This is a genomic window from Nocardioides sp. ChNu-153 (assembly GCF_030466625.1).
In the GTDB taxonomy this organism is placed as follows: domain Bacteria; phylum Actinomycetota; class Actinomycetes; order Propionibacteriales; family Nocardioidaceae; genus Nocardioides.
On sequence record NZ_JADEVT010000018.1, the window covers coordinates 1 to 57,671 of the forward strand.

Sequence of the window (57,671 nt, forward strand, 5' to 3'; positions counted from 1 at the left end):
ACAGCAGTACTAACAGACACCAGCAGCAACAACACGAGCTGCTTCATCGACGGTTCCACAAAGAAGCCGCCAGACACATATAGGGCAACCCACGACATGTGGACCCAACGCCTGACTGATTAAAGCTCCTTAGAAAGGAGGTGATCCAGCCGCACCTTCCGGTACGGCTACCTTGTTACGACTTCGTCCCAATCGCCAGCCCCACCTTCGACGGCTCCTTCCACAAGGGTTAGGCCACCGGCTTCGGGTGTTGCCGACTTTCGTGACGTGACGGGCGGTGTGTACAAGGCCCGGGAACGTATTCACCGCAGCGTTGCTGATCTGCGATTACTAGCGACTCCGACTTCATGGGGTCGAGTTGCAGACCCCAATCCGAACTGAGACCGGCTTTTTGGGATTCGCTCACCTTCACAGGATCGCAGCCCTTTGTACCGGCCATTGTAGCATGCGTGAAGCCCTGGACATAAGGGGCATGATGACTTGACGTCATCCCCACCTTCCTCCGAGTTGACCCCGGCAGTCTCCTATGAGTCCCCACCATTACGTGCTGGCAACATAGGACGAGGGTTGCGCTCGTTGCGGGACTTAACCCAACATCTCACGACACGAGCTGACGACAGCCATGCACCACCTGTACACCGGCCAAAAGGAGGCCACATCTCTGCAGCTTTCCGGCGTATGTCAAACCCAGGTAAGGTTCTTCGCGTTGCATCGAATTAATCCGCATGCTCCGCCGCTTGTGCGGGCCCCCGTCAATTCCTTTGAGTTTTAGCCTTGCGGCCGTACTCCCCAGGCGGGGCGCTTAATGCGTTAGCTGCGGCACGGAACCCGTGGAATGGATCCCACACCTAGCGCCCAACGTTTACGGTGTGGACTACCAGGGTATCTAATCCTGTTCGCTCCCCACACTTTCGCTCCTCAGCGTCAGGTAATGCCCAGAGAACCGCCTTCGCCACCGGTGTTCCTCCTGATATCTGCGCATTTCACCGCTACACCAGGAATTCCATTCTCCCCTGCATACCTCTAGTCTGCCCGTATCGGAAGCAAGCCAGGTGTTAAGCACCTGGTTTTCACTCCCGACGCGACAAACCGCCTACGAGCCCTTTACGCCCAATAATTCCGGACAACGCTCGGACCCTACGTATTACCGCGGCTGCTGGCACGTAGTTGGCCGGTCCTTCTTCTCTCACTACCGTCACTTGCGCTTCGTCATGAGCGAAAGAGGTTTACAACCCGAAGGCCGTCATCCCTCACGCGGCGTTGCTGGATCAGGCTTTCGCCCATTGTCCAATATTCCCCACTGCTGCCTCCCGTAGGAGTCTGGGCCGTGTCTCAGTCCCAGTGTGGCCGGTCACCCTCTCAGGCCGGCTACCCGTCGAAGCCTTGGTGAGCCACTACCTCACCAACAAGCTGATAGGCCGCGAGCACATCCCCCACCGCTGAAACACTTTCCACACGACCTCATGCGAGACCATGTCATATCAGGTATTAGCCGCAGCTTCCCGCGGTTATCCCTGAGTGAGGGGCAGATTACTCACGTGTTACTCACCCGTTCGCCGCTCGAGTACCACCGAAGTGGCCTTTCCGCTCGACTTGCATGTGTTAAGCACGCCGCCAGCGTTCGTCCTGAGCCAGGATCAAACTCTCCATCGAAAACAAAAACCCCAACCAACCCTTCCGGGCCAGCCGAGTTTCAACAATGAAGCCTTCATCCCAGACAGAAAACAAACCCCGACATCTTACGACATCGAAAATCCGTCTCCACCAAAGAAACATCAACCCACCAGAGACCCAGCCCCCGAAGGAACCAGCCACCAGCGAGCCGACGAGGCAAAAACAAACAAACTAATCCGTCGACTTATATGACACACTGTTGAGTTCTCAAGAATCACACGCGCACCGCTTGACCGGTATCTCTCCGGCCCCTCGGGGCAACCTGCAGAAACTTACCGGTTCGCATCCGGCCTGTCAAGCAGGCCTTCTCCGTCCCGATCGGCTTCACGGCGCACCGCTGCTCAGGTCTTCCGACCCGTTTCAGTGGGAGCCGCTCGGCGCGACAGGAAGAACATTAGCAGGATGGGAACGGAGTGCAAATCCGAGCCGTCCGGGACGCATAACCGCAGGTCAGCGGGTTACCTGCGCCGCTTCACCGCCGGGCGGTACGGGCTGACGGTCGGATCCCCCGTCAGCCAGAACCGCCACGGGCGCTCCGCCTCGCGGCTCACCCCCACGCGGGGACCGCTCGAGACGAGTTCCGGCCCGGGCGTGTCGCCCGCCCGCTCGAGGCGCAGCTCCCCCGCCGGGTCGAGGAGGGGCACGCCGTACTGGTTCGCATCGACCCCCAGCGCCTTGGTGAGCCGGGCCGGGCCGCGGGCGAGGTCGCGCGGCGGCGCACCCGGGCGGCGGGCCCGGGCCACCTCGGTGCCGGCGACGACCTCACCGGCCCGCAGCAGCACACCGGACGCGGTGCCCTCGTCCCCCGTCACCACGTTGAGGCAGTAGTGCATCCCGTAGGTGAAGTACACGTACGCGTGCCCCCGCGGGCCGAACATCGCCGCGTTGCGCGCCGTCCTCCCCCGCCACGCGTGCGACGCGGGGTCGCGCTCCCCGTCGTACGCCTCCACCTCCGTGAGCCGCAGCCGCACCTCCCCGTGCACGACGTGGAGGCCAGCAACGACGGAGCGACCTCCTCGACCGGTCCGCCCAGGAGGTGGTGGAGGTCGGGGAGGTCGCTCATCGGGGGTCCTTCCTCAGGCCAGGCGCTCGCGCAGCGCCGCGGCGCGCGCCCGCAGGTCGTCGAGCTGCTCGCGGACGCGGACCGGCGCCGTACCCCCGACACCGTCGCGGGAGGCGACGGACCCCTCGACGGTGAGCACCGCGCGTACCCCGGGGGTCAGGGCCGGGTGGATGTCGCGCAGCTCCTCGTCGGTGAGGTCCGGGAGGTCGCTGCCCGCGGCCTCGCAACGACGCACGCACTCCCCCGCCACCTCGTGCGCCACGCGGAAGGGGACGCCCTCCCGCACCAGCCACTCGGCGACGTCGGTCGCGAGCGAGAACCCCTGGGGCGCGAGCTCGGCCATCCGGTCGGTGTCGAACGCCAGTGTCGCCACCATCCCCGTGAACGCCGGGAGCAGGACCTCGAGGGTGTCGACGGTGTCGAAGACCGGCTCCTTGTCCTCCTGCAGGTCGCGGTTGTACGCCAGTGGCAGCGCCTTGAGCGTGGCGAGCAGTCCGGCGAGGTCGCCGATGAGACGACCGGCCTTGCCCCGCGCGAGCTCGGCGATGTCGGGGTTCTTCTTCTGCGGCATGATGCTCGACCCGGTCGACCAGGAGTCGTGCAGCCACACGAAGCGGAACTCGGCCGTCGACCAGAGGATGACCTCCTCGGCGATCCGGCTGACGTCGACCCCCACCATCGCCCCGACGAAGGCGAGCTCGGCGACGAAGTCGCGCGAGGCCGTGCCGTCGATCGAGTTGGCGCTCGAGCCCGTGAACCCCAGCTCCCGCGCCACCCCGTGCGGGTCGAGGCCGAGGCTGGAGCCCGCGAGGGCCCCCGCGCCGTACGGCGAGTCCCCCGCCACCCGGGCGTCCCAGTCCGCGAGGCGGTCGACGTCGCGCAGCAGCGCCCAGGCGTGCGCGAGCAGGTGGTGGCTCAGCAGCACCGGCTGGGCGTGCTGCAGGTGCGTGCGCCCGGGCATGACCGCGCCCAGGTGCTGCTCCGCCTGCCCGGCCAGCGCGTCGACGAGGGCGAGCACCTGCCCGGCCACCACCCGGGCGTGGTCGCGCAGGAACATCTTGAACAGGGTCGCGATCTGGTCGTTGCGCGAGCGGCCGGCGCGCAGGCGACCGCCGACGTCCGGGCCGACCTCGTCGAGCAGCAGGCGCTCGAGGGCACCGTGCACGTCCTCGTCGTCGGGCCCGGGGTGAAGCTCGCCCGCGGCGTACCGCTCCCCCAGCACGTCGAGACCGCGCAGCAGCTCCGCGTGGTCGGCGTCGGTGAGCAGCCCCGCGCGGTGCAACGCCCCCGCGTGGGCCCGCGACCCCGCGAGGTCGTACGGCGTGAGCCGCCAGTCGAAGTGCGTCGAGCGCGACAGCGCCTCGAGCTCGGGGCTCGGACCACCGGCGAACCGGCCGCCCCAGAGCTTGCCGGTGTTGGTCCCGGTGCGGGTCGACTCCTGCTCGTCACTCATCAGTCGGTCCCGAACTCCATGGCGGCGGCGTCGAGCGCCTCGCCCTCGGCGCCCTCGAGCGCGGCGTTCTCGGCGATGCGGTCGGCGCCGCCCGTCTCGATCTCGCCGAACAGGGTGCCGTTCTCGACGAGCACCTGGCCCTGGTCGAGCGGCTGCGCGGCGTAGGCCTCGAGCTTGGAGCGCGAGTCGGCGATGTCGAGGTTGCGCATCGTGAGCTGGCCGATGCGGTCGTTGGGGCCGAACGCGGCGTTCTCCGTGCGCTCCATCGAGAGCTTGTCCGGGTGGTAGGAGAACGCGGGGCCGTCGGTGCGCAGGATCGTGTAGTCCTCGCCGCGGCGCAGGCGCAGCGTCACCTCGCCGGTGACGAGCGAGGCGATCCAGCGCTGGATGGACTCGCGGATCATCAGGGCCTGGGGGTCGAGCCAGCGGCCCTCGTAGAGCAGCCGGCCGAGGCGGCGCCCCTCGACGTGGTAGCTCGCCACGGTGTCCTCGTTGTGGATGGCGTTGAGCAGGCGCTCGTAGGCGATCCACAGCAGGGCGAGCGCCGGCGCCTCGTAGATGCCGCGCGACTTGGCCTCGATGATGCGGTTCTCGATCTGGTCGGACATGCCCAGGCCGTGGCGACCGCCGATGAGGTTGGCCTCGTGGACGAGGGCGACCGGGTCGTCGTACCGGCGGCCGTCGATCGCGACCGGGCGCCCGGCCTCGAACGTGATGGTCACGTCCTCGGTCGGGACCTCGACGCTCGGGTCCCAGAACTTCACGCCCATGATCGGCTCGACCGTCTCGAGCGAGACGTCCAGGTGCTCGAGCGTCTTCGCCTCGTGGGTGGCGCCCCAGATGTTGGCGTCGGTGGAGTAGGCCTTCTCCTTGCTGTCGCGGTAGGGCAGGTCCCGCTCGGTGAGCCACTGGCTCATCTCGGTGCGCCCCCCGAGCTCGCTCACGAAGTCGGCGTCCAGCCACGGCTTGTAGATCCGGAGGTCCGGGTTCGCCAGCAGGCCGTAGCGGTAGAACCGCTCGATGTCGTTGCCCTTGAAAGTGGAGCCGTCGCCCCAGATGTCGACGCCGTCCTCGTGCATGGCGCGCACCAGCAGCGTGCCGGTGACGGCGCGGCCCAGCGGCGTGGTGTTGAAGTAGGCGCGGCCCGCGGAGCGGATGTGGAAGGCGCCGCACGCCAGGGCCGCGAGACCCTCCTCCACCAGCTGCGTCTTGCAGTCGACGAGGCGGGACAGCTCCGCGCCGTACGCCAGGGCGCGGCCGGGCACGCCCGCGATGTCGGGCTCGTCGTACTGGCCGATGTCGGCGGTGTAGGTGCAGGGCACTGCACCCTTCTCCCGCATCCAGGCGACGGCGACGGAGGTGTCCAGGCCACCGGAGAAGGCGATGCCGACGCGCTCGCCGGCGGGCAGGGAGGTCAGGACCTTGCTCACGTGTGATGTCTTCCTTCGTCTCGCGGGGGCTGCGGGTCCGCAGCCGGGTCGGGGGGTACGGCGCGGGGGCGCCGCCGTCGTGGTGGGGGGTGGGGGGGTCGTGCACGTGCGGGGTGGAGCGCGCTAGGTGCCCGGTTGGCCGTCGGCCAGGGCGGTGAACCGCCGGGCGAGCTCCTCGCCGCCCGCGGGGTCGCGGCCGATGACGAGCACCGTGTCGTCGCCCGCGATGGTGCCGAGGACGTCGCCGAGGTCGGCCTTGTCGAAGGCGTTCGCCAGGTACTGCGCCGCGCCGGGGGGCGTGCGCAGCACCACGAGGTTGCCCGCCGCCTCGGCGCTGACGAGGAGCTCGCCGCACAGCCGCGCCAGCCGGGAGGCGCCCGACTGCGACTCGCGCAGGTGCGTCGGCGTGCGGTCGCCACCCTCGGCCGGCACCGCGTAGACCATCGCGCCCGAGCGGGCCCGCACCTTGGTGGCGTCGAGCTCGACGAGGTCGCGCGACAGCGTCGCCTGGGTGACGTGCACCCCGCGGGCCGCGAGCAGCTCGGCCAGCTCGGTCTGCGAGCGCACCTCGTGCTGCTCCAGCAGGTCCGTGATCCGCTGCTGCCGGGCGTTCTTCGTCAGCGGCGTCAGGGCGGACTCGCTCATGCTCACCTCCTCGTCGGTCTGGTCGGGTGCGTCGTCGTGCAGGTGGCTCGGGCGCCCGTCAGGCGCCCACGGGACCGGCGAGGCCGGCGGCGGCGATGACGTCGTCGACGGCCGAGGTCTCCTCGGCGGGCAGCTGGCCGGAGCGGGCCAGGAGGAACGCGAGGACGGCCTTCTGCGCGTGACGCCGGTTCTCCGCCTCGTCCCACACCAGCGAGCGCGGGCCGTCGATCACCTCCGCGGCGATCTCCTTGCCCCGGTACGCCGGCAGGCAGTGCAGCACGTGCGCGTCGGGCCCGGCCTGCGCGAGGGCCGCGGCGTCGAGCGCGTAGGCGCCGAAGACGCGCGTGCGCTCCTCCGCCTGCTCCTCGCGGCCCATCGAGATCCAGGTGTCGGTGACCACGACGTCGGCGTCGGCCAGGGCCTCCGCGGGATCGGTGGTCGCGGCGACGGACCCGCCGGTCGTCGCGCCGATGGCCGCCGCCCGGTCGAGCACGTCCGCGGTGGGCAGGTAGCCCTCCGGCGCCGCGACCCGGACGTGCATGCCGGCCGTCGCGCCGCCCAGCAGCCAGGACGCCGCCACGTTGCAGGCCCCGTCGCCGAGGAACGCGACGCGCATCCCGGGCAGCGGGCCCCGGGCCTCGGCCAGCGTCTGGAGGTCGGCCAGCAGCTGGCAGGGGTGGAAGTCGTCGGTGAGGGCGTTGACGACGGGCACCTGCGACCAGGCGGCCATCTCCTCGAGGAGGCTCTGCTCGTAGGTGCGCCACACCACCGCGCTGGCCTGGCGGTCGAGCACCCGCGCGACGTCGGCGACGGACTCCCGCACGCCGATCCCGGCGAGGGCACCGTCGACGAGGAGGGGGTGGCCGCCCAGCTCGGCGATGCCCGCGGCGAAGGACGACTGCGTGCGCAGCGTCTGCTTGTCGAAGATCATCGCGACGGTGCGCGGCCCGGCGAGGGGCTTGTGGGCGTACGGCGCCTGCTTGTACGCCGCGGCGAGCGCCAGCACCTGGGCCTGCTCGACCGGCGAGAGGTCGTCGTCGCGCAGCAGGTGGCGCACCGGCGTACCCGTGCTCACGCGGCACCTCCCCCGGCAGCGGCGGACGCGGCGTCGAGGATGCCGGACCACGCACCGGCGAGGGCGTCGAGGTCGGCGTCGGCGAGCACGAGCGGCGGGACGAAGCGCATGCGTGCGGGGCCCGTCGCGTTGAGGATGAACCCCGCGTCCTGGGCGGCCGCCACCGCCTCGGCGGCCACCGGCGCGGACAGGTCGATGCCGACCATCAGGCCCGCGCCGCGCACCTCGACGACACGGTCGTCGGCGGCCAGCAGCGCGCGCAGGCGCGCACCGGCCGTGCGGGAGCGCTCGAGCAGCCCCTCGGACTCGATCGTGTCGAGCACGGCGAGACCCGCGGCCGCGGCCAGCGGGTTGCCGCCGAACGTGGTGCCGTGGTTGCCCGGGTCGAACAGCTTCCCGGACCCGCCGGTCGCGATGCAGGCACCGATCGGCACGCCGCCGGCGAGGCCCTTGGCGAGGGTCACGATGTCGGGGACCACGTCGCCCGCCACCAGGGCCGGGTTGCGGTGCGCGAACCACGTGCCGGTGCGCCCGATGCCCGTCTGCACCTCGTCGAGCCAGAGCAGGGCGCCGGCGGCACGGGCGACCTCCTGGGCGCGCACGAGGTAGTCGGCCGGGGGCACGACGACCCCGGCCTCGCCCTGCACGGGCTCCACCAGCACGGCGGCCACGGTGTCGTCGACAGCGGCCGCGAGGGCGTCGGCGTCGCCGTACGGCACGAAGGTCACGTCGCCCGGCAGGGGCTCGAAGGGCGTGCGGTAGGCCTCCTTGGCCGTGAGGGCGAGCGCGCCCATCGTGCGGCCGTGGAACCCGCCTTCCGCGACGACCACCCGCGTCCGCCCGGTACGGCGGGTCAGCTTGAGCGCGGCCTCGTTGGCCTCCGTGCCGGAGTTCGCGAAGAAGACCCGGCCGTCGGTGCCCAGCAGCTCGAGCAGGCGCTCGGCGAGGCGGACCTGCGGCGGCGTCGCGAAGAAGTTCGACACGTGCGCCAGCGTCGCGACCTGGTCGCTGACCGCGGCGACGAGGGCCGGGTGGGCGTGTCCCAGGGTGTTGACGGCGATACCGGCGAGGAAGTCGACGTGCTCCCGACCGTCGGCGTCCCACACGCGGGCGCCGCTGCCGCGGACCAGCGTGGTCCTCGGCGGGCCGAAGGTGTTCATCAGGGCGCCGGCGTAGCGCTCCTGCCAGGCGCCCGCTCCGGGGGCCGGGGTGTCCTGCGGGGCGCTCACGCCTGCTCCTTCTGCTGCGGGGGCACCTTGGCGGTGCGGATCTTGGTGGGCACGCCGGGGAGCACCTGGGTGCCGATGCCCTCGTCGGTGAAGAGCTCGAGGAGCACGGCGTGGGGCTCGCGGCCGTCGACGACGGTGGCCCGCGGCACGCCCTCCTGCACGGCGCGCAGGCAGGCGCCCATCTTCGGCACCATGCCGCTGGCCAGCGACGGCATCATCTCGGCCAGCGCCTCGGGGCTGATCTCGCCGACGAGGTCGGGACTGTTCGGCCAGTCACGGTAGAGCCCCTCGACGTCGGTGAGCACGAGCAGCTTCTCGGCGCCGAGCGCGACGGCCAGCGCGGCCGCGGCCGTGTCCGCGTTGACGTTGTGCACGACGCCGTCCTCGGTGGGCGCGACGCTCGAGATGACGGGCACGCGGCCGGCCTCGACGATGTCGAGCACGGCCTCGGGGCGCACGTGGGAGACCTCCCCCACGAGCCCCAGGTCGACCTCCTCGCCGTCGACGACGGTGGTGGCCGGGACGGCCGTGAAGAGGCCGGCGTCCTCGCCCGAGAGCCCGACGGCGATCGGGCCGTGGGTGTTGAGCAGGCCGACCAGCTCGCGCTGGACCTTGCCGACGAGCACCATGCGGACCACGTCCATCGCCTCCGGCGTCGTGACGCGCAGGCCGCCGCGGAACTCGGACTCGATGTCGAGCCGGCCGAGCATCTCGCTGATCTGGGGGCCGCCGCCGTGGACCACGACGGGCTTGAACCCCGCGTAGCGCAGGAAGGCGACGTCCTCCGCGAACGCCGCCTTGAGGGCGTCGTCGGTCATGGCGTTGCCGCCGTACTTGATGACGACGATCTTGCCGTTGTAGGCCTTCAGCCACGGCAGTGCCGCCGCGAAGGTCGCCGCCTTGGCGGTGTCGACCTTCGGCTTGTAGTGGATCTCCTCGACCACGTGGTCCTCCTGGGGCTCGGCCGGTCCGGCGGCGTCGGCGCTCTCGGGGGCGGTCACGACGAGTACGCGCTGTTCTCGTGCACGTACGCGTGGGTGAGGTCGTTCGTCCACACCGTCGCCCGCTCGTCGCCCGCCTTGAGGTCGATCGTCACGCTGACCTCGCGGCCGCTGAGGTCGACGTCGGCCGGGTCCTCCGCCGGGGTCGAGCGGCGGCACACCCACACGCCGTTCATGGCGACGTCGAGGTCCGCGGGGTCGAAGGCCGCGCCCGTCGTGCCCATGCTGGCCAGCACCCGGCCCCAGTTGGGGTCGCGCCCGAAGACGGCGGCCTTGAAGAGGTTGGAGCGCGCGACACTGCGCCCCACCTCGACGGCGTCGTCCTCGCTGGCCGCGTGCAGCACCGTGATGGCGATCTCGTGGTCGGCGCCCTCGGCGTCCTTCAGCAGCTGCATCGCGAGCTCGGTGCACGCCTGCGTCAGGGCGGCCGTGAAGTCCTCGGCGGTCGGCGTGATGCCGCTCGCGCCCGAGGCGAGCACGGTGACGGTGTCGTTGGTCGACATGCAGCCGTCGGAGTCGAGGCGGTCGAAGCTCACGCGGGTGGCGGCGCGCAGCGCCGTGTCGAGGTCGGCGGCCGGCACGACGGCGTCGGTGGTGAGGACCACGAGCATGGTGGCCAGCTGCGGGGCCAGCATCCCGGCGCCCTTGGCCATGCCGGCCACGGACCAGCCGGCGCCCTCGACGACGACCTGCTTGTGCACCGAGTCCGTCGTCATGATGGCGCGGGCCGCGTCCTCCCCGCCGTCGGCGGACAGCGCGTCGTACGCCGCGTCCACCCCGGCCAGCAGGTTCTCGCGCGGGTTCGCCAGGCCGATGAGCCCGGTCGAGCAGACGACCACGTCGACCGCCCCGATGCCGACCCGCTCAGCCACGCGCTCGGCGACGGCGTGGGTGGTCTGGAAGCCCTCGGCGCCCGTGTAGCAGTTGGCGCCACCGGAGTTGAGCACGACGGCGCGCACGACGCCGTCCTTGACGACCTCCTGGCTCCACAGCACGGGGTTGGCCTTGCAGCGGTTGGACGTGAAGACCGACGCGGAGTCGAAGCGCGGACCGTCGTTGACGACCAGCGCGAGGTCGGTGGCGCCCGTGCTCTTCAGGCCGGCGGCGACGCCGGCCGCGCGGAAGCCGGCGGGGGTGGTGATGCTCATCGTGGAGGTCCTTCGGGGTGCGGACGCGTCAGCGACCGGAGGCGGGCGTGGCGGGGACGGCGGCGGAGACGGTGTGCCCCCGTCGTCGCCACGCGGTCTCCGCCTTGTCGGCGTGCTTGGTCGGCACCAGCACCCACTCCGCGTCGTACGTCGAGAGCACGCGAGCGCTCCAGCCGGCCTCGGCCAGCGGGGCCAGCAGCTCGACGTGCAGCCCGGGCTGCTCGACGTCGAGCGGGCCGGCGACCTCGAAGGCCGTCATCGGGCGCTGCGCCCGGGCCTTCGTCGGCACGTTCCGCGCGGCGCACACCACCGTGGTGCCCACGGCCGTGGCGATGACCGCGAACACCGAGGAGGACTCGGCCCACGCCGGCACCTCGCTCCCGGGCCCGAAGGCCACGACCGCCAGCTTCTCGGGGAAGCGGTGGAGGGTGAACGGGCCGGGGGCGGCCTGCTCCTGCCCGTGCTCCTGCCCGTGCTCCTGCCCGTGCTCCTGGTCGGCGTCCTGCGTCACGTCGTTCTCCTCGTCCTGCGCGGTGGCGGGGCTGGTCGCGTCGGGGCCGCTCACGGCGCCAGCCCGACGGTCGACAGGCCGGTGGTCTCGTCCAGCCCGAGGGCCAGGTTCATGCACTGCACGGCGGCGCCGCCCGTGCCCTTCGCCAAGTTGTCGACGACGCCCACGGCGACGAGCCGGTTCGCGGTCTCGTCGACGGTCACCTGCAGGTGCACCGCGTTCGAGCCGAGCACCGACTGGGTGGCCGGCCACCGGCCGGGCGGCAGGACGTGCACGAAGGGCTCGTCGGCGTAGGCCTCGGCGTACACCGCGTGGGCCTCCTCCGCGCTCAACGGCCCGGCCAGCGGGGCGGTGCAGGTGGCGAGGATGCCGCGGGCCATCGGCACGAGCAGCGGCGTGAACCCCACGCGCAGCTCGGCGTCGGTCAGCAGGCCGAGGTTCTGCGTGATCTCGGGCGTGTGGCGGTGGGTGCCGCCGACGCCGTACGCGCTCGCGTTGCCCATCACCTCGCTGCCGAGCAGGTGCGGCTTGGCCGCCTTGCCGGCCCCCGACGTGCCGGAGGCGGCGACGACGGTGAGGTCGCCGGTGACGAGTCCGGCCGCGACGGCCGGGGCGAGCGTCAGCGTGGAGATCGTCGGGTAGCAGCCCGGCACCGCGATGCGGCGGGCTCCCTGCAGCTGCGCGCGCTGGTCACCGAGCTCGGGCAGGCCGTAGGGCCACGTGCCCGCGTGGGCGCTGCCGTAGAACTGCTCCCAGGCCGCGGCGTCGGCGAGCCGGAAGTCGGCGCCGCAGTCGATGACGACGGTGTCGTCGCCGAGCGCCTCGGCGATGGGCGCCGACTGGCCGTGCGGGAGGCCGAGGAAGACGACGTCGTGGCCCGCGAGGGTCTCGGGGTCGGTCGGCTCGAGCACGCGGTCGGCCAGCGGCAGCAGGTGCGGCTGGAGCGAGCCGAGCGCCTGGCCGGCGTTCGAGCCGCCGGTCAGGGCGCCGATGCGCACGGCGGGGTGGCCGAGGAGGAGCCGCAGCACCTCGCCCCCGGCGTACCCGCTGGCCCCGGCGACGGCGACGGAGAAGGTGGACGTCATGTGCATGACCATACATGGTCATGCATGGCGCGCCCAACCCGCCCCGCCGCGCGTCGTGGGAGACACCCCGCGGCACCAGCGGCCGGCCTCAGCCGCGCAGGACGGCCCCGGTGCGCTCGGCGGCCACCGCCACCGCGGCGTCGCGGGCCGCAGCGGCCTCGCCCTCGGCGAGCGTGCGGTCGGGGGCGCGGAAGCGCAGCGCGAACGCGAGCGACTTCCTCCCGTCCGGCACGCCGGTGCCCGTGTAGACGTCGAACAGGCGCACCGACTCCAGCAGCGCGCCGGCGCCGTCGCGCAGCGCCCGCTCCACGTCGCCCGCCGCGACGCCGGCGTCCACGAGGAGGGCGACGTCCTCCTTCGCGACCGGGTACGTCGAGAAGACGGGCCCGCGCACCGCGTCGGGCACGGCGCCGAGGAGCACGTCGAGGTCGAGCTCGGCCGCCCCCGTGCGGGCCGGCAGCCCGAGCCGGGCGACGACGCGCGGGTGGAGCTCGCCGGCGTGGCCCACCGGGACCAGCGTGCCGTCCGCGGTGACCACGTCGACGCGGGCGCAGCGGCCCGGGTGCCACGGTGCACGCTGGTCGTTCGCGACCCGCACCTCGATCCCGAGCTCGTCGGCCAGGTCGCGCACGGTCCCCACGACGTCGACCCAGTCGGCGGCGCGCCCGGCGCCCCACCAGCCGGCGTTCTCGCGGACGCCGCCGAGCACGACCGCGAGGTGGAGCGGCTGGCGCGGGACGGCCGCGAGCAGCGCCTCGAGCTCGTCGGTCGTCGGTCGGCGGTCGACGCCCAGCAGGGGCGCGGCGACGTCGGAGGCGAAGGCCACCGCGCCGGTCTCGAACAGGGCCACCCCGGGAGCGCCGCGTCCCGTGTTGCGGGCGGCCGCGCCGAGCGTGCCGGTGAGCAGCGTCGTCGTGTAGAGCGGCTCGGTCGCCGCGAGCGGGTTGGCGAGGCGCACCGCGTCGCGTCGCTCGTCGTCGGCGGGCACCTCGAGCGCGTCGAGCGCCGCCTCCCCGGTGAACGGGAAGCTGACGACCTCGACGAGCCCGGCGCCGGCGAGGACGCGCCCGACGCGGCGCCGCAGCACCTGCGAGCGGGTCAGCCCGCGGCCCGCGGTGGGCGTGGGCAGCACGGAGGGCACCGCGTCGTACCCGACGATCCGCGCGACCTCCTCGACCAGGTCGAACGGGTCGCTCAGGTCGGGACGCCACGGCGGCACGATGGCCTGCAGGTCGTCGCCGTCGCGGCTCACCGCGCAGCCGACGGCCTCGAGGTGCGCCACCGTCGTGTCGGCGTCGACGGCCATCCCCGTCACGCGCGCCGGGAGGTCGGCCAGCATCGGGATCGTCGCGGGCGCGGGCGGCGCGCCGACGTACGTCGTGCCCGGCTCCGCCGTGGCGCCGCCCAGCTCGACGAGCAGCTCGACGACGCGGTCGGCCGCAGCGGCGCAGATGGTCGGGTCGACGCCGCGCTCGTTGCGCTTGCCGGCCTCGGACGTGATCTTGTGCCGCCGGCCCGTGCGGAACATGGTCGTCGCGTCCCAGTGCGCCGACTCGACGAGCACGCGGGTCGTGGACGCCGAGATCTCCGTCGACGCGCCGCCCATGACACCGCCGAGGCCGATGGGGCCCGAGTCGTCGGTGACGACGAGGTCCTCCGGCGAGAGCACGCGCTCGGTGTCGTCGAGCGTGGTGAGCCGCTCCCCCGCCGTCGCGCGCCGCACGCGCAGCGTGCCCCGCACCGCGTCGGCGTCGTAGGCGTGGATCGGCCGGCCGGTCTCGAGCATCACGTAGTTGGTGACGTCGACCGCCAGCGAGATCGGCCGCATGCCGGCCAGCTGCAGGCGGCGCTGCATCCAGGCGGGCGTCGGCGCGGCCGGGTCGAAGCCGGAGACGAGGCGGGCCACGAAGACCGGGCACCCCGCGGCGTCGTCGACCTCGACGGGGTACGCCGTGCCGTCGGCCGCCTCGCCCGTGCGCAGGTCGCGCAGCACGGGGTCGGTGTACGGCGCGCCGAACGCCAGCGCCGCCTCGCGGGCGACGCCGCGCAGGGAGAGCGCGTACGCGCGGTCGGGGTTGATCTCGAACTCGATGACCTCCTCGCCGAGCCCGAGCACGCCGAAGGCGCTGTCCCCCGGCTCGCCGGCGCCGGCGGGCAGCACGATGATGCCGTCGCCGTCCTGCCCGAGCCCGAGCTCGGCGGCCGAGCAGATCATCCCGGCGGAGACGTGGCCGTAGGTCTTGCGCGCGGAGATCGCGAAGCCCCCGGGCAGCACACCGCCCGGCAGCACGACGACGACGAGGTCGCCGGGCGCGAAGTTGTGCGCACCGCAGACGATGCCCTGCGGCTCGCCGGTGCCGTTGGCGTCGCCGACGTCGACGGTGCACCAGTTGATGGTCTTGCCGTTCTTCTGCTTCTCGGGCTCCATGGTCAGCACGCGGCCGACGACCAGGGGGCCGGTGATGCCCTCGCCGGTGCGGCTGATCGCCTCCAGCTTGAGACCGAGCGCCGTCAGCCGTGCGGCGAGGGCGTCGGTCGTGACGTCGTCGGGGAGCTCGACGTACTCGCGGATCCAGGAAACCGGGGCCAGCACTTGTCAGATCTCCGTTCCGAAGGCGGTGGTGAAGCGGACGTCTCCCTCGAAGAAGCCGCGCAGGTCCTCGACGCCGTGCCGGAACATCAGCGTCCGGTCGATGCCCATGCCGAAGGCGAACCCGGTGTAGCGCTCGGGGTCGACGCCGCAGGCGACGAGCACCCGCGGGTTGACGACGCCGCAGCCGCCCCACTCGATCCAGCCCTCGCCGCGACACGTGCGGCAGGTGTCGCCCGCCTCGTCGACGGCCGTGCCCCGGCACACGAAGCAGACCAGGTCGACCTCGGCGCTGGGCTCGGTGAAGGGGAAGTACGACGGTCGGAACCGCGTCGTGATGCCCTCGCCGAACATCGCGGCGGCGAAGTGGTCGAGGGTGCCCTTGAGGTGGGCCATCGTGATGCCCTCGTCGATCGCGAGGCCCTCGACCTGGTGGAACATCGGCGAGTGCGTGGCGTCGTACTCGTCCGTGCGGAACACGCGGCCCGGGCAGGCGATGTAGATCGGCGGGGTGCGGGTGAGCATCGAGCGGGCCTGCACCGGCGAGGTGTGGGTGCGCAGCACGACGTGGTTCTCCGGCGGGGAGGTCCAGAAGGTGTCCTGCATGGTGCGCGCCGGGTGGTCGGGCCCGAGGTTGAGCGCGTCGAAGTTGAGCCACTCGGCCTCGATGACCGGGCCCTCGGCGATCTCCCAGCCCATCGCGACGAAGACGTCGGCGACGCGCTCGGCGCCGGTGGTCAGGGGGTGGCGGGCGCCGCGCGGGCGGCGGTCGGTCGCGACGGTGACGTCGACGGTCTCCTCGACGAGCATCCGCTCCTCGTGCTCGGCCTCGAGCACCTCCTGCCGGGCGGCGAGGGCCCGGGCCACCTCGCCGCGGGCGCGGCCGATGCGCTGGCCCGCGTCCTTGCGGGCCTGCGGGGGCAGGGCACCGATCTCGCGGTTCGCCAGCGCCAGCGGCGAACGGTCACCGGTGTGCTCGATGCGCACCTGCTTGAGCTGCCCGAGGTCGGCGGCGGCCGCGATCGCCGCCACGGCGGCCTCGCGCATCGCGTCCACGGCCTCGGCCTTGAGGGGGGTGACCTCGACGGGGTCGTAGGAGTTGTTCGGGCCCGACATGACGGCCTTTCCGCGTGAGGTGGCGTGCGGCCCGGGCGGGGTGCGCCCCCGAGGCGGAGGTCGACGTGGGTACGCCGGCGCCGCGGGCCGCGGCACAGTCTAGGAACCCACCGACCCGGGCGACGAACCGGTTTCACCTGCGGGCCACGTGACCACGACCCGGGCGCCCCCGCCGGGGGCCTCCCGGATCTCGACGGTGCCGCCGTGCGCGCCCACGAGGCCGCCGACGAGGTACATCCCGAGCCCCGAGCCGCCCGCCGCGCCGTACTGCCAGAACTTGGTGAACACCCGGCGCCGGATCTCCTCGGGGATCCCCCGGCCCTCGTCGTCGACGACCATCCGCACCGGCCCGTCCGGGTCCGTCGCCAGGCCCACCCGCACGGTGCCCTCGCCGTGGCGCACCGCGTTCTCGACCAGGTTGGTCAGCACCTGCACGAACTTGTCGGGATCGGCCTGGACGAGCGGCAGGTCGTCGGCCACGTCGAGCTCGACGACGCGGGACGTTCCCGCCCGGATCGAGTCGACGACGCGCGCCGCGAGCACGCCGGCGTCGCTGGGGCGCGGGTAGAGCGCGAGCCGGCCCGTGTCGATGCGGGCGACGTCGAGCAGCTCGGTGATGAGCCGGCTGAGCCGGTCGGCGTCGCTGTTGACCGTGGTGAGCATGAGCCGCTTCTGCTCGTCGCTCAGCACGTCCCAGCGGTTGAGCATGGCCTGCACGAAGCCCTTGACCCCCGTCAGCGGCGAGCGCAGCTCGTGGGCCAGGGTGGCGACGAGGTCGGAGCGCTCCCGGTCGAGCCGCTCGCGGCCCCGCCCCGAGCGCAGGGTCACCGCGACCCGGTCCACCGCGCCGTCGGCGCCGCGCCGGATGCGGGCCGCGGTCAGCACCTCCTGGCCGTTGGGCAGCAGCCACGACTGCTCGGGCACGCCGACGCGGGTGCGCAGCCCGCCGTACGGGTCGTTCGTGGCGCACCAGCCGCAGCCGTCGGTGTCCTGCAGGCGCAGCACGTCGTCGAGGCTGCGACCGACGAGGTCGGTCGCCGGCGCGCCGAGCCACCGTGCCGCGACGTCGTTGACGAGGGTGGTGGTGCCCGAGCCGTCCGCCACCACCACACCGTCGGGGAGCCCGTCGAGCGGGCCGTCGGGCTGGCCGTCGGGCTGGCCGTCGGGAGGGGTCGGCACCATCCCGCGATGCTACGGCGCGGGGGTGTCCCGCGGCACCGACCGCTGGGCCCGCGCGCTGGCGTAGAGGCACAGCGCGGCGGCGGTCGCCAGGTTCAGGCTCTCCGCGCGGCCGTGGATCGGGATGCGCACCACGTGGTCGGCGGCCGCGGCGAGCGCGGCGGGCAGGCCCCGGGCCTCGTTGCCGAGCAGCCAGGCGGTCGGACCGTCGAGGAGACCGGCGGCCTCCGCCTCGAACAGGTCGACGTCGCCCGCTCCGTCCGCGGCGAGCACCTGCACGCCGGCGGCGCGCACGGCGGCCACGCCCGCAGCCGCGTCGGGCACCTGGGCGAGCGGCAGGTGGAAGACGCTGCCCACGCTGGCGCGGACCGTCTTGGCGTTGTGCGGGTCGACCGCGTCGCCGAGGAGGACCACCCCGTCGGCGCCGGCGGCGTCGGCGCAGCGCACGACCGTGCCGGCGTTGCCGGGGTCGCGCACGTCGGCACACAGGGCCAGCAGCCGTGGCGCGGGCGTCAGCACGTCGGCGAGCGGCACGTCGAGCAGGTCGCAGGTGGCGACGATGCCCGCCGGCGTGACGGCGTCGCTGAGACCCGCGAGCGCGCGCTCCTCGACGAGCCGCACGGGCGTGGTCGGGGGTACGGCGGCCAGCAGGTCGGCGTACCGCTCGGCGGCCGCGGGGGTCACGAAGACCTCGCGCACGCGGCCGGGGACCTCGAGCGCGCCCTCGACGGCCTTCGGGCCGTCCACGAGGAACAGCCGCCGCTCGGTGCGTACCGAGCGGCGGCTGAGCTTGCGCGCTTCCTTGACCCGGGGGTTGCCGGGCGCGAGCGGGCTGGCGGTCAGGCCGAGACCTTCGCGGCGTTGACGTCGTCGGGGAGAGCGGCCTTGGCCGTCTCCACGAGCGCGGTGAACGCGGCCGGGTCGTTGACGGCCAGCTCGGCGAGGATCTTGCGGTCGACCTCGACGCCCGCCAGGTTCAGGCCCTGGATGAAGCGGTTGTAGGTCATGCCCTGCGCACGCGCGGCGGCGTTGATGCGCTGGATCCACAGGCGACGGAAGTTGCCCTTGTTCTTGCGCCGGTCGTTGTAGCTGTAGACCAGCGAGTGGGTGACCTGCTCCTTCGCCTTGCGGTACAGGCGCGAGCGCTGGCCGCGGTAGCCGCTGGCGCGCTCGAGGGTCGTCCGGCGCTTCTTCTGGGCGTTCACTGCCCGCTTGACGCGTGCCACGTTGTTGCTCCTCGTTCAGATCGGGTGCGGGGCGGGCCTGGCCCGCCGCCACGGGGTGGGGAAGGTCAGAGACCCAGCATCTTCTTGGCGCGGGGGACGTCGGCCTTGGCGACCTCGACCGTGCCCGTCATGCGCCGCGTGACCTTCGAGGGCTTCTTCTCGAGGTTGTGGCGCTTGCCGGCCTTCTCCCGCAGGATCTTGCCGCTGCCGGTCACCCGGAAGCGCTTGCCCGCACCGGAGTGGCTCTTGTTCTTCGGCATGTCGATTCACTCTCTTCTCGTGTCGACCACCGGGGGGTGGCCGACGGCGTACGTCGTCGTCTCGTCGTCGCGGACCGGGTCCGGGACGCGTCGCTCAGGCGTCGATCTCGGGGTCGAGGTTCTCGGAGCGGCGGCGCTCCTTCTTCTGCGCCACCGGCCCGGCCGCGTGGGCGGCGTCGCGCTCGGCGCGCTCCTCCGCCACGGCCTCGGCCCGCTCCGCGGCGCGCGACGCCTTCTCGGCCTCGGCCTCGACGCGGGCATCCGCCTTCTTCTTGTGCGGACCCAGGACCATGATCATGTTGCGGCCGTCCTGCTTGGGCGACGACTCGACGAAGCCCAGCTCCTCGACGTCGTCGGCCAGGCGCTGCAGCAGCCGGAACCCGAGCTCGGGACGGTGCTGCTCGCGGCCGCGGAACATGATCGTGATCTTGACCTTGTCCCCGGCCTTGAGGAACCGCACGACGTGACCCTTCTTGGTCTCGTAGTCGTGCGCGTCGATCTTCGGCCGGAGCTTCATCTCCTTGATGATCACGTTCGACTGGTTCCGTCGGGCCTCGCGGGCCTTCTGGGCCGTCTCGTAGCGGAACTTGCCGTAGTCCATCAGCTTGCAGACCGGCGGGCGCGCCATGGGAGCGACCTCGACCAGGTCGAGACCGGCTTCCTGCGCGAGTCGGAGGGCGTCGCCCGTGGGGACGATGCCGACGGTCTCGCCGTTGGGACCGACAAGTCGGACCTCGGAGACCCGGATCCGATCGTTGATGCGCAGCTCGGTGCTGATGTGTCCTCCTGGTTGGCACGGCGGACGGGTTCCTCGTCGCACCCCGGCGGCCCTGGACGGGCCCCGGGAAGCAGAAAAGGCTCCCGCTGACGAACAAGCGGAAGCCAGTCGCGACGACGTCGCCGCACGACGCACCACGGGTTCCATCCCGGGCGACGCCCTGCGTGGGCCACCACGCCGAGGCGGGGAGCCCGACCGGACCCGACGACCTGGTGGGCGCTGGGCCCGATCGGTCGGTGCGGGTGGGAGACGGGTGCTGCTGGTCTCCGCTTGGAGATCGGCGGCGGCCTGCGGACGCAGGTCACCACTGATCGGTCAACGAGGGAGACTAGCGGACTATTCCGCGGGCGCGCCAATCCAGGCGTAGCCGTCGGCGACCCGACCGAGCCGCCAGCCCCGGGCCGCGGCCTCGAGGTCCTCGCCCGCGACCACGAACCGGGACGGCCCGGCGATGTCGACGACGAGGGCGGCCGCGCCGTCCTGGATCGCCGAGCGCGCCGCCAGCTCGGTGGCGACGGGGACCGGGCGCGCGTCGGCACGCCAGCGCGCGAGGCTGTCGTGCCCCGTGAAGGCCAGCAGGGCCTGGCGCCCGTCGCGTCCGGTCACGAGCACCGTGGCCATGTCGCTGCTCTTGTCGTGCGCGAGGCCGGCGTCGTCGATCTCGACCTCGCCGAGGATCGCGACGACCGGCACCAGCAGCCGGGCCTCGAGCAGCGCCGCCAGCGCCGCGCCGTGGTCGGCGCGGCCCGCGTCGTACGCCGCGAGGACGGCGCGCAGCGCGGGGTCGGCGGCACCGGAGTCGTCGGCGAACCCCGGGTCGGGGATCGTGCGCCCGACGAACCGGTCCTGGGGCTCCGGGGCTCCCGGCGCGCGCTGCTCGTCCACCCGCCCATCATCGCAGCCGCACCGGCACCCACGACCGGCAGCCGCGACCCGCAGCCGCGACCGGCAGCCGGGGGCGCCGTCGGTGGCTAGGGTGGCCGGGTGGACTCGACCTGGCTCGCCCTGGCCGCCGTGCTGACCGCGCTCGGCGCGGCGTGGACCGTCTACGCGTGGCGCGCCCGGGGCGTCGCCTCCGCGGTGCGCGGGGCGGGCCTCACGCTCCTCGCCCCCGCCGCGTACCTCACGGGCACCCTCGAGCTCGCGGGCGACGTCGCCGTCGAGGTCGGCGACTGGGCGAGCGGCCTCGTCTTCTCCCCCGTCGTGTGGACGGGGGTCGCGCTGGCCGGCGCCGGTGCCCTGCTCATCGTGCTGGGCGGCGTGCTCGCCGCCCGCGGCCTGGGCACCACGCCCCGGCCCCGCGCGGTCCCCGCCGGCGACGGGACACGCGCCGTCCCCCCGACGCAGGCCCGCGGTGCAGGTCGCGGGGCCGGCCGCACCGAGCCTCCCGCCCGCGGGGCCGGGCGTCCGCCCGCCGGGGCCGCACCGGTGGACGACGAGCTCGCCGACATCGAGGCGCTCCTGCGCCGCCGCGGGATCCAGTGACCCCCCGCCCGGACGTCGTCGCCGGGCTCGCCGAGCGGCACCGGCTCGGCGACCGCCTGGGCGCCGCGCTGGCCGGTCTGCCGGCACCGGCCGCCACGCCCGCCGCCGTCGTCGACCTCGACGCGTTCGACGCCAACGCCGCCGACCTCGTGCGCCGCGCGGGCGGCACCCCCCTGCGGGTGGCGTCGAAGTCGCTGCGCGTGCCCGAGCTGCTGCGGCGCGCGCTGGCCACCGACGGCTTCGCGGGCGTGCTCGGCTACACCCTGGCCGAGGCGCTGTGGCTGCACGAGCAGGGCATCAGCGACGACGTCGTGGTCGGCTACCCCACCGTCGACCGCGCCGCCCTGACCCGGCTCACGTCCTCGCCGTCCGCGGCGGGCGCCGTCACGCTCATGGTGGACGACGTCGCTCACCTCGACGCGGTCGACGGCGTGCGCGCGTCCCGGGCCGTGCCCGTGCGGGTCGCGCTCGACGTCGACGCGGGGTTCCACGGTCCGGGCGGCACGCACGTCGGGCCGAAGCGCTCCCCCCTGCGCAGCGTCGCCGACGCGGTCGCGTTGGCCCGCGCCGTGGTGGAGCGGCCGGGCTTCGTGCTGGTCGGGGTCATGACGTACGAGGGCCAGGTCGCGGGCGTCGCCGACGACGTGCCGGGGCGCGGGCCGCGGATGGCGGTCGTGCGGCAGCTCAAGCGCGCGTCTCTACGCCAGCTGCGCGAGCGGCGCGCCGAGCTCGTGGCGGCCCTCGCCGACCTCGGCCCGATCGAGTTCCTCAACGCCGGGGGGTCCGGCTCCGTGGCGGAGACGGCCGCCGACCCGTCGGTCACCGAGGTCGCGGCGGGCTCCGGGCTGCTGGTGCCCGGGCTCTTCGACCACTACCGCTCCTTCGCGCCCCGGCCGGCGGCCTTCTACGCCGTCCCCGTCACGCGCCGTCCCGGGCCGGGCGTCGCGACCGTCCACGGCGGCGGGTACGCCGCGTCGGGCGCCGCCGGGCCCGACCGCCTCCCCCTCCCCTGGGCGCCGCCCGGGCTCGAGCTCACCGGGCTCGAGGGTGCCGGGGAGGTGCAGACCCCGCTGGTCGGACCCGGCGCGGACGCGCTCGCGGTGGGTGACCTGGTGTGGTTCCGCCACGCCAAGTCGGGCGAGCCGTTCGAGCACACCGACGTCGTGCACCTGGTCCGCGGCCGCGCCGTCGAGCGGACCGTGCCGACGTACCGGGGCGCGGGCCTCGCCCTCGGCTGAGGTGGACGCCCCGACCCCCGCGGCGCCCGCCGCGCACGGCCCCCTGCCCGGGGCCACCCTCGACGCCGTCCTCGGCCACCTGCTCGCCGCCCCGGCGCGGTGCGGCGCGGCCCGCCTGCTCTGCGTCGACGGCCCGGCCGGGTCGGGCAAGACCACGGCGGCCGGCGCGCTGGCGACCGCCCTCACCGCCGACGACCGGGTGGGCGGGGCCGTCACCGTGCTCCACATGGACGACCACTACGAGGGGTGGGACGGGCTGGACGCCGCGCCCGGCCGACTCGCGCGCGACGTCGTGGGCCCGCTGGCCGCCGGCGGGGTCGGCACCTACCGCCGCTACGACTGGTACGCCGGTGCCTTCGCCGAGACCCGCCGGCTCGGCCCCGTGGGCCCCGGGGACGTCGTGGTGCTCGAGGGCGTCGGGGCGGGCGCGGGGGTGCTGGCGCCGTACCGGAGCCTGCTGGTGTGGGTGGAGGCCCCGCCGGCGCTGCGGCTGCGCCGCGGGCTGGAGCGCGACGGCGCCGCGGTGGAGGAGCACTGGCACGGGTGGGGCCGCGCCGAGCAGGCGCACTTCAGCGCGCAGGGCACGCGCGCCGCCGCCGACCTGCGCCTCGACGCGCTCGGCCGGCTCGACGGTTGACGGGGCTCAGACCTGCTCGAGCGCGATGGTGCGGGTCTCCCGCGCGCCGGCCTCGGTGTGCCACGTCAGCACGACGTGCGGGTCGCAGTCGTCGGTCGAGCAGCTGAAGATGCCCTCGAGCGACCGGCCCGGCGGCACCACGGGGCGGTAGGAGCTGCCGAACGAGATGCGCTGCACGCCCTCGCCCGGCGCCAGGTCGACCTCCAGCGCCACGGCGTCGCAGCGCCGCGCCACCACGCGCCACGACCGGCCCCCGGTGCGGAGCTCCACGTCCCATCCCCCGATGTCCACGACGACGAGTCCACCACGGCTGGGGCCCCGCCGACAGGGATACGCCGGTACGGATGTGCCGGCGGGTGCATCGGGGGTGCGTCGCCCTCCTAGGAGGCGTCGACGAGGGCGCGCAGCTCGCGCACGGCGGCCTGGGCGCGCCCGCCGTCGGACGACTGGATGCCGAGCGTCGGGCGGGAGGTCCCGTCGGAGAGGTCGAGCGTGGCCCACGGGGCGCCGACCGGCATGCGCACGGCCACCACCTGCGCCCAGCCGTACTCGTAGCGCCGGTAGCCGTTCACGACGACGAGGCCGTCCTCGCGCGCCGTCACGCGGCACCGCAGCAGGCCCCACCACACGGCGGCGGCCAGGCCGGTGAGGACGACCATCAGGACGCGCTCGAAGATCCCGAACCGGTCGCGGATCTCGGGGTCGAGCAGGAACCACGCCGCTACCGCCGCGGCCGCGACCGTGCCGCCGGCGACGAAGCCCGCGAGCCGCGTGCCCAGCGGGCGCCACGTGCGGGGCAGGGCCGGGCGGGCGGGCGCGCCGTCAGAGCCGGCAGGCATGGATCTCCGTCGTCAGGATGCCGCGGGCGCCGGTGTCGTAGAGGTCGTCCATGAGGCGCTGCGCGCCGGCGCGGGGCACCATGACGCGCACGGCCACCCACCCGTCGCGGCGCAGCGGCGAGATGGTCGGCGACTCGATGCCCGGGGCCAGCGCGACGGCGGCCGCCACGTGCTCCTCGGCGATGTCGTAGTCCATCATCACGTAGCTGCGGGCCACGAGGACGCCCTCGATGCGGCGCTTGAAGATGGTCAGCCCGGCCGGGGGCGTGGCGCCGGCGCGGGTGATGAGGACCGCCTCCGACTCCAGCACCACGTCGCCGAAGGTCTCGAGACCCGCCTGGCGCAGGGTGGAGCCGGTCTCGACGACGTCGGCGATCACGTCGGCCACCCCGAGCTGGATGCTGGTCTCGACCGCGCCGTCGAGGCGGGTCACCGTCGCCTCGATGCCGCGCTCGGCGAGGTAGGCCTCGACCACTCCGACGTACGACGTGGCGATGCGCAGCCCCTGCAGGTCCGCGACGTCGGAGTAGCGGCCGGCGGGGCCGGCGAAGAAGAACCGCGAGCGGCCGAAGCCGAGCGGCAGCGCCTCCTCGGCCTGGGCGCCGGAGTCGCGCAGCAGGTCGCGGCCCGTGATGCCGATGTCGAGGGTGCCGTCGGCGACGTAGAGCGCGATGTCGCGCGGACGCAGGTAGAAGAACTCGACGCCGTTCTCGGTGTCGATCAGCGTCAGCCGCTTCGAGTCCGTGCGCTGCTGGTAGCCGGACTCGGTGAGGATGCCGGCCGCCGCGGTCGACAGCGCGCCCTTGTTGGGCACGGCGACGCGCAGCAGGTCGGGGGTGGTGGTGCTGGTCAACTCAGTCGTCCTTCGAGGGTGAGCGGGAGGGGGCCGGGGCGCTCACAGATGGGAGTAGACGTCGTCGAGCGTGACGCCGCTCGCCAGCAGCATGACCTGCGCGTGGTACAGCAGCTGGCTGACCTCCAGCGCGACCTGCTCCTTCGACTCGAACCGCGCGGCCATCCAGACCTCGGCCGCCTCCTCGACGAGCTTCTTGCCGATGGAGTGCACCCCGGCGTCCAGGGCGGCGACGGTGCCGGACCCGTCGGGGCGGGTGCGGGCCTTGTCCTCGAGCTCCGTCCAGAGCTCCTCGAACGTCTTCACGGGGCAGCAGCCTACGGCGTGCCGGCGGGGCCGCCGGACAGGGCCCGCAGCACCCCGGCGGTCTCGAGCGCGGCCGAGGTCGCCTCGTAGCCCTTGTCCTCGGCCGACCCGGGCAGCCCGGCGCGGTCCAGCGCCTGCGCCTCGGTGTCGCAGGTCAGCACGCCGAAGCCGACGGGCGTGCCGGCGTCGAGCGCGACCCGGTTGAGGCCGTCGGTCGCTGCGGAGCACACGTACTCGAAGTGCGGCGTTCCGCCGCGGATCACGACGCCGAGCGCCACGACGGCGTCGTGGGTGCGGGCCAGCGCGGCAGCCACGACGGGCAGCTCGAACGTGCCGGGCACCCGGACGACCGTCGGGTCCGCGACGCGGGCGTCGGACAGCGCCCGGTGGGTGCCGGCCAGCAGGCCGTCCATCACCTCGGCGTGCCAGGAGGCGGCCACCACGGCCACGCGCAGGTCGGAGGCGTCGCCGGGACGCAGGTCGGGGGCTCCGTGGCCGCTCATCGGGCATCTCCTTCGTCGGTGTCCGCGGTGTCGTCGTGCAGCGGGATGGTGGCGTTGCCGGTCGGCTCGGCGACGAGCCGGGCGTGGGTGACCGGGTCGACGTGGGGCGGGTCGACGACGAGGTCCGCCTCGTCCGCCGCCGCCGGGTCCGGCGCGGCGGGCGCCCACCCGTCGAGGCCGTCGAGCTGGTGGCCCATCCGGTCCCGCTTGGTGAGCAGGTAGGTGATGTTGTGGTCGTTGGGCAGCGTGGCGAGCGGCACGCGCTCGGCGACGTGCACGCCGTACTCCTCGAGGTTGGAGGTCTTCTCCGGGTTGTTGGTCAGCAGGCGCACGCTCCGCACGCCCAGGTCGCGCAGGATCTGCGTGGCGGTGCCGTAGTGGCGGGCGTCGGCGGGCAGCCCGAGGTCGAGGTTGGCGTCGACGGTGTCGCGGCCGCCGTCCTGCAGCGCGTAGGCCTGCAGCTTGGCGACGAGGCCGATCCCCCGGCCCTCGTGGCCGCGCAGGTAGACGACGACGCCGCGCCCCTCGGCCACGATCCGGGCGATCGACTCGTCGAGCTGCGGGCCGCAGTCGCAGCGCTGGGAGCCGAAGACGTCGCCGGTGAGGCACTCCGAGTGCACCCGGGTCAGGACCGGCTCGTCACCCGAGAGGTCGCCGGCGACGAGCGCGACGTGCTCGGAGCCGTCGATGCTGATGCGGTAGCCGTACGCCGTGAGCTCGCCGTGCGTGGTCGGCAGCCGGGTCTCGGCCACCCGCTCGGCGTGACGCTCGACGCGGCGGCGGTAGCGCACCAGCTCCTCGATCGAGATCATCGCCAGGCCGTGCTCGTCGGCGAACTCGCGCAGCTCGGGGCCGCGCTTCATCGTGCCGTCGTCGTTGACGACCTCGACGAGCACGCCGACGGGCGTGAGGCCGGCGAGGCGGGCGAGGTCGACGGCGGCCTCGGTGTGGCCGCGCCGCACGAGCACCCCGCCCTCGCGGTAGCGCAGCGGGAACACGTGCCCCGGCCGCGTCAGCTCCCACGGCTCGGTCGCCGAGTCGGCGAGCGTGCGCACCGTGTGAGCGCGGTCCGCCGCGCTGATGCCCGTGGAGACGCCGTCGCGGGCGTCGACCGAGATCGTGTACGCCGTGCGCAGCTTGTCGCGGTTGTGCGGCGTCATCAGCGGGATCTCGAGGCGGTCGAGCATCTCGCCGGGCATCGGCGCGCAGATGACGCCCGAGGAGTGGCGGATCGTGAAGGCCATGAGCTCGGGTGTGGCCCGGGCGGCGGCGAAGATGATGTCGCCCTCGTTCTCGCGGTCCTCGTCGTCGACCACGACGACGGCCTTGCCCGCGGCGATGTCGGCGACGGCACGCTCGACGCTGTCGAGTCGGACGGTGGTGCTCACGGGTGGGTGCTCCTTGCTGCGGCCGCCTCGGCGGTCGCGACGGGGACGGCGGGGACGGTGGGGGCGAGGGGCTCGGCCGGGGCCCCGGTGGGCTCGTGCGCCTCCGACAGCGCCAGCGCGTGCAGGCGGCGCTCGACGCGCCACCAGGTGACGAAGCCCAGCACGACGAAGGCGGCGTACACGACGTACATGGCCGCGGTCGGGTAGTAGCCGGCCTCGAGCAGCGTGGTCACGCCGACGACGTCGACGGCCAGCCAGACCAGCCAGAACTCCACCCAGCCGCGGGCCATGCCGTAGGTGGCGAGCATCGAGCCGGCCAGGATCCAGGCCTCGGTCGCCGGGCCCCACGAGCCGAGGCGGGTGAGCGCGGCGTACGCGGCGGCGTACCCCACGACCCCGAGGACCGCGAGCTGGAGCCAGCCGGACGGCCCGGCCCAGCGGGGTACGACGGCCCCTCCGTCCGCGGCCCCGCCCGCCCGGCGCAGGCGGCTCCAGCGCCACCAGCCGTAGAGGCCGACGGCCGCGAAGAAGACCTGCCGCCCCGCCTGGCCCCACAGGGGGTCGGCGACGACGTTGCTGAGCTCGCCCCAGGCGAAGACGCCGAAGAGCAGGACGTTGCCGACGAGCCCGACGGGCCACGCCCAGACGACGCGGCGCATGCCGAGCAGGGCGCTCGCGAGGCCGAAGGCGTTGCCCACGACCTCGGGGACCGAGAGGTACCCGCCGCCGACGGCGAGCTGGCCGTGCAGCAGCCACTCCAGCGGGCTCACGCCTCGCCCCCGTCGGTCGCGGCGGTGCGGGCGTCCGCTGCCCGGGAGGCGCCGGCGATGCGCGCCAGCTGCTCGTCGGCGTACCCGCCGCTGACGAGGCGCTCCACGTGCTTGGCGATGACGTCGACCTCGAGGTTGACCGGCTCGCCGACGGCGCGGGTGCCGAGCGTCGTGCGGGCCAGGGTCTCGGGGATGAGGCTGACGGTGAAGGTGCGCGCGCCGACGTCGACCAGGGTGAGGCTGACGCCGTCGACCGTGATGGAGCCCTTCTCGACGAGGAAGCGCGCGAGGCTCTCGGGGTAGGCGACCTCGACGACCGTCCAGTGCTCGCTGGCGCGGCGGTCGACCACCTCGCCGACGGCGTCGACGTGGCCCTGCACGACGTGGCCGCCGAGGCGCTGGTCGGCGCGGACCGCGCGCTCGAGGTTGACGACGTCGCCGACGCGGCGGCGGCCCAGCGTCGTGCGGGCCAGCGACTCGGCCATGACGTCGGCGGTCCAGGTGCCGTCCTCGCGGCTCGCGACCGTCAGGCAGCAGCCGTCGACGGCGATGGAGTCGCCGAGACGGGTGTCGCCGAGCACGGTGGCAGCGCGCACGGTGAGCCGGATCGCGTCGTCCTGCTGCTCGACGGCCTCGATGGCGCCGAGCTCCTCGACGATGCCGGTGAACACGTCAGATCATCTCCGTCCGGGTCGGGGTGGGGGTGGGGGTGGGGGGTGCTGCGGTGGGTCCGGTGGTGCCGTCGGCGCCGGCCACCACGGGCCGGAGCACGAGCCGGACGTTGGTGTCCGCACCCGTGCCGACCGTCGCCGCGTCGAGCACCTCCAGGTGCAACGCATCGGCGATCGTGGTGATGCCCAGGTCGCCGACGGCGGAGCGGCCGGCGCCCAGCAGCAGGGGCGCGACGTACACGACGACCTCGTCGACGAGACCGGCGGCGAGGAACGCGGCGGCCAGCGTGGGGCCGCCCTCGAGGAAGACGTGGCGGGCCTCGCGCACGGCGAGGAGCGCCAGCGCCTCGTGGGGGTCGCGGGTGCGCAGGTGGGTGGTCGGGGCCGTGTCGTCGAGCACCTGGGCGCCCGCGGGTACGTCGCGCAGCCCCATCACGGCGCGCAGCGGCTGCACCGGGAGCGGCTGGTCGTCGGCGCCGCGCACGGTCAGGCGGGGGTCGTCGTCGACGACGGTGCCCGTGCCGGCGAGCACTACGTCGGCCTCGGCGCGCAGCCGGTGGGTGTCGGCGCGGGCCGCGGGCGAGCTGATCCAGCGGCTGGTGCCGTCGGCGGCGGCGCTGCGCCCGTCGAGGGTGGCGGCGAACTTCCAGGTCACGAACGGACGGCCGCGGGTGACCGCGGTGGTCCACGCGCGGTTGAGCGGCGCGACCTCGTCGACGAGCACGCCGGTGACGACGTCGACGCCCGCGGCGCGCAGGGTGGCGGCTCCCCCGGCGGCCGCCGGCGTGGGGTCGCTCTGCGCCACGACGACCCGAGCCACCCCGGCGGCGAGCAGCGCCTGGGCGCAGGGCCCGGTGCGGCCGGTGTGGTTGCAGGGCTCGAGGGTGACGACGGCGGTGGCGCCCCGCACGTCGACCCCGGCGTCCGCGGCGGCCGTGAGCGCGACGACCTCGGCGTGCGGCGTACCCGCCCCGGCGTGCGCGCCGGCGGCGAGCTCGGTGCCGTCGGGGGCGAGGAGCACGCAGCCGACGCGGGGGTTGGGCCCGGGGCGCCCGCGCTCGCGGGCCAGCACGAGGGCGCGCCGCATCGCGTCGCGCTCGGCGGGCGTGGCGCCGCCGTCGGCGGGGCGGGGGGTGTCGCTGGTCATGCGCTGCGTCTTCCCGGTCGGTCACGGACACCGGGGGCGCGCGGACCGTCGCGGGTCGACGCAGGGGCGTCGGACCGCGGCGACCACGTGCGTGCGCTTCCCATCCGGACTCTCACCGTCGGTCCAGGAATCCCACCTGGTCAGCCGGCCGCTGGATGCGGCCGGGTCGCGGACTCTCACCGCCGGCTCGGAATTTCACCGACCCCAGTGCACGCGAGTTGGTCAACTCGTCTCCCGGGATCCTGCCACACGGCCCCCGACGGGCCGCGACGTCCCGCCCTGCGGACGCGGGACCGGACGCGGGACCGGACGCGGGGCCTGACGCGGGGCCTGACGCGGGGCCGGACGCGGGGCCGGACGCGGGCTCGGGCGCGGGGGTCAGGCCGGGGCGCGGGCGGCGTCGCCCGCGGCGCGCGCGGCATCGCCCGCGGCGCGCAGGGCGCCGATCATGGCGTCGGGGTCGTCGGCGGAGTAGACGGCGCTGCCGGCGACGAACACGTCCGCCCCGGCCGCGGCGCACCGCTCGATGGTCTCCAACGACACGCCGCCGTCGACCTGGAGGGCGCACTCCACGCCCCGGGCGTCGAGGAGCGCCCGGGCGCGGCGGATCTTGGGGAGCACGAGGTCGAGGAACTTCTGGCCGCCGAACCCGGGCTCGACCGTCATGAGCAGCAGCATGTCCAGCTCGCCGAGCATGTCGGCGTAGGGCTCGACGGGGGTGGCCGGCTTCAGCGCCATGCTCGCCCGGCCGCCCGCGGCGCGGATCTCGCGCGCCAGGCGCACGGGCGCGGCGGCGGCCTCGACGTGGAACGTCACCGAGGCGCAGCCGGCCTCGACGTACGTCGGGGCGTGGCGGTCGGGGTCCGCGATCATGAGGTGCGCGTCGAGCGGCAGGTCGGTCGCGCGCGCCAGGGCCTCGACCATCGTCGGGCCGAAGGTCAGGTTCGGCACGAAGTGGTTGTCCATCACGTCGACGTGGACCATGTCGGCGCTCGGGATGCGTGCGACCTCCGCGCCCAGCGCGGCGAAGTCGGCGTTGAGGATGCTCGGCGTGATCTGGATGCCCACGGGGGGCGATCCTAGGGGTGCTCAGGCCTCGTCGTCGGGCGGGGGCGCCGCGCCCTCGGCCTCGTCCCGGTCGGCCCACTCGAGCAGGGGCGCGATGTCGAAGACGTGCTCGTCGGCGTGCAGCCCCGCGTGCAGGTCGCCGAGCTCGGCGAAGCGGGCGGGCACGGTGGCCAGCGTCAGGTCGCGCGGGTCGGCGTCGGCGACCTCGTCCCAGCGCAGCGGGGTCGAGACGCGGGCGTCGGGCAGGCCGCGCAGGGAGTACGCCGCCGCGATCGTGTGGTCGCGGGTGTTCTGGTTGTAGTCGACGAAGACCTTCGCCGGGTCGCGGTCCTTGCGCCACCACGCGGTCGTCACGTCGTCGGTGCGGCGCTCGACCTCGCGGGCGAAGGCGTGGGCGGCGCGTCGTACGTCGGCGAAGCCGTGGGTGGGCGGGATCCGCACGTAGACGTGCAGGCCCTTCGAGCCGCTCGTCTTGGGGTAGCCGACCGCGCCGAGCTCGTCGAGCACCTCGTGGGCCACCGCCGCGACGCGCTGCACGGTGGCGTAGTCGCAGGCGTCCCCCGGGTCGAGGTCGATGCGCCACTCGTCGGGCTGCTCCACCTGGCCGCGCCGGCTGTTCCAGGGGTGGAACTCGACCGTCGACATCTGCACGGCCCAGATCACCGCGGCCGGCTCCGTCACGCACAGCTCGTCGGCCGTGCGGCCCCAGCGCGGGAAGAACAGCTCGACGGTCTCGACCCAGTCGGGCGCGCCGGCCGGCAGCCGCTTCTGGTGCACCTTGTCGCCGGCCAGCCCCTTGGGGAAGCGGTGGAGCATGCAGGGGCGCTCGAGCAGCGCGCCGGTGATGCCGTCGGCGACGGCCAGGTAGTACTCCACCACGTCCAGCTTCGTGGCCCCGGACTCCGGGAAGTAGACCCGGTCGGGGTTGCTGACCCGCACGACGCGGGAGCCCACCTCGACCTCGACGGACGGCGACTTCGACGGCACGAGCGCCAACGTAGCCGAGCGGTCCCCCTTGACGGAATGGTCGGCAGTTCCCGACCATACGGCCATGGCCGACCGTTCTGCGCCCGACCGCTCCTCGCCCGACTACGACCTCGCCGACGAGCTCGTGGTGACCGACCCGGAGCAGTACCGCGCCCTCTTCGAGGAGACCCGCACCCGGATCGTGACGCTCCTGCTCGACCGCGCGGCGACCACGTCGGAGCTGGCCGAGGTGCTCGGACGCCCGAAGGGCACGGTGGGCCACCACCTCAAGACGCTCGAGCGCGCCGGGCTCGTGCGGGTCGTGCGCACCGAGCGGGTGCGGGCGCTGGAGGCGCGCTACTACGGCCGCACCGCGCGGACCTTCCTCTACCACCCCGTGGGCGAGGCGGTGGGCTGGCAGCAGCGCCTCCTGCAGCGCGCGGCCGCCGAGATGGGCGCCGTGCCCGAGGGGGGTGCGGACGGGAGCGCCGATGGAGGTGCCGGTGGAGGTGCCGGTGGAGGTGCCGGTGGCGACGGGCGCGCGGAGACGTGGCCCGCCACGGCGTACCTGCGCCAGGCCCGCATCCCCCGCGAGCGCGCCGAGGAGTGGGACCGGCGGCTCGGCGACCTCGTCACGGAGTTCGCGGCGCAGCCCGCGGAGGGAGGCACGACGTACGCCGTCGTGGCCGGCATCTACCCGACCCGCGGCCTACCCGCCCCCGGGGAGGAGGCGTGAGCGCCGACGCGGCCGCGCCCCCGACGGCGGGGCGCGGGCTGGGGGCGCGCTACCGGCGCGTGCTGGCGTCGTCGGCCGCCGCGAACCTCGGTGACGGCCTCATGGTGGTCGCCGTCCTGTGGCTCGCGTCGTCGCTGACCCGCGACCCGTTCGTCATCACGCTGCTCGGCCTGGCGTCGCGGCTGCCGTGGCTGGTGTTCACCCTGCTGGCCGGCGTGCTGACCGACCGGGTCGACCGCCGGCTGCTCGTCGGGTCGATGGACGCGGTGCGGTGCGTCGCCGTCGCGCTGCTCGCCGCCGTCGTCGCCTTGCACCAGGCGTCGCTGCCGACCCCGGCCGAGCTCGCCGCGGGTGCGCCCGCGCCCGACGCCGCGCCCCTGCTGCTCGTCGTGCTGGGGGTCGTCTCGTTGCTGCTGGGCTTCGCCGAGGTGCTGCGGGACAACGCGGCGCAGACGCTCCTGCCCGCGGTCGTCGACCGTGCCCACCTCGAGCGCGCCAACGGGCGGCTGTGGGCGGTGGAGAGCACGATGAACAACTTCGTCGGGCCGCCCCTGGCCGGGCTGCTCCTCGGCCTGGCCCTCGTCGTGCCGTTCGCCGCCAACGCCGGGCTGCTCGCGCTCAGCGCGCTGCTGGTGCTGGGCCTGCGTGGCGACTTCCGGCCGCGGCGGGCACCCGCCGTACCCGGGGTCGCCCCCGCTGTCCCGGACTGGCGCCGCGAGCTGGCCGAGGGGTTCGGCTGGCTGTGGCGGCACCGCCTGCTGCGCACGCTCGCGTTCATGCTCGCCGCGATGAACCTGCTGACGACCGCAGCGTTCGTGACGCTCGTGCTGTTCGTGCAGGAGGTGCTCGGTGTGCTCGACGGCTGGGCGTTCGGGCTGGTCACGACGGGTACGGCGGTCGGCGCGGTCGCCGCGTCACTGGTCGTGGACCGGGTGGTGGCGCGGCTCGGCCCGGGACCGTCGCTGCTGGTCTCCGTCGTGGGCTCCGCGCTCGTGCTGCTGGTGACGGGACTGACGTCGTCGCCCGTGCTGTTCTGGGCGATGGGCGTGGTCACCGGCCTCTTCGTCGTGCTGTGGAACGTCGTCACCGTGTCGCTGCGCCAGCGGATCATCCCCGACCACCTGCTGGGCCGGGTCAACTCCGTCTACCGGTTCTTCGGCTGGGGGATGATGGCCGTCGGCAGCCTGCTCGGCGGCGCGGTCGTCGTGGCCCTCGACGCCGTCGGCGACCGCGAGTGGGCGCTGCGGGCGCCGTTCCTCCTCGCTGCCGCCGGCCACCTCGTGCTCGTGCCGGTGGCCCTCCGGCGGCTCGGGACCGCCGCGATCCGCGCCGCGGAGGCCGAGGCGGAGGCGGAGGCCCGCGGCTGAGTCGCTGGGCGGCCCCCGACCAGTACGGCGCCCGGCACCGTCGGTGGGGTGCGGCAAGGTGGTCGCCGGGTGCCGGCTCGGGGTGGGCCGGCGGCGAGGAGGCGAAATGCGGTTCGACCAGCCACCGGTGGTGCGGGTCGCGGTGGATCCCGAGCGGCCGCCCCCCGAACCGGGCGTCTGGCCGCTGACGGTGCCGGCCGTGGCGCAGCTCGTGCGGGACGGTTTCGACCCCGCGCCCGGCGTGACGTTCCTCGTAGGGGAGAACGGCTCGGGCAAGTCGACGATCGTCGAGGCGCTGGCGGAGGCGTACGGGCTACCACCGGAAGGTGGCTCGACGCAGGGCGGTCGCGCGACCTGGCGCAGCGAGTCAGCCCTCGCCCGATCGCTGCGGGTCCAGCGCGGGATCGGTTCGGGCCGGTGGGGCTTCTTCCTGCGGGCCGAGACGATGCACGGGTGGTACACGTTCAACGAGTCGACGATCGACCCCGACGCCCGCGGACCGCGGCGGGCGTCCGAGTACCACCTCATGAGCCACGGTGAGTCCTTCCTCGAGGTCTCTCGCACCCATCTCGACGGGCCGGGGTTCTACTGCCTCGACGAGCCGGAAGCCGCGCTCTCGTTCTCCGCCACCCTGGGGTTCATCGGCCGTCTGGCCGAGCTCGTTGCGTCGCGGGCGCAGGTCGTCTGCGCGACGCACTCCCCCGTCCTCGCCTCCCTCCCCGGCGCCCGCATCCTCGAGCTGGGTCCGTGGGGAATGCGGGAGACGACGTGGGACGACCTCGAGCTGGTCGAGCACTGGAAGCGGTTCCTCGACGCCCCGGGGAGGTACCTGAGGCACGTCCTGGAGTGAGGGCGTCGGGGCGGGACGTCGGCGGTGTCGGCGCGGTGTCGGTGGCGGGGGCACTCCGCTTCGGTGGTTGAGGTGGCCGCCCCAGCGGCCCTCGAAACCACCTCGAGGACGGTTGCCGGCCGGGTGCTGTGGCGACGCTCAGACTCCTAGATCTTCTTTCCCCAGCCCCCGCTCTCGGACCCGAAACTGTCGGTGGTCGCCCCTAGCGTTGTCGGCATGAGCCACCCGAGCACCGCCGTCGTCGAGGCCCCTCCGGCCATCGACTCGACCGCGCTGCTCGCGACCGCCCGAGCCGCTGCAGCGGCTCAGCGCGCGGCGGAGGTGGCGGCGTTCGTCGCGGTCGCGGACTGGGCTGACGCCCACACCGACGGGGTGGTGGGTGACCCCATCGGCCCGCTCGGGCTCTGGCATGAGGACCCCAGCTCGGTACCGGGTGGCGACCGGTTCCTCGAGCTCGGCGGACCCGGCGCCCCCCTTGTCTCGGAGTTCTGCCTCTACGAGATCTCCGCAGCCCTCGGCCGCTCCGTCACCTCCGGCCGCCCGCTCGTCGGTGACGCCATCGAGCTGCGCCACCGCCTCCCCCGCCTCTGGGACCGTGTCCTCGCCGGGGCCGACCCCCTGACGCAGAAGCGATCGCTGCCGGTCTGGCGGGCACGGAAGATCGCCGCCCTCACCCGCAACCTCACGCCCGAGGGTGCGGACTTCGTCGATCGCAACCTGGCGCCGGTCGCGCACCGCGCCACGATGCCGACCGTCGAGCGCCTCGTCGCCGAAGCGGTAGCCCGGTTCGACCCCGAGAACGCCGAGCTGGACCGGGCGGACGCAGACGCCGGCCGGTACTTCACCATCGAGACCACCCCCAGCGACGCGGGCTCACCGTGGACCGGCGTCGTCCCCGTCCACGGCACCCTCGACATCGCCGACGCCCTCGACCTGAACAACGCCGTCCAGCGCGTGGCCGCCGACCTCGCCGCCGCGGGCTGCGACGCCGCCCTCGACGTCCGCCGCTCCATGGCCCTCGGCGAACTCGCACGACGCCAGACCGCACTCGACCTCCACGGCGCCGACCCGACGAACGACGAGACGCCGGTGGGCTCCACCCGGACACCTGCGCGGCAGGTCGTGCTCTACGTCCACCTCAGCGACGCCGCCGTCACCGCCCAGCGCTCCGGCGACGACTTGGCGGCGGGGCCCGGCGTCGACACCGCGACCGGTGGCGTCGGGATCGACCTTGCCCGCCTCGAGAACACCCGAGGGATGGTCACCGCCGACCAGGTCCGCGACTGGTGCCGCACGCCGGGCACGAAGATCACCGTCAAGCCCGTCATCGACCTGAACCAGCACGTGGCGGTGGATGCGTACGAGGTCCCCGACCGCATCGCCGAACGTGTCCGGCTCGACCGGCCCACCTGCGCGTTCCCCTACTGCAGCCGACCAGCACGAGGGCTCGACCTCAACCACACCCAGCCCTACCGGTGGGAAACGGCACCCGGTGCCGGGCAGACATCCACCAGCAACCTCGCGCCGCTCTGCCGAGGCGAACACAGGGCCAAGACCCACCCCTCGCCGACCGGGTCGAGCCCACCTGGCAGTGACCCGCCCGACCGGCGATGGCGCTACCACCGCGACCCCCACGGCACCTACCTCTGGACCAGCCCCCACGGGCTCCGCTACGCCGTCGACCCCACCGGCACCACACCACTCGACTAGCACCGCCACCAGCGCCGACCCCGCCGCCCCAGCACCACGTGGCGGGGCCACCGGCACGCCAGGCGTGGTTTCGAGGGCCGCTGGCGCGGCCACCTCAACCACCGGACGACCCAATCCCCGGGCGCAGGTCCAGGCGTGGTTTTCGAGGGCTGCCGGGGCGGCCACCTCGACCACCGGCGCGAGGCGCGCGACCAGGTCGACTCCCGGCGTACCGGCTCGGCCGCACGGATCAGGAGTCGCGGTACGAGCGGTAGCTGTCCACTACCGCTGACACCGCGACCCACCGCCGCCGACCCCGCCCGTCAGCGCCGCCGCAGCAGGGCGACGAACATGGCGTCGGTGCGGTGCTCGTGCGGCCACAGCTGCACGGTGGGGGTGCCGTCGGCCAGGGCCGGGCCGCGGGCGGCGGCGACGCCGGGGAGCAGCGCGGTGGCGTCCTCGGCGTCGACGTCGTCGCGCCGACCGAGCACGCCGTCGACGACCTCGACCGTCTCCGCGGGCACCGGCGAGCACGTCGCGTAGACCACGACGCCGCCCGGCCGCACCACGGTGAGCGCCGCGTCGAGCAGCCGCTCCTGCAGCGGCACGAGGTCGCGCAGGTCGGACGGCTGGCGCCGCCACCGCGACTCGGGCCGCCGGCGCAGCGCACCCAGACCCGAGCACGGGGCGTCGACGAGCACGCGGTCGAACGACCCCGGCTCCCACACCGGCGCCGTGCCGTCGCCCGTGACGACGGCCTCGACCCCCGGGGCGAGCGAGCCGTCGGGCAGGGAGAGGGCGCGCCGTACGAGCTCGGTGCGGTGCTCCTGCGCCTCGTTCGCAACGAGCCGCGCGCCACGGGAGCCGGCGAGTGCCGCGAGCAGCGCCGCCTTGCCGCCGGGCCCGGCGCAGAGGTCGAGCCACCGCTCGTCCCGGCCCTCGACGACCGCGGCGGCGAGTGCGACCGCCACGAGCTGCGACCCCTCGTCCTGCACCCCGGCGTCACCGCCGGCGACGGCCGCGAGCGCGCCGGGGTCGCCGCCGGGCAGGGCGACGCCGTACGGCGACAGCACGGTGGCCGTGCCCCCGGTCTGCTCGACCAGCTCGTCCCGTCCGATCCGGCCGGGGCGGGCGACGAGCGTGACGCCGGGCGCGAGGTTGTCGGCACTCAGCAGTGCGTCGAGGTCGTCCGGTCGCCCGGAGCGCGCCAGGCTGTCCGCCAGCGCCGCCACCACCCAGCGCGGGTGGCTGTGGGCGACGGCCGCGAACCCCACGGGGTCGGTCGTCGGGTCGGGGGCGACGCGTCGCACCCAGCCGGCGAGGTCGTGCTCGCCGACCCGCCGCAGCACGGCGTTGGTGAAGCCCGCCGGCCCCTGCCCGACGCGGGCGCGGACGAGGTCGACGGTGGTGGAGATCGCCGCGTGCGCGGGCACGCGCATCGACAGCAGCTGGTGACCGCCGAGCCGCAGCGCGTCGAGCACCTTGGCCTCGACCTTCGCCAGCGGCCGGTCGACGCAGGCGGCGACGATCGCGTCGTACGTGCCCTGCCGGCGCAGCGTGCCCGCCGCGAGCTCGGTGACGAAGCCGGCGTCGCGCCCGCTCAGGCCGTGCTTGCGCAGCACGTCGGGCAGCACGAGGTTGGCGTAGGCCCCCTCGACGCGGACGGCGACGAGCACGTCGTACGCCGCGAGCCGGGCCGGGTCGGCGGTGCGCCGGGCAGCGGGGGTACGGCCTCCCGAGCGGGGGCCGTTGCCGCGCCCGCCCGGACGTCGTCGCGGGTCAGCCACGCTCGCCCCCCGTGAACGCACGCACCAGCTTCGGCGGGGCGTTGCGCAGCCACGACTCGGTCAGCACCTCGCGCAGCTCGCCGCGCGTGATCTCCCCCAGCCGCGACTCCTGCACCAGCACCCCGTCGTGGCCGTCGAGGTGGGGCACGGTGAAGAACGGGCCGTCGGCCGCCACGAGCGCCGCCTTGGCGCCCTGGTCGGCGGCCCACAGCACGAGCAGGTCCTCGTACGGCGCGCCGGTGGCGGGGTCGAGCGCCGTCGGCCCGGGCGGGCGCCACCCGCAGAAGCCGCGGGGGCGGGCCTTCGTCGCGGGGTCCGAGACGAGGTAGGTGGGCATGTCGCCCCACGAGGTGCCGTAGGTAACGTGCGGCAGCGCGCGGCAGAGCGCGTGGACGTCGTCGGCGGTCGCCGGACGAGCGTCCTCGGCCGCCGCCTCGGGCCCCTCGGCGCGGGAGGCCACGGTGCTCAGACCCCGAACCGGGCGCCGGACTCCAGGCGCACCCCGCGGGCCCAGTCGGCCGCCGCCATCTGCTTCTTGCCGAAGGCCTTGACCTCGCCGAGGCGCACCGGGTGGGTGCCGGTCCCTACGAACACCGCGTTCTTGGTCACCTCGAGCTCGCCCGGCGCGAGCGCGGGACGCTCGGCGTCGATGGTGACGGGCCCGAGCTTGATGCGCTGCGACTCGCCGTCGACGAGCTGGGTGGACCAGGCGCCGGGGGCCGGCGTGCAGGCGCGGATGCGCCGGTCGACGGCGACCGCGGGCTCGTTCCAGTCGACCTGCGCGTCCTCGACGGCGATCTTCGGCGCGAACGACACGCCCTCCTCGGGCTGCTCCCGCGCCTCGAGCGACCCGTCCTCGATGCCGTCCAGCGTCGCGACGAGCAGGCCCGCGCCACCCTCGGCCAGGCGCGCCAGCAGGTCGCCGGAGGTGTCCCCCGGGCGGATCCGCTCGGTCATCACGCCGAACGTCGGACCGGCGTCGAGGGCCTTGACGATGCGGAAGGTCGTGGCCCCCGTGACCTCGTCGCCCGCCCACACCGCGTGCTGCACCGGCGCCGCACCGCGCCAGGAGGGCAGCACCGAGAAGTGCAGGTTGATCCAGCCGTGCGGCACCAGGTCGAGCGCCGACTGGGGCAGCAGCGCGCCGTACGCGACCACGGGGCAGGCGTCCGGGCGCAGGGCGGCGAGCTCGGCCTGGAACTCCGGGTCGCGCGGGTGCTCCGGCTTGAGCACGGGCACGCCCAGCTCCTCGGCGCGCTGCGCGACCGGGCTCGCGACCAGCTTGCGGCCCCGCCCCGACGGGGCGTCGGGACGCGTCACCACCCCGACCAGCTCGTGCGCCGACTCGGCGATGGCGTTGAGGGCGGGGACGGCGACCTCGGGGGTGCCGGCGAAGACGACGCGCATGGGGCGGGGGGTGCTCCTGTGTCGGGGTGAGGTGCGTGAGGGGTGCGGGTGGGGTGCGGGCTCAGCGGCCGAACGGGCCGGTCGGGTGGGGCGAGACCTTGACGGTCGGCTTCTCCAGCCCGAACCACTCGGCCTCGCGGATCTCCTTCATCGCGGCCTTGCGGGCCTCGGCGTCGAGCTTGTCGATGAAGAGCACGCCGTCGAGGTGGTCGGTCTCGTGCTGGATGGCGCGCGCCAGGAACTCCGAGCCGCGGACGGTGACCGGCTCGCCGTGCATGTCGAACCCGTGGGCCACGACCGACAGTGCGCGGCGGCACTCGAAGGTGAGCTCCGGCAGCGACAGGCAGCCCTCGAGCGCCACCTGCTCCTCCTCCGACAGCTCCAGGGTCGGGTTCACCAGGTGCCCGAGCTCGCCGTCGACGTTCCAGGTGAAGACCCGGACGCTCACCCCGATCTGCGGGGCCGCCAGCCCGGCGCCGGGGGCCTCGAGCATGGTGTCGGTCAGGTCCTGCACGAGCGTGCGCAGCTCGCGGTCGAAGTCGGTGACCTCGCTCGCGCGGCGGCGCAGCACGGGGTCGCCGAAGAGCCGGATGGGTTGGATCGCCACCGGACCAGTGTAGGAGCCCGCCGCACCGCTCCCGGCCACCCGCCGGGCCACCGACCGGACACCGACCGTTCACCCCCCACCCCTAACGTGCGCGGGCCGTGCGCAGGCGTGCGCGGCCGACGACGCAGGGAGGGGACCACCGGTGGTGACGCGCGAGGTGCTGGACGACGTCCGGGCCTACATCGACCGCTTGCAGGTGGAGGGCTACGCCCTCGGGGAGGACCACGACGACGACCCGGTCCTCATCGACCCGCAGGGGCGCGCCGTCGACACGTGGCGGGAGAACTACCCGTACGACGAGCGGCTGGGCCGCGAGGAGTACGACGAGCAGAAGTACGCGCTGCAGGTCGAGCTGCTGAAGTTCCAGCGCTGGCAGGGCGCGACCGGCGCGAAGCACGTCATCGTGTTCGAGGGCCGCGACGCCGCCGGCAAGGGCGGCACGATCAAGCGCTTCATGGAGCACCTCAACCCCCGCCACGCCCGCACGGTCGCGCTGGGCAAGCCCAGCGACCGCGAGCAGCACCAGTGGTACTTCCAGCGCTACGTGCAGCACCTCCCGACCGCCGGCGAGCTCGTTCTCTTCGACCGCAGCTGGTACAACCGCGCCGGCGTCGAGCGCGTCATGGGCTTCGCCACCGACGACGAGTACGAGCTCTTCATGCGCCAGGCGCCCGTCTTCGAGCAGATGCTCGCGGAGAGCGGCGTGCACCTCACGAAGTTCTGGTTCTCCGTCACCCAGTCGGAGCAGCGCACGCGCTTCATCATCCGCCAGGTCGACCCCGTCCGGCAGTGGAAGCTGTCGCCGATGGACCTGCAGTCCCTCGACCGGTGGGACGCCTACACGGCGGCGAAGGAGGCGATGCTCCTGCGCACCGACACCGACGTCGCGCCCTGGACGACCATCAAGTCCAACGACAAGAAGCGCGCCCGGCTCGAGGCCCTGCGCCACTTCCTGTCCACCGTCGAGTACGACGGCAAGGACCACGCCGTCGTCGGCGAGCCCGACCCGCTGGTCGTGCGTCGGGGCGTCGACGCCGTCGGCGACTGACGGCCCCCGCCCGTCGCCCACCGTCGCTCTGGCCCGTGGGGGAGGTCAGAGCGACGGCGGGTCGACCTGCACCCGTACGGCGGCCAGCTTGCGCGCCGAGCGCTCCCGCACGGCGACGCCCAGCGCGTCCTCCAGGGCCCGGCTCGCGGCCAGCGGCACGCGCACGACGGCCCGGACCTCGGGCTCCTCGACCGGCCCGCCGCGGGGCGCGGCCGGCACCGGCACGGGGCCGAGCACCTCGACCGGCGGCGGCACCCGCAGGTGCTGGAGGAACACCTCGACGGCGTCGGGCTCCCCGGTGACGCTCGCCAGGCGCGTGCCCGGGGGCAGGCGGGCGGAGACGCGGTCGGCGGCCTCGCGATCGGCGTACCCCGCCGGGTCCCAGCGCACGAGCGCCTGCAGCACGGGCTCGGCCGGGTCCCCCACGGCCACGACCTCCCCGCCGGGACGCACGAGGGCCGCCGCGTTCATCCACCGCCGCAGGGCCTCCTCCCCCGTCCGCAGGTCGACGCGGGCGAGCGCCAGCCAGGTGTCGAGCAGCGCCACGGCGGCGTACCCGCCCTCGGCGGCCGGCTCCGCGCCCGGCGTGGCGACGACCAGGGCCGGGGTCGCGGGCACCGTCGCGAGCACGCGGTCGCCGGCCGAGGTGCGCACCGGCACGGCCGGGAACGCACGCCCCAGCTCCTCCGCCGTGCGGGTCTCGCCCAGCACCGGCGCCCGCAGCCCGCGGTGCCCGCACGTGCCGCACGCCCACTGCGGCGCCGCGGTGCCGCACCACCGGCAGGCGGGCGGCTCGGTGGCGGCGCGCTGCTGCAGCGGGCCCGTGCAGCGCGTGCAGCGGGCCGGGGTGCGGCAGCGCTCGCAGGCGAGGCTCGCCGCGTAGCCCGACCGCGGGGTCTGCACCAGTACCGGGCCGGTCGCCAGCCCCGCGCGCAGCGCGTCGCGGGCGGCCGTCGGCAGCCGGGTGGTGCGGGCGTACGGGTCGCGCTCGAGCTCGCGGTCGGTCGCCCCGGCCACCCGCACCCGGACCCGCTCGCGCAGCACCGCCCGGGGCAGCGCGACCGGCTGCGCCCACCCCTGCGCCAGCAGCTGCCGCGCCTCGACCGAGCAGGCGTGCCCGCCCAGCAGCGCCGCCGCCCCGCTCTGCTCGGCCCGCAGCACCGCGACCTCGCGCACGTGGGGGTACGGCGCCCGCGGCTCCGCGTGGAGGTCGTCGCCGTCGTCCCAGACCACCACGAGCCCGAGGTCGTGCACGGGCGCCCAGATCGCCCCCCGCGTGCCGACCACGACGCGCCGCGCGCCGCGGCTGACGGCGAGGAAGTCGCGGTAGCGCGCCGCGGGCCCGGCGTCCGCGCGGAGGCTGACGTGGTGGCCCTGGCCCAGCACGGCGGTGAGCGCCGCGTCGACGCGGTCCACGTCCTTGCCGTCGGGCACGCAGACGAGCACGCCCCGGCCCGCGGCGTACGCCGTCGCGGCCGCGAGCGCGACCAGCCGCGGCCAGTCGGTGGCCGGGGGCGCCGACCAGACAGCGCGGACGGCCTCGCCCCCGGCGAGGTGCTCGCAGAACGCCGCCCCGTGCTCGTGCTCGCCCCACGCCTCGACGGCGGCGGCCCGGACGCCGGCCGCGGCCGGGGGCGTCGTGGCGGCGACGGGCGCCGCCTTCTCGGTCGTCGCGTGCCGGGGGGGCACGGCGAGGCGCAGCACGTCGGCGCGCGCGCCCGCGTAGCGCCGCGCCACCCGGGCCGACAGCTCGGCGACGTCGGCGTGGAGCACCGGCTCGGCGCTGACGACGCGGCGCAGCGGCTGCAGCCGGGGGTGGTCGGAGGCCGCGCGCCGGGCCACGACGAAGCCGTCGACGTCCTGCCCCGCGAACCGCACCTTGACCCGCACCCCGGGCCGCGCCGTGTCGGCCATCGCGGCCGGCACGAGGTAGTCGAACGGCCGGTCGAGGTGCGCGAGCGGAACGTCCACCAGGACCTCCGCGACGGGGTCGACCTCCGCGGGCTCGACCTCCTTCCGCCGCTTCGCGGTGGCGGCCGCGGTCTCGGCGCGGGCCTCGCGCACCGCCCCCCGCACGGCGCCCCGCAGCTCCGGCAGCAGCGAGGGCTGCTCGGGCTCGGGGGGCTCGGGCGTGGTCACGGGAGAAGGTCTACCGGGTCGCACCGACGCTCGGCGCCGGGGGGTCCCAGCGGCGCCGCCGGGCGCGCCGGGCGTCGCCCTGGGCGGTCGGGGTGAGACGACCGAGCACCGCGGAGCGGGCACGGGTGACCACGTCCGGCGCAGCCAGCCCGCGCCGCTCGACCGCGTCGAGGGCGCGCGCCAGGTCGCGGCCGACCCGCTCCTGGTCCGCGGCCGGGAGCGCCGCCGCCAGCGCGACCGGGTCGCCCGGGGCGCCGGCACGGGAGTCCCCCGCGTCCGGGTACGGCGCGGCCCGGTGCGCGACGACCGCCGCCAGCACGGCGAGCAGGGCGACCAGCACGGCGGCGACGGTCGGCACGGCCACCTCCGGCGCCCACCGGCCGGTGGTGACGAGCCAGCCCAGCGTCGTGGTGGCGTGGACTGCGAGCACCACCCCGACGAGCACCCACAGGTCGGTGCCGACCGGACGCCGGCCCCGGGCGCGGGTGACGAGCCAGGTGGCCCACCGCAGCACCAGGGCGACGAGCGTGACGAGGGCCGCCGTGCCCGCGACCCGGTCGGCGGTCGCGGCGGAGGGTGCGCCGTACCCCGCCTCGGAGCCGAGCACCACGACGGCGACCACGACACCGAGCACGCCCAGCAGGGTCAGGGCGACGAGCAGGCGCGGCGGCAGCGCGTCGGCCCGCCGCCGCCACCGGCGACGCGGGTCGAGGGCGTCCTGCACCTCCGGGTGCCGACCGAACGCGGCGACCTCGAGCCCCAGCCACGGCACGGGCACGCCGTCGGGGACGTGGGCGACGAGGTCGCGGGCGCTGCGGGCCGGGACGTCGTGGAGGTCCTCGACGAGGATCCCGGGCGAGGTCCCGGCGGCGCGGCCCGCCTCGGACCACGGTGAGGGCCCGGCGTACGCGGAGTGGTCCCCGCCGCCGTCGCCCCCGCCGTCCACCGCCGTGCCCGCGCTACGGGATCAGATGCCCGCGGCGGCGCGCAGGGCGTCGGCGCGGTCGGTGCGCTCCCACGTGAACTCGGGCAGCTCGCGGCCGAAGTGGCCGTAGGCCGACGTCAGCGAGTAGATGGGGCGCAGCAGGTCGAGGTCCCGGATGATCGCGGCGGGGCGCAGGTCGAACACCTCGAGCACGGCCTTCTGGATGACCTCGTCGGAGACGACACCGGTGCCGAACGTCTGGATGAAGACGCCGACCGGGTGCGCCTTGCCGATCGCGTAGGCGACCTGGGCCTCGGCGCGGCGGGCCAGCCCGGCGGCCACGATGTTCTTCGCGACCCAGCGCATCGCGTACGCCGCGGAGCGGTCGACCTTCGACGGGTCCTTGCCCGAGAACGCGCCACCGCCGTGGCGGGCCATGCCGCCGTACGTGTCGACGATGATCTTGCGGCCCGTCAGGCCCGCGTCGCCCATGGGGCCGCCGACGACGAACTTGCCGGTCGGGTTCACCAGGAGGCGGTAGCCGTCGGAGGGGATGTCGAACTGCGCGAGCACGGGCTCGATCACGTGCTGCTGGATGTCGGGCTCCAGCTGCGTCGCCAGGTCGATGCCGTCGGCGTGCTGCGTGGAGAGCACGACGGTGTCGATGCGCACCGGGCGGTCGTCCTCGTCGTACTCGATCGTCACCTGCGTCTTGCCGTCGGGGCGCAGGTAGGCGAGCGTGCCGTCCTTGCGCACGGTCGAGAGGCGCTCGGAGAGCCGGTGCGCGATGGTGATGGGCAGCGGCATGAGCTCGGGGGTGTCGTCGCTGGCGTAGCCGAACATCAGGCCCTGGTCGCCGGCGCCCTGCTTGTCGAGCTCGTCGTCGGAGGATCCGACGCGCGCCTCGTGGCCGTCGTCGACGCCCTGCGCGATGTCGGCGGACTGGCCGCCGATCGCGACCTGGACGCCGCAGGAGGAGCCGTCGAAGCCCTTCTCCGAGGAGTCGTAGCCGATCTCCAGGATCTTGCGGCGCACGAGCTCGGCGACGGGGGCGTAGGCGTTGGTGCGCACCTCGCCCGCCACGACGACGAGGCCGGTGGTCAGGAGCGTCTCCACGGCGACGCGGAGGTTGGCCGTGTCCCCGTCGTTCGCGAGCAGGTAGTCCAGCACGGTGTCGCTGATCTGGTCAGCGATCTTGTCCGGGTGACCCTCGGTCACGGACTCCGACGTGAAGAGACGTCCAGGCACGTTCGCTCACTCCCACTCGACGAGGCGTTCGGGGCGCACGGCTGCGCCCCGCCGAAACCATAGTCGGGGGGCGGAGGGCGACCGGAATCCGGCGCGCCGTCCCGGGACGTGGACAGCGTGGCCGTCAGGGGCGGGCGGGCAGGCGCGGGACGACCTGGTCCCAGATGGCGTGGGCGAGCACGCCCTTCGCGGCGCGGGGCACCTCGACCGTGCTGCCGTCGGCGCCGAGGATGACGGCCTCGTTGTCGGTGCTGCCGAACACCGCTCCCCCGCTGACGTCGTTGACGACGAGCAGGTCGCAGCCCTTGCGGGCCAGCTTCTGGCGGCCCAGCTCGAGCACCGAGCCGGTGGCGTCACCGGTCTCGGCCGCGAACCCGACGACCACGACGCCCGGCGCCGGCCGCTCGTGGGAGATCCCGGCGAGGATGTCGGCGTTCTGCACGAGCTCGAGCGGCGCCGCGGAACCGTCGGCGAGCTTCTTGATCTTCGCGTCGCTGAACGCGGCGGGCCGGAAGTCGGCGGGCGCGGCGGCCATGACGACGGCGTCGGCACCCTTGGCCTCGGCGGTCACGGCGGCCGCGAGCTGCGCCGTCGTCTCCACCCGTACGACGCGTGCCCCCGCCGGGTCGGGCAGGTCGACGTTCGCGGCGACGAGCACGACCTCGGCCCCGCGGGAGAGCGCGGCCCGGGCCAGCGCGTGGCCCTGGCGCCCCGACGAGCGGTTGCCGAGGAAGCGGACGGGGTCGAGGTACTCCCGCGTGCCGCCGGCCGAGACGACCACGCGGCGCCCGGCCAGGTCGGTGCCGGCGCCGCCCGCCAGCGAGCGGGCCAGCACGTCGGAGGCGACCTCGAAGATCTCCCCCGGGTCGGGCAGGCGGCCCTTGCCGGTGTCCTTGCCGGTGAGCCGGCCCTCGGCGGGCTCGACGACGAGGATCCCGCGGGCGCGCAGGGTGGCGACGTTCGCGACCGTCGCGGGGTGCTCCCACATCTCGGTGTGCATCGCGGGGACCATCACGATGGGGCACCGGGCGGTGAGCAGGGTGTTGGTGAGCAGGTCGTCGGCCAGGCCGTGCGCGGCCTTCGCCAGCAGGTCGGCCGTGGCCGGAGCGACGACGACCAGGTCGGCGGTCTTGCCGATCCGCACGTGGGGCACCTCGTGCACGCCGGCCCACACGTCGCTCGCGACGGGCTTGCCCGACAGGGCCGCCCAGGTGGGCGCGCCGACGAACTCGAGCGCGGCGGCGGTCGGCACCGGGGTCACGTCGTGGCCCGACTCGGTGAAGCGGCGCAGCACCTCGCAGGCCTTGTACGCCGCGATGCCGCCCCCCACCCCGAGCACCACGCGCGGACGGGCCGCGGGGGCGCTCGGGTCGGGAGACGGCATCGGGGTGGTGAGCTCGGGGCTCAGGTCACTCGGCGCCGAACGGCGACTCGACGGCGGCCGTCTTCGCCGCCGCCTCCTCCGCCGCCAGCTCGGCCGGGTCGACGTCCTCGCACGTCAGCAGGTCCTCGTTGATCTCGCGCAGCGCGATCGAGAGGGGCTTCTCCTGCACGTGGGTGTCGACGAGCGGACCGACGTACTCCAGCAGGCCCTCGCCGAGCTGGGAGTAGTAGGCGTTGATCTGCCGCGCGCGCTTCGCGCTGTAGAGGACCAGCTGGTACTTGCTGTCCGTCTTCGTCAGCAGGTCGTCGATCGGCGGGTTGGTCACGCCCACGGCGGCGATTTCAGGGGCAGACACGCAGCAGCCTCACAGGGGAATCGGGGGTTGGATCAGCGCGCCCGAGCGGGCGCACCCATCAAGGCTACCAACTCCTGCGCAGCAGCAGGAACTTCGTGGTTCACGACCGTCACGTCGAACTCGTGCTCGGCGGCCAGCTCCGCGCGCGCGGTCTCGAGGCGGCGTTCGCGCTCCTCGGCGGTCTCGGTGCCCCGGCCGACGAGCCGACGGACCAGCTCCTCCCAGCTCGGGGGCTTGAGGAAGACGAACAGCGCGTCCGGCATCGTGCGCCGCACCTGGCGCGCGCCCTGCAGGTCGATCTCCAGCATGGCCGGCCGGCCGGCGGCGAGCGCGTCCTCGACCGGGCGGCGCGGCGTGCCGTAGCGCGCGGCCTTGTGGACCACGGCCCACTCCAGCAGGTCGTCGTCGGCCACCATCCGGTCGAACTCCTCGTCGGAGACGAACCGGTAGTGCACCCCGTCCACCTCCCCGGGCCGCGGGCGGCGCGTGGTCGCCGACACGGAGATCCACACGTCGGGGTGGTGGGCGCGCACCTCGGCGGCGACGCTGCCCTTGCCCACGGCCGTGGGGCCGGCGAGCACGACGAGGCGCGAGCGGTCAGCCACGCGGGCCGAACTCGGCCTCGAGGGCGGCGACCTGCTTCGCGCCCAGGCCGCGCACGCGGCGGCTCTCCGCGATCTTGAGGCGCTCCATGATCTGCTTCGCGCGCACCTTGCCGACGCCCGGCATCGACTGCAGCAGGTCGAACACCCGCATCTTGGCGATGACCTCGTTGCTCTCCCGGTCGCCCAGCACCTCCGAGATCGAGGCCCCGGCGGTCTTCAGCCGGTTCTTGACCTCCGCCCGCTCCCGCCGGGAGGCCGCCGCCTTGGCGAGCGCGGCCTGGCGTTGTTCGGGGGTGAGGGGGGGCAGGGCCACGGGCAGTCCTCGACTAGGCATGGGGGAGACGACGGGCCAATCTAGCCACGCCCTCGCGCCGAGGGCAATCGCCGCGGCCCGACGGGCGCCCGGCGCGTCAGGGGTCGAGCAGCGCGCGGAACGCGGCGTTGGTGCGCAGCGCGGCCTCCCGCACGGCCGGTACGGCGGGGCCCGCCCCCAACACCTCGCGCGAGGAGCTGGGGAGCACGTGGCGGGCCTGGTCGCCGAAGATGCGGCGCACGTCGTCGACGGTGCCGCCCTGGGCCCCGACGCCGGGCGCCAGCAGCGGGCCGCCGATGGCGAGCGACTCCCCCGCCGACGCGTCCACCCCGGCGATCGTGGCGCCGACGACGGCCCCGAACGACCCGAGCGGCTCGGCGCCGGTGTTGAGCTCCCGCAGCTCGTCGAGGACCTCGGCGGCCACCGAGCGGCCCTCCCGGCGCGCCGACTGCACGGTGGACGCCTCCGGGTTGGAGGTGAGCGCCAGCACGAACACTCCCCCGCCGTGGCGCCGGGCGGTCTCGACCATCGGGGTCAGCGACCCGAACCCGAGGAACGGGCTCGCCGTGATCGCGTCGACCGCGAGCGGCGAGGACGGGTCGAGGTAGGCGTCGGCGTAGGCCTGCGACGTGGAGCCGATGTCGCCGCGCTTGACGTCGAGGAGCACCAGCGCGCCGGCCGCCCGCAGGTCGGCGACGGTCCGCTCCAGCGTCGCGACACCCGCGCTGCCGAACCGCTCGAAGAACGCCGACTGCGGCTTGACCACCGAGCAGACGGGTCCGAGCGCCTCCGCCGCGGTGCGGGCGAAGCGCTCGAGGCCCGCGGGGGTCGCGTCCAGGCCCCAGTCGGCCAGGAGACCGGGGTGGGGGTCGATCCCGGCGCAGAGCGGGCCGCGCTCCGCGGTCGCCGCGGCGAGCCGGGCACCGAAGGGCGTCACCGGGGGCTCCCGTCGTACGTCGTGAGGGCCTGCGCCACGCGGCGCGCGAAGAACGGCCCCTCGTAGACGAAGGCCGAGTAGGCCTGCACCAGGTCGGCGCCGGCGCGGACGCGGGCAAGCGCCTCCGCGGGACCGTCGACCCCGCCGACCGAGACGAGCGCGGGGCCCCCGGACCCACCGGACCCACCCGGCCCACCGAGCCGCCCGCGCAGCAGGGCGAGGACCTCCCGGGCGCGGGCGGCGACGGGCGCACCGGACAGCCCGCCGGCGCCGATGGCCTCGACCTCGGCGGCCGGGGTGCGCAGCCCGTCGCGGCGCACGGTCGTGTTGGTGGCGATGACGCCGTCGAGACGCTGGTCGATCGCCAGGTCCGCGACGGCGAGCACGTCGTCGTCGGCCAGGTCGGGGGCGATCTTGACGAGCAGCGGCACCCGGCGCTCGGCACGCACGGCGTCCGCGCTCGCGCGGACCGCGGCCAGGAGCGGGGCGAGCCGCTCGACGGCCTGCAGCGAGCGGAGCCCGGGGGTGTTCGGCGAGGAGACGTTGACGACGAGGTAGTCGGCGTACGGCGCGAGCAGGCGCGTGCTCGTCGTGTAGTCGCGCAGCACGGCCGCCTCGTCGTCCTCCGGCACGATCTTGGACTTGCCGATGTTGACGCCGAGCACGACCTCCGGGCGGCGCTCGGTGCGGTCGATCCGGTCGGCGCGCAGCGCCAGGCGCTGGGCCACCGCGACCGCGCCGTCGTTGTTGAAGCCCATGCGGTTGACGACCGCGCGGTCCTGCGGCAGGCGGAACAGGCGCGGGCGCGGGTTGCCCGGCTGCGCCAGCGCGGTGACCGTGCCGATCTCGACGTGCCCGAAGCCGAGGGCCGCGAGCGCGTCGACGCCGACCGCGTTCTTGTCGAACCCGGCGGCCAGCCCGAAGCGGTGCGGGAAGCGCAGGCCCATCACGTGCACCGGGGCCGTGACGGCGGGCGCGACCCGCGCCGCTCGCAGGCCCGGCGCGGCCGCCCGGATGGCCCGGAAGGACGCGTGGTGCGCGGCCTCCGGGTCCGTCCGGGTCAGGACGTGGCGGAAGAACGCGTCGTAGGTGCCCACCCGCTCAGGCCCCGGACCGCAGCACGTGCGCCCAGTCCTGCAGGCTGCGGACGCCGATGTCGCCGCGGCGCAGCGCCTCGATGCCCTGCACGGCCGCGCCGAGGCCCTGCACGGTGGTGATGCAGGGGACGTTCGCCTTGATCGCCGCGGTGCGGATCTCGTAGCCGTCGAGGCGCACCTGGCCGCCGGTGCCCACCGCCGGGGCGCCGTCCTCGCCGGGCGCGCCGGCCGCGCCGTACGGGGTGTTGACGATGAGGCCGATCTCGCCGTCGTCGATGAGCTGCACGGTGGTGCGCTCGCCGTCGGGACCGGTGCCCTCGTGGTGCTTGCGGACGACGGTGACGGCGACGCCGTTGCGGCGCAGCACCTCCGCGGTGCCCTGGGTGGCCACGATGTCGAAGCCGAGGTCGGCGAGCACCTTGACCGGGAAGATCATGGCGCGCTTGTCGCGGTTGGCCATCGAGACGAACACCTTGCCGCTGGTCGGCAGCGACCCGAAGGCGGCCGCCTGCGACTTGGAGAACGCCGTGCCGAAGTCGCCGTCGAAGCCCATGACCTCGCCGGTCGACTTCATCTCGGGCCCGAGCACCGTGTCGACGGGCGCGCCGTCGGGGGCGCGGAACCGGTTGAAGGGCATCACGGCCTCCTTGACCGCGATGGGGCAGCCGTCGGGCAGCGTGCCGCCGTCGCCGGTGGCCGGCAGCAGGCCGGCCGCCCGCAGGTCGCCGACGGTCTCGCCGAGCATGATGCGCGCCGCGGCCTTCGCGAGCGGCGTGGCCGTCGCCTTCGACACGAACGGCACCGTCCGCGACGCCCGCGGGTTGGCCTCGAGCACGTAGAGGATGTCGGAGCCCAGGGCGAACTGGATGTTGATGAGCCCCTTCACCCCCACGCCCCGAGCGATGGCCTCGGTGGCGGCGCGGATCCGGCCGATCTCGCGCGCCCCGAGCGTGATGGGCGGCAGGGCGCAGGACGAGTCGCCGGAGTGGATGCCGGCCTCCTCGATGTGCTCCATCACGCCGCCGAGGAAGAGGGTCTCGCCGTCGAAGAGCGCGTCGACGTCGATCTCCACGGCGTCGTCGAGGAACCGGTCGACCAGCACGGGCGCCTCGGCGCTGATGAGGCCGGCCGCGACGTACTTCTCCAGGTAGGCCTCGAGGGACGCGTCGTCGTACACGATCTCCATGCCGCGACCCCCCAGCACGTACGACGGGCGCACGAGCACGGGGTAGCCGATCTCGGCCGCGATGGCCCCGGCCTCGGCGAACGACGTCGCGGTGCCGTGCTTGGGCGCGGTCAACCCGGCGGCGGCGAGCACCCGCCCGAAGGCCCCGCGCTCCTCGGCCAGGTCGATGGCGGCGGGCTGGGTGCCGACGATCGGCACGCCCGCCTCCTCCAGGCCGCGCGCCAGCCCGAGCGGCGTCTGGCCGCCGAGCTGGCAGATGACGCCGACGACCGGGCCGGCCGCCATCTCGGCGTGCACGACCTCGAGCACGTCCTCCAGCGTCAACGGCTCGAAGTAGAGCCGGTCCGAGGTGTCGTAGTCGGTCGAGACCGTCTCCGGGTTGCAGTTGACCATGATCGTGTCGAAGCCGCCGCCGGGCAGGTCGCCGCCGTCCTTGGCCGCGCTGAGCGCCAGCGAGGCGTGCACGCACGAGTAGTCGAACTCGATGCCCTGGCCGATGCGGTTCGGACCCGAGCCGAGGATGAGCACCGCGGGCCGCTCGCGCGGCGCGATCTCGGTCTCCTCGTCGTACGAGGAGTAGTGGTACGGCGTGCGCGCCGCGAACTCCGCCGCGCACGTGTCGACCGTCTTGTAGACGGGCCGCACCCCGAGGGCGTGCCGCACGCCGCGCACGACGGCCGCGGGCAGGTTGCGGATGCGCCCGACCTGCACGTCGGAGAAGCCGTGGCGCTTGGCCCGGCGCAGGACCGCCCCGGTGAGCTCCGGGGCCGCCGCGATCTCGCCGGCGATCTCGTTGATGAGCAGCAGCTGGTCGACGAACCACGGGTCGATCGCCGTGGCGGCGTGCACCTCCTCCGCGGTGGCGCCGGCGCGCAGCGCGTCCATGACGCGGCGCAGGCGCCCGTCGGTGGGCACGCGGATCTCCTCGAGCAGCGCCTCCTTGTCGAGGTCCACCCAGGAGTGGCTCCAGTCGAACGCGGCGTCCGCGCTCTCGAGCGAGCGCAGCGCCTTCTGCAGCGCCTCGGTGAAGTTGCGGCCGATGGCCATGGCCTCGCCGACCGACTTCATGTGGGTGGTCAGGGTGCGGTCGGCGCCGGGGAACTTCTCGAACGCGAACCGCGGCACCTTCACCACGACGTAGTCCAGCGTCGGCTCGAAGCTGGCCGGCGTCTCGGCGGTGATGTCGTTGGGGATCTCGTCGAGGGTGTAGCCGATGGCCACCTTCGCGGCGATCTTCGCGATCGGGAAGCCGGTGGCCTTGCTCGCCAGCGCCGAGGAGCGCGAGACGCGCGGGTTCATCTCGATGACGATGACGCGCCCGTCGGCGGGGTTGACGGCGTACTGGATGTTGCAGCCGCCCGTGTCGACGCCGACCTCGCGGATGATGCCGATGGCCAGGTCGCGCAGCCGCTGGTACTCGCGGTCGGTGAGCGTCATGGCCGGCGCGACGGTGATGGAGTCGCCGGTGTGCACGCCCATCGGGTCGAGGTTCTCGATCGAGCAGATGATGACGACGTTGTCGGCCTTGTCGCGCATCACCTCCAGCTCGTACTCCTTCCAGCCGAGGATCGACTCCTCGATGAGCACCTCGGTGGTGGGGCTGGCCGCGAGGCCGGCGCCGGCGATGCGCTGGAGGTCGGTGGCGTCGTACGCGATGCCCGAGCCGGTGCCGCCCATGGTGAACGAGGGGCGCACGACGACGGGGAAGCCGAGCTCGCCGGCGGCCGACTCGCAGTCGGCCATGGAGTGGCACACGAAGCTGCGGGCGACCTCGCCGCCGATCTTCTCGACGATCGCGTTGAACTGCTCGCGGTTCTCGCCGCGGTGGATGGCCTCGAAGCTGGCACCGATCATCTCGACGCCGTACTTCTCCAGCACCCCGTTCTCGTGCAGCGCGATCGCCGCGTTGAGCGCCGTCTGGCCGCCGAGGGTCGGCAGGAGGGCGTCGGGGCGCTCCTTCGCGATGACCTTCTCGACGTACTCGGGGGTGATGGGCTCGACGTAGGTCGCGTCGGCGAACTCGGGGTCGGTCATGATCGTCGCCGGGTTGGAGTTCACCAGCACGACGCGCAGGCCCTCGGCCTTGAGCACGCGGCACGCCTGCGTGCCGGAGTAGTCGAACTCGGCCGCCTGGCCGATGACGATCGGCCCGGAGCCGATGACCAGGACCGACCGGATGTCCTCACGCCTGGGCACGGTGCGCCCCCTTCTCGCTCATCAGCTCGCAGAAACGGTCGAAGAGGTACGCCGCGTCGTGCGGGCCGGCGGCGGCCTCGGGGTGGTACTGCACCGAGAAGCTGCGCAGCGCGCCGCCCTCGGCGTCGGGGGCGCGCAGCTCCAGGCCCTCGACCACGTCGTCGTTGAGGCAGACGTGGGAGACGGTCGCCACGCCGTACGGCGTCTCGGTGGGCCGGTCCGTCGGGGCGTCCACCGCGAACCCGTGGTTGTGGGCGGTGACCTCGACCTTGCCGGTGGTGCGGTCCATGACCGGCTGGTTGATGCCGCGGTGGCCGTACTTCAGCTTGAAGGTGTCGAAGCCGAGCGCGCGGCCGAACAGCTGGTTGCCGAAGCAGATGCCGAAGTAGGGCAGCTCGCGGCCCAGCGCCTCCTGCAGCAGCGCGATCTGGTGCGTCGTCGCGGCCGGGTCGCCGGGGCCGTTGGAGAAGAACAGCCCGTCGGGGCCGTCCTCGCCCACCGCCAGGACCTCGTCGATGGTGGTGGTGGCGGGCAGCACGTGCACCTCGACGCCCCGCTCGGCCATCATCCGCGGGGTGTTCGACTTGATGCCCAGGTCGACCGCGGCGACGGTGAAGCGGCGCTCGCCGACGGCGGGCACGACGTACGCCTCCGTGGTCGAGACCTCGCCGGCCAGCTCGGTGCCGGCCATCTCGCCGGACAAGCGCACCCGCTCGAGCAGGCGGGCCGGGTCGGTCTCGGTGGTGGAGATGCCGACCCGCATCGCGCCCCGCTCGCGCAGGTGCCGCGTCAGCGCGCGGGTGTCGACGCCGCTGATGCCGACGACGCCCTGGGCGCGCAGCTCGTCGTCGAGGCTGCGGGCGCTGCGCCAGTTCGACGGCACGCGGGCGGGGTCGCGCACGACGTACCCGGCCACCCAGATGCGGCGGGACTCGACGTCCTCGTCGTTCATGCCGGTGTTGCCGACGTGCGGGGCCGTCATGACGACGACCTGGCGGTGGTACGACGGGTCCGTCAGCGTCTCCTGGTAGCCGGTCATGCCGGTCGAGAAGACGGCCTCGCCGAAGGTCTCGCCCTCGGCGCCGTAGGCCTCGCCGCGGAACGTGCGTCCGTCCTCCAGGACGAGCAGCGCGGGGGTGCTCATGCGGGGGTTCCTTCCGTGTCGTCGGCGCTCGTGACGAGCGCTCCGTCCAGCACGGTGGGGGCGCCGCGCAGGAGGGTGGCGCGGACGCGCGCGGTGAGCGAGCGGCCGTGCCAGGGGTTGTTGCGGGAGAGCGACACCGAGGCGTCGCGGTCGACGACCACGGCGGTGGCCGGGTCGACGAGGGTAAGGTTCGCGGGCTCGCCGACCGCCAGGGGGCGGCCGTGACCCGTCAACCCGGCGATCTGCGCCGGACGCGTCGACATCACGCGGGCGACGTCGGCCCAGCCCATGCGGCCGGTCTCCACCATCGTGGTCGCCACGACGCCGAGGGCGGTCTCGAGGCCGAGCATGCCGAAGGCGGCGTCGACGAACGCGTGCTCCTTGTCGTGGCGCGCGTGCGGGGCGTGGTCGGTGGCGACGGCGTCGATCGTGCCGTCGGCGAGGGCCTCGCGCAGCGCCTCGACGTCCTCGGCCGGGCGCAGCGGCGGGTTGACCTTGTACGTCGGGTCGTAGCCGGTGAGCAGGTCGGTGGTGAGGAGCAGGTGGTGCGGGGTGACCTCCGCGGTCACGGCCCAGGTCCCGTCCTTCTCGGCCTGGCTCTTCGCCCACCGCAGCACCTCGACGGTGCCGGCCGTGGAGGCGTGGGCGACGTGCACCCGGGAGCCGGTGTGGCGGGCGAGCATCACGTCGCGGGCGACGATGACCTCCTCGGCGACGCCGGGCCAGCCGGGCAGGCCGAGGCGGCCGGACAGCTCGCCCTCGTGGCAGCAGGCGGTCGGGCCGGCGAGCGTCGGCTCCTGGGCGTGCTGGGAGACGACGCCGCCGAACGCCTTGACGTACTCCAGCGCCCGGCGCATGACCCGCGCGTCGGCGACGCAGCGGCCGTCGTCGGAGAAGACCCGGACCCCGGCGCGGCTGCGGGCCATGAGCCCGAGCTCGGCGAGCTCCTCCCCCGCCAGGCCCTTGGTGACGGCGCCGACCGGCTGCACGTCGACCAGCCCGGCGGCGCGGCCGAGGTCGTGCACCCGCTCCGCCGCCTCGGCCGTGTCGGTGACGGGGCTCGTGTTGGCCATCGCGAGGACGGCGGTGTAGCCGCCGACCGCGGCGGCGCGGGAGCCGGTGAGCACCGTCTCCGCGTCCTCGCGGCCGGGCTCGCGCAGGTGGGTGTGGAGGTCGACGAGGCCGGGCAGCAGCACCAGTCCGTCGGCGTCGACGACCCGCGCGCCCGCAGGGGCGTCCGGCGTACCAATCTCGGCGACGACGCCGTCGACGACGAGGACGTCGGCGGTGCGCTCGCCGAGCAGGGAGGCACCCTGGATGAGGACCGTGCCGTGCGTCATCACGCGACTCCTTCGCCGGCGAGCAGGTGGTAGAGCACCGACATCCGCACCGCGACGCCCGCCGAGACCTGCTCGAGCACCGCGGACTGGGCGGCGTCGGCGGCGTCGGCGGCGATCTCGAGGCCGCGGTTCATCGGGCCGGGGTGGCAGATCGGCACGTCGGGGCCGAGGACGCCGAGGCGGGCGCGGGTGAGGCCGTAGCCCACCGTGTACTCCCGGCTCGTCGGGAAGAAGCCGCCGCTCATCCGCTCGCGCTGGACGCGCAGCATCATCACCGCGTCGGCGCTCGGGAGCACCTCGTCGAGGTCGTACGACGTGGCGAAGCCCGCCTCCCGGCTCCACGCGTCGACGCCGCTGGGCATCAGCGTCGGCGGCGCGACGACGGTGACCCGGGCCCCGAGCCGGGTGAGGGTCACGACGTTCGAGCGGAACACCCGGCTGTGGGTGAGGTCGCCGACGATGACGACGTGGCGGCCCTCCAGCGAGCCGAGGCGGCCGCCCGTGCCGAAGCGGCGCATCAGCGTGTAGGCGTCGAGCAACGCCTGCGTCGGGTGCTCGTGGGTGCCGTCGCCGGCGTTGATGACGACCGCGTCGACCCACTGCGACACCTGCTGCGCGGAGCCGCTGGCGCCGTGGCGCATGACGAGCGCGTCGACCCCCATCGAGCCGATCGTCAGCACGGTGTCGCGCAGGCTCTCGCCCTTCGAGGCCGAGGAGCCCTTGCCCGTGATGTTGATGGTGTCGGCCGAGAGCCACTTGCCCGCGATCTCGAAGCTCGAGCGCGTGCGGGTGGAGTCCTCGAAGAAGAGGTTGATGACCGTGCGGCCGCGCAGCGCGGGCAGCTTCTTGACCTCGCGCCGCTGCACGTCGTGCATCTCGGCGGCCGTGGCGAAGAGCGTGTGGACGTCGTCGGCCGTGAGGTCGTCGGCCGAGAGCAGGTGCTTCCTCATCGGGCTCCCTCCGCGTCCGGGGTGTCGGCGCGGTCGGCGATGCGGACCACGTCGAGCCCGTCGGTCTCCTCCAGGCGCACCATGACGCGCTCGCTGCGCGCGCTGGGGAGGTTCTTGCCGACGTGGTCGGCGCGCACCGGGAGCTCGCGGTGGCCGCGGTCGACCAGCACGGCCAGGCGCACGGCCGCGGGACGGCCGAGGTCGGCGAGGGCGTCGAGCGCGGCACGGACCGTGCGGCCCGAGTAGAGCACGTCGTCGACCAGCACCACCGTCTTCCCGTCGATGCCGCCGGGCGGCACATCGGTCGGCTGCGGCCCGCGTGCCGGGTGACGGCGCAGGTCGTCGCGGTAGAGCGTGATGTCGAGGGACCCGACCGGTACGGCGACCCCCTCCGTGTCGGCGATCCGCGCGGCGATGCGCTGCGCGAGACCGACGCCGCGCGTCGGGATGCCGAGGAGGACGAGACCCTCGTGGCCCTTGTTGCGCTCGAGGATCTCGTGGGAGATGCGGGTCAGCGCCCGGGCGATGTCACGGGCGTCGAGGACGGTGCGGCCGGGCGGTTCGGGGGTCTCCCCCGCCCCCGCGCCCAGGGCGTCAGTCGTGGCAGGCATGCCTGCACGGACCTCCTTCTCCGCCTCACGGGACGGCTCGTTAAAGGATGTCGAACGGTGAGGACACTACCAGCCCGGCGCCCCGCCGCACCCCCCGCGCGACGCCCCGTGGGACGTGGCCGTCGCCACGGTGGAGCGCTGGAGGCGGGGCGGTCGATGGGGCCGCCCCGCTCCGGTGGTCGAGGTGGCCGCGCCCGGTCGGTGGTCGAGGTGGCCGCGCTCGACTCGGTGGTCGAGGTGGCCGCGCTCGACTCGGTGGTCGAGGTGGCCCACGCTGCTTCGGTGGTTGAGGCGGCCGCGCCCGGTCGGCGGTCGAGGCGGCCGCGCCAGCGGCCCTCGAAACCGCGTGTGGTCGAGGTGGCCGCGCTGCTTCGGTCGTTGAGGCGGCCGCGCCCGGTCGGCGGTCGAGGCGGCCG

Annotated in this window: 55 protein-coding genes, 1 rRNA gene and 1 riboswitch; of the genes, 8 read left to right on the plus strand and 48 right to left on the minus strand. The window is 74.4% G+C overall.

From position 1 onward, the window contains the following. Positions 1-133: 133 nt before the first annotated feature. From INN71_RS16500 to INN71_RS16590, 19 genes are all read right to left on the minus strand, one after another. Positions 134-1,653: ribosomal RNA gene (locus tag INN71_RS16500) — 16S ribosomal RNA — on the minus strand. Positions 1,654-2,132: 479 nt separating this feature from the next. Beyond that, positions 2,133-2,657: a DNA-3-methyladenine glycosylase gene (locus INN71_RS16505; protein WP_367619048.1), complete on the minus strand. Its 525-nt coding sequence runs from the start codon at positions 2,655-2,657 to the stop codon at positions 2,133-2,135. Between the two features lie 93 nt (positions 2,658-2,750). After that, positions 2,751-4,190, minus strand: coding sequence for an argininosuccinate lyase (gene argH / locus INN71_RS16510; protein WP_277500679.1), 1,440 nt, complete (start codon positions 4,188-4,190; stop codon positions 2,751-2,753). Further along, positions 4,190-5,620: an argininosuccinate synthase gene (argG, locus tag INN71_RS16515; protein WP_277500678.1), complete on the minus strand. Its 1,431-nt coding sequence runs from the start codon at positions 5,618-5,620 to the stop codon at positions 4,190-4,192. The genes argH and argG overlap by 1 nt, the downstream gene beginning before the upstream one ends. 123 nt (positions 5,621-5,743) lie before the next feature. After that, positions 5,744-6,265, minus strand: coding sequence for an arginine repressor (locus INN71_RS16520; protein WP_277500677.1), 522 nt, complete (start codon positions 6,263-6,265; stop codon positions 5,744-5,746). A gap of 58 nt (positions 6,266-6,323) precedes the next feature. Next, positions 6,324-7,340, minus strand: a complete 1,017-nt coding sequence (gene argF / locus INN71_RS16525) for an ornithine carbamoyltransferase (protein WP_277500676.1) — start codon at positions 7,338-7,340, stop codon at positions 6,324-6,326. Then, entirely contained in the window at positions 7,337-8,569 is a 1,233-nt protein-coding gene (locus INN71_RS16530; RefSeq protein ID WP_277500675.1) for an acetylornithine transaminase, read from the minus strand. Before INN71_RS16530 ends, argF begins: the two co-directional genes overlap by 4 nt. Further along, complete coding sequence (gene argB / locus INN71_RS16535; protein ID WP_277500682.1) at positions 8,566-9,501, minus strand: acetylglutamate kinase; 936 nt, start codon at positions 9,499-9,501, stop codon at positions 8,566-8,568. The genes INN71_RS16530 and argB overlap by 4 nt, the downstream gene beginning before the upstream one ends. 65 nt (positions 9,502-9,566) lie before the next feature. Next, positions 9,567-10,718 carry a bifunctional glutamate N-acetyltransferase/amino-acid acetyltransferase ArgJ gene (gene argJ, locus INN71_RS16540; protein WP_277500674.1) on the minus strand — a complete coding sequence of 384 codons (1,152 nt, stop codon included), beginning with the start codon at positions 10,716-10,718 and terminating at the stop codon, positions 9,567-9,569. Between the two features lie 28 nt (positions 10,719-10,746). Continuing rightward, the gene (locus INN71_RS16545) at positions 10,747-11,283 is read right to left on the minus strand and encodes an ACT domain-containing protein (protein ID WP_277500672.1); all 537 of its coding nucleotides are present in this window, start codon (positions 11,281-11,283) and stop codon (positions 10,747-10,749) included. Next, a complete protein-coding gene (gene argC / locus INN71_RS16550; protein WP_277500671.1) occupies positions 11,280-12,320 on the minus strand; it encodes an N-acetyl-gamma-glutamyl-phosphate reductase in 1,041 nt (346 codons plus the stop codon). The genes INN71_RS16545 and argC overlap by 4 nt, the downstream gene beginning before the upstream one ends. Before the next feature lie 82 nt (positions 12,321-12,402). Continuing rightward, entirely contained in the window at positions 12,403-14,907 is a 2,505-nt protein-coding gene (pheT, locus tag INN71_RS16555) for a phenylalanine--tRNA ligase subunit beta (RefSeq protein ID WP_277500670.1), read from the minus strand. A gap of 3 nt (positions 14,908-14,910) precedes the next feature. Further along, the gene (gene pheS / locus INN71_RS16560) at positions 14,911-16,020 is read right to left on the minus strand and encodes a phenylalanine--tRNA ligase subunit alpha (RefSeq protein ID WP_277500669.1); all 1,110 of its coding nucleotides are present in this window, start codon (positions 16,018-16,020) and stop codon (positions 14,911-14,913) included. Positions 16,021-16,119: 99 nt separating this feature from the next. After that, positions 16,120-17,202, minus strand: a complete 1,083-nt coding sequence (locus tag INN71_RS16565) for an ATP-binding protein (RefSeq protein WP_277500668.1) — start codon at positions 17,200-17,202, stop codon at positions 16,120-16,122. 9 nt (positions 17,203-17,211) lie between these two features. Beyond that, positions 17,212-17,946 (minus strand): RNA methyltransferase, encoded by a 735-nt coding sequence (locus tag INN71_RS16570; protein ID WP_346813180.1) that lies wholly within the window; start codon positions 17,944-17,946, stop codon positions 17,212-17,214. Between the two features lie 92 nt (positions 17,947-18,038). Further along, entirely contained in the window at positions 18,039-18,425 is a 387-nt protein-coding gene (gene rplT / locus INN71_RS16575; protein WP_277500667.1) for a 50S ribosomal protein L20, read from the minus strand. Positions 18,426-18,490: 65 nt separating this feature from the next. Beyond that, entirely contained in the window at positions 18,491-18,685 is a 195-nt protein-coding gene (gene rpmI, locus INN71_RS16580) for a 50S ribosomal protein L35 (protein WP_157339999.1), read from the minus strand. A 94-nt stretch (positions 18,686-18,779) separates the two neighbouring features. After that, the gene (gene infC / locus INN71_RS16585) at positions 18,780-19,505 is read right to left on the minus strand and encodes a translation initiation factor IF-3 (RefSeq protein ID WP_277500665.1); all 726 of its coding nucleotides are present in this window, start codon (positions 19,503-19,505) and stop codon (positions 18,780-18,782) included. A 294-nt stretch (positions 19,506-19,799) separates the two neighbouring features. Continuing rightward, the gene (locus INN71_RS16590; RefSeq protein ID WP_277500664.1) at positions 19,800-20,348 is read right to left on the minus strand and encodes an SseB family protein; all 549 of its coding nucleotides are present in this window, start codon (positions 20,346-20,348) and stop codon (positions 19,800-19,802) included. A 99-nt stretch (positions 20,349-20,447) separates the two neighbouring features. Here INN71_RS16590 and INN71_RS16595 point away from each other — a divergent pair, with 99 nt between their 5' ends. The 3 genes from INN71_RS16595 to INN71_RS16605 are packed head-to-tail and all read left to right on the plus strand — an operon-like array spanning position 20,448 to position 22,823. Next, positions 20,448-20,948: a hypothetical protein gene (locus tag INN71_RS16595; RefSeq protein ID WP_277500663.1), complete on the plus strand. Its 501-nt coding sequence runs from the start codon at positions 20,448-20,450 to the stop codon at positions 20,946-20,948. Then, a complete protein-coding gene (locus INN71_RS16600; RefSeq protein WP_277500662.1) occupies positions 20,945-22,186 on the plus strand; it encodes an alanine racemase in 1,242 nt (413 codons plus the stop codon). The genes INN71_RS16595 and INN71_RS16600 overlap by 4 nt, the downstream gene beginning before the upstream one ends. Before the next feature lies 1 nt (position 22,187). Beyond that, positions 22,188-22,823 (plus strand): uridine kinase, encoded by a 636-nt coding sequence (locus INN71_RS16605; protein ID WP_277500661.1) that lies wholly within the window; start codon positions 22,188-22,190, stop codon positions 22,821-22,823. 6 nt (positions 22,824-22,829) lie between these two features. Here the strand turns inward: INN71_RS16605 and INN71_RS16610 are convergent, their stop codons facing one another. From INN71_RS16610 to ligD, 11 genes are all read right to left on the minus strand, one after another. Further along, entirely contained in the window at positions 22,830-23,114 is a 285-nt protein-coding gene (locus INN71_RS16610) for a hypothetical protein (protein WP_277500660.1), read from the minus strand. Positions 23,115-23,203: 89 nt separating this feature from the next. Beyond that, the gene (locus tag INN71_RS16615; protein WP_277500659.1) at positions 23,204-23,662 is read right to left on the minus strand and encodes a PH domain-containing protein; all 459 of its coding nucleotides are present in this window, start codon (positions 23,660-23,662) and stop codon (positions 23,204-23,206) included. Continuing rightward, entirely contained in the window at positions 23,646-24,515 is an 870-nt protein-coding gene (gene hisG / locus INN71_RS16620; RefSeq protein WP_277500658.1) for an ATP phosphoribosyltransferase, read from the minus strand. The genes INN71_RS16615 and hisG overlap by 17 nt, the downstream gene beginning before the upstream one ends. A 42-nt stretch (positions 24,516-24,557) precedes the next feature. Continuing rightward, a complete protein-coding gene (locus INN71_RS16625) occupies positions 24,558-24,821 on the minus strand; it encodes a phosphoribosyl-ATP diphosphatase (RefSeq protein WP_277500657.1) in 264 nt (87 codons plus the stop codon). Between the two features lie 11 nt (positions 24,822-24,832). Then, entirely contained in the window at positions 24,833-25,324 is a 492-nt protein-coding gene (gene ribH, locus INN71_RS16630) for a 6,7-dimethyl-8-ribityllumazine synthase (RefSeq protein ID WP_277500656.1), read from the minus strand. Continuing rightward, a complete protein-coding gene (locus tag INN71_RS16635) occupies positions 25,321-26,712 on the minus strand; it encodes a bifunctional 3,4-dihydroxy-2-butanone-4-phosphate synthase/GTP cyclohydrolase II (RefSeq protein ID WP_277500655.1) in 1,392 nt (463 codons plus the stop codon). Before INN71_RS16635 ends, ribH begins: the two co-directional genes overlap by 4 nt. Further along, a complete protein-coding gene (gene pnuC, locus INN71_RS16640; RefSeq protein ID WP_277500654.1) occupies positions 26,709-27,482 on the minus strand; it encodes a nicotinamide riboside transporter PnuC in 774 nt (257 codons plus the stop codon). Before pnuC ends, INN71_RS16635 begins: the two co-directional genes overlap by 4 nt. Continuing rightward, a complete protein-coding gene (locus tag INN71_RS16645; protein ID WP_277500653.1) occupies positions 27,479-28,153 on the minus strand; it encodes a riboflavin synthase in 675 nt (224 codons plus the stop codon). Before INN71_RS16645 ends, pnuC begins: the two co-directional genes overlap by 4 nt. A gap of 1 nt (position 28,154) precedes the next feature. After that, a complete protein-coding gene (ribD, locus tag INN71_RS16650; RefSeq protein WP_277500652.1) occupies positions 28,155-29,300 on the minus strand; it encodes a bifunctional diaminohydroxyphosphoribosylaminopyrimidine deaminase/5-amino-6-(5-phosphoribosylamino)uracil reductase RibD in 1,146 nt (381 codons plus the stop codon). 87 nt (positions 29,301-29,387) lie between these two features. After that, a riboswitch (FMN riboswitch) is annotated at positions 29,388-29,517 on the minus strand. 161 nt (positions 29,518-29,678) lie between these two features. Further along, positions 29,679-30,368, minus strand: a complete 690-nt coding sequence (rpe, locus tag INN71_RS16655) for a ribulose-phosphate 3-epimerase (protein ID WP_277501495.1) — start codon at positions 30,366-30,368, stop codon at positions 29,679-29,681. Positions 30,369-30,389: 21 nt separating this feature from the next. Further along, positions 30,390-31,355, minus strand: coding sequence for a non-homologous end-joining DNA ligase (gene ligD, locus INN71_RS16660; protein ID WP_277501493.1), 966 nt, complete (start codon positions 31,353-31,355; stop codon positions 30,390-30,392). A 64-nt stretch (positions 31,356-31,419) separates the two neighbouring features. Here ligD and INN71_RS16665 point away from each other — a divergent pair, with 64 nt between their 5' ends. From INN71_RS16665 to INN71_RS16680, 4 genes are all read left to right on the plus strand, one after another. Then, entirely contained in the window at positions 31,420-32,070 is a 651-nt protein-coding gene (locus tag INN71_RS16665) for a transcriptional regulator (RefSeq protein ID WP_277501492.1), read from the plus strand. Next, positions 32,067-33,437: an MFS transporter gene (locus tag INN71_RS16670; RefSeq protein ID WP_277501490.1), complete on the plus strand. Its 1,371-nt coding sequence runs from the start codon at positions 32,067-32,069 to the stop codon at positions 33,435-33,437. Before INN71_RS16665 ends, INN71_RS16670 begins: the two co-directional genes overlap by 4 nt. A gap of 106 nt (positions 33,438-33,543) precedes the next feature. Continuing rightward, the gene (locus tag INN71_RS16675; RefSeq protein WP_277501487.1) at positions 33,544-34,287 is read left to right on the plus strand and encodes an AAA family ATPase; all 744 of its coding nucleotides are present in this window, start codon (positions 33,544-33,546) and stop codon (positions 34,285-34,287) included. A gap of 216 nt (positions 34,288-34,503) precedes the next feature. Continuing rightward, positions 34,504-35,997, plus strand: coding sequence for an HNH endonuclease signature motif containing protein (locus INN71_RS16680; protein ID WP_277501486.1), 1,494 nt, complete (start codon positions 34,504-34,506; stop codon positions 35,995-35,997). A 302-nt stretch (positions 35,998-36,299) separates the two neighbouring features. Here the strand turns inward: INN71_RS16680 and INN71_RS16685 are convergent, their stop codons facing one another. The 4 genes from INN71_RS16685 to def all read right to left on the minus strand — a co-directional run bounded on the left by INN71_RS16685 (position 36,300) and on the right by def (position 39,777). Next, a complete protein-coding gene (locus tag INN71_RS16685; protein WP_277501485.1) occupies positions 36,300-37,763 on the minus strand; it encodes an RsmB/NOP family class I SAM-dependent RNA methyltransferase in 1,464 nt (487 codons plus the stop codon). Beyond that, a complete protein-coding gene (locus INN71_RS16690) occupies positions 37,756-38,223 on the minus strand; it encodes a hypothetical protein (RefSeq protein ID WP_277501484.1) in 468 nt (155 codons plus the stop codon). The genes INN71_RS16685 and INN71_RS16690 overlap by 8 nt, the downstream gene beginning before the upstream one ends. 5 nt (positions 38,224-38,228) lie before the next feature. Then, the gene (fmt, locus tag INN71_RS16695; RefSeq protein ID WP_277501483.1) at positions 38,229-39,170 is read right to left on the minus strand and encodes a methionyl-tRNA formyltransferase; all 942 of its coding nucleotides are present in this window, start codon (positions 39,168-39,170) and stop codon (positions 38,229-38,231) included. Positions 39,171-39,231: 61 nt separating this feature from the next. Beyond that, positions 39,232-39,777, minus strand: coding sequence for a peptide deformylase (gene def, locus INN71_RS16700; RefSeq protein WP_277501482.1), 546 nt, complete (start codon positions 39,775-39,777; stop codon positions 39,232-39,234). A gap of 142 nt (positions 39,778-39,919) precedes the next feature. On the opposite strand from def, the gene ppk2 reads away from it, so the two are divergent. Further along, complete coding sequence (gene ppk2 / locus INN71_RS16705; protein WP_277501480.1) at positions 39,920-40,825, plus strand: polyphosphate kinase 2; 906 nt, start codon at positions 39,920-39,922, stop codon at positions 40,823-40,825. A gap of 45 nt (positions 40,826-40,870) precedes the next feature. Here ppk2 and INN71_RS16710 read toward each other — a convergent pair whose 3' ends face one another. The 14 genes from INN71_RS16710 to pyrR all read right to left on the minus strand — a co-directional run bounded on the left by INN71_RS16710 (position 40,871) and on the right by pyrR (position 57,255). Next, positions 40,871-42,964 carry a primosomal protein N' gene (locus INN71_RS16710; RefSeq protein WP_301801254.1) on the minus strand — a complete coding sequence of 698 codons (2,094 nt, stop codon included), beginning with the start codon at positions 42,962-42,964 and terminating at the stop codon, positions 40,871-40,873. Between the two features lie 10 nt (positions 42,965-42,974). Next, on the minus strand, positions 42,975-43,910 hold the full coding sequence (locus INN71_RS16715) for a hypothetical protein (protein ID WP_301801256.1): 936 nt from the start codon (positions 43,908-43,910) through the stop codon (positions 42,975-42,977). Positions 43,911-43,931: 21 nt separating this feature from the next. Next, on the minus strand, positions 43,932-45,137 hold the full coding sequence (gene metK / locus INN71_RS16720) for a methionine adenosyltransferase (protein WP_277501080.1): 1,206 nt from the start codon (positions 45,135-45,137) through the stop codon (positions 43,932-43,934). Positions 45,138-45,261: 124 nt separating this feature from the next. After that, positions 45,262-46,521: a bifunctional phosphopantothenoylcysteine decarboxylase/phosphopantothenate--cysteine ligase CoaBC gene (coaBC, locus tag INN71_RS16725; RefSeq protein WP_277501081.1), complete on the minus strand. Its 1,260-nt coding sequence runs from the start codon at positions 46,519-46,521 to the stop codon at positions 45,262-45,264. Between the two features lie 25 nt (positions 46,522-46,546). Next, the gene (rpoZ, locus tag INN71_RS16730; protein ID WP_277501082.1) at positions 46,547-46,876 is read right to left on the minus strand and encodes a DNA-directed RNA polymerase subunit omega; all 330 of its coding nucleotides are present in this window, start codon (positions 46,874-46,876) and stop codon (positions 46,547-46,549) included. A 32-nt stretch (positions 46,877-46,908) separates the two neighbouring features. After that, complete coding sequence (gene gmk, locus INN71_RS16735) at positions 46,909-47,481, minus strand: guanylate kinase (protein WP_277501084.1); 573 nt, start codon at positions 47,479-47,481, stop codon at positions 46,909-46,911. Beyond that, on the minus strand, positions 47,474-47,794 hold the full coding sequence (mihF, locus tag INN71_RS16740) for an integration host factor, actinobacterial type (protein WP_277501085.1): 321 nt from the start codon (positions 47,792-47,794) through the stop codon (positions 47,474-47,476). The genes gmk and mihF overlap by 8 nt, the downstream gene beginning before the upstream one ends. A gap of 97 nt (positions 47,795-47,891) precedes the next feature. Continuing rightward, entirely contained in the window at positions 47,892-48,731 is an 840-nt protein-coding gene (gene pyrF / locus INN71_RS16745) for an orotidine-5'-phosphate decarboxylase (protein WP_277501086.1), read from the minus strand. Continuing rightward, positions 48,728-49,828, minus strand: a complete 1,101-nt coding sequence (locus tag INN71_RS16750; protein ID WP_277501087.1) for a quinone-dependent dihydroorotate dehydrogenase — start codon at positions 49,826-49,828, stop codon at positions 48,728-48,730. Before INN71_RS16750 ends, pyrF begins: the two co-directional genes overlap by 4 nt. Positions 49,829-49,832: 4 nt before the next feature. Continuing rightward, the gene (gene carB, locus INN71_RS16755) at positions 49,833-53,210 is read right to left on the minus strand and encodes a carbamoyl-phosphate synthase large subunit (RefSeq protein ID WP_277501088.1); all 3,378 of its coding nucleotides are present in this window, start codon (positions 53,208-53,210) and stop codon (positions 49,833-49,835) included. Next, complete coding sequence (gene carA / locus INN71_RS16760; protein ID WP_277501089.1) at positions 53,197-54,354, minus strand: glutamine-hydrolyzing carbamoyl-phosphate synthase small subunit; 1,158 nt, start codon at positions 54,352-54,354, stop codon at positions 53,197-53,199. Before carA ends, carB begins: the two co-directional genes overlap by 14 nt. Next, entirely contained in the window at positions 54,351-55,694 is a 1,344-nt protein-coding gene (locus tag INN71_RS16765; protein WP_277501090.1) for a dihydroorotase, read from the minus strand. Before INN71_RS16765 ends, carA begins: the two co-directional genes overlap by 4 nt. Continuing rightward, positions 55,694-56,644, minus strand: coding sequence for an aspartate carbamoyltransferase catalytic subunit (locus INN71_RS16770; protein WP_277501092.1), 951 nt, complete (start codon positions 56,642-56,644; stop codon positions 55,694-55,696). The genes INN71_RS16765 and INN71_RS16770 overlap by 1 nt, the downstream gene beginning before the upstream one ends. Further along, on the minus strand, positions 56,641-57,255 hold the full coding sequence (gene pyrR / locus INN71_RS16775) for a bifunctional pyr operon transcriptional regulator/uracil phosphoribosyltransferase PyrR (RefSeq protein WP_277501094.1): 615 nt from the start codon (positions 57,253-57,255) through the stop codon (positions 56,641-56,643). Before pyrR ends, INN71_RS16770 begins: the two co-directional genes overlap by 4 nt. Positions 57,256-57,671: the final 416 nt, after the last annotated feature.

What these genes read in the sequence shown, in the direction of transcription:
- INN71_RS16565 (WP_277500668.1), bottom strand. Translation starts at nt 17,202, where the DNA reads ATGGTGCCGACCCCTCCCGACGGCCAGCCCGACGGCCAGCCCGACGGC.
- argJ (WP_277500674.1), bottom strand. Translation starts at nt 10,718, where the DNA reads ATGAGCATCACCACCCCCGCCGGCTTCCGCGCGGCCGGCGTCGCCGCC.
- pheS (WP_277500669.1), bottom strand. Translation starts at nt 16,020, where the DNA reads ATGTCGGGCCCGAACAACTCCTACGACCCCGTCGAGGTCACCCCCCTC.
- ribH (WP_277500656.1), bottom strand. Translation starts at nt 25,324, where the DNA reads ATGAGCGGCCACGGAGCCCCCGACCTGCGTCCCGGCGACGCCTCCGAC.
- carA (WP_277501089.1), bottom strand. Translation starts at nt 54,354, where the DNA reads ATGAGCACCCCCGCGCTGCTCGTCCTGGAGGACGGACGCACGTTCCGC.
- ribD (WP_277500652.1), bottom strand. Translation starts at nt 29,300, where the DNA reads ATGACCAGCGACACCCCCCGCCCCGCCGACGGCGGCGCCACGCCCGCC.
- INN71_RS16680 (WP_277501486.1), top strand. Translation starts at nt 34,504, where the DNA reads ATGAGCCACCCGAGCACCGCCGTCGTCGAGGCCCCTCCGGCCATCGAC.
- INN71_RS16520 (WP_277500677.1), bottom strand. Translation starts at nt 6,265, where the DNA reads ATGAGCGAGTCCGCCCTGACGCCGCTGACGAAGAACGCCCGGCAGCAG.
- INN71_RS16665 (WP_277501492.1), top strand. Translation starts at nt 31,420, where the DNA reads ATGGCCGACCGTTCTGCGCCCGACCGCTCCTCGCCCGACTACGACCTC.
- INN71_RS16675 (WP_277501487.1), top strand. Translation starts at nt 33,544, where the DNA reads ATGCGGTTCGACCAGCCACCGGTGGTGCGGGTCGCGGTGGATCCCGAG.
- pyrR (WP_277501094.1), bottom strand. Translation starts at nt 57,255, where the DNA reads ATGCCTGCCACGACTGACGCCCTGGGCGCGGGGGCGGGGGAGACCCCC.
- argC (WP_277500671.1), bottom strand. Translation starts at nt 12,320, where the DNA reads ATGCACATGACGTCCACCTTCTCCGTCGCCGTCGCCGGGGCCAGCGGG.
- INN71_RS16770 (WP_277501092.1), bottom strand. Translation starts at nt 56,644, where the DNA reads ATGAGGAAGCACCTGCTCTCGGCCGACGACCTCACGGCCGACGACGTC.
- INN71_RS16765 (WP_277501090.1), bottom strand. Translation starts at nt 55,694, where the DNA reads ATGACGCACGGCACGGTCCTCATCCAGGGTGCCTCCCTGCTCGGCGAG.
- argH (WP_277500679.1), bottom strand. Translation starts at nt 4,190, where the DNA reads ATGAGTGACGAGCAGGAGTCGACCCGCACCGGGACCAACACCGGCAAG.
- INN71_RS16615 (WP_277500659.1), bottom strand. Translation starts at nt 23,662, where the DNA reads ATGCCTGCCGGCTCTGACGGCGCGCCCGCCCGCCCGGCCCTGCCCCGC.
- fmt (WP_277501483.1), bottom strand. Translation starts at nt 39,170, where the DNA reads ATGCGCGTCGTCTTCGCCGGCACCCCCGAGGTCGCCGTCCCCGCCCTC.
- coaBC (WP_277501081.1), bottom strand. Translation starts at nt 46,521, where the DNA reads ATGCCGTCTCCCGACCCGAGCGCCCCCGCGGCCCGTCCGCGCGTGGTG.
- rpmI (WP_157339999.1), bottom strand. Translation starts at nt 18,685, where the DNA reads ATGCCGAAGAACAAGAGCCACTCCGGTGCGGGCAAGCGCTTCCGGGTG.